Annotated in this window: 53 protein-coding genes and 2 tRNA genes (2 of these 55 running past the window's edge); 10 read left to right on the plus strand and 45 right to left on the minus strand. The window is 72.3% G+C overall.

The window, feature by feature from the left end:
* Positions 1–340, plus strand: the final stretch of a protein-coding gene (locus ACIHEJ_RS14990; RefSeq protein ID WP_400135243.1) for an ammonium transporter. Its footprint begins 971 nt before the window's first position; the window shows 340 of its 1311 coding nt (coding positions 972–1311); its start codon lies off the left edge, out of view; the stop codon is at positions 338–340.
* Positions 337–675 carry a P-II family nitrogen regulator gene (locus tag ACIHEJ_RS14995; RefSeq protein WP_361244217.1) on the plus strand — a complete coding sequence of 113 codons (339 nt, stop codon included), beginning with the start codon at positions 337–339 and terminating at the stop codon, positions 673–675. Before ACIHEJ_RS14990 ends, ACIHEJ_RS14995 begins: the two co-directional genes overlap by 4 nt.
* Here the strand turns inward: ACIHEJ_RS14995 and ACIHEJ_RS15000 are convergent.
* The 12 genes from ACIHEJ_RS15000 to ACIHEJ_RS15055 form a co-directional block, all read right to left on the minus strand.
* Positions 569–1579, minus strand: a complete 1011-nt coding sequence (locus ACIHEJ_RS15000; protein ID WP_400135244.1) for a WxL protein peptidoglycan domain-containing protein — start codon at positions 1577–1579, stop codon at positions 569–571. The genes ACIHEJ_RS14995 and ACIHEJ_RS15000 overlap by 107 nt on opposite strands.
* Positions 1580–1658: 79 nt before the next feature.
* Entirely contained in the window at positions 1659–2996 is a 1338-nt protein-coding gene (locus ACIHEJ_RS15005) for a beta-xylosidase (protein WP_400135245.1), read from the minus strand.
* A gap of 218 nt (positions 2997–3214) precedes the next feature.
* Positions 3215–3691: a hypothetical protein gene (locus ACIHEJ_RS15010; RefSeq protein WP_400135246.1), complete on the minus strand. Its 477-nt coding sequence runs from the start codon at positions 3689–3691 to the stop codon at positions 3215–3217.
* A 193-nt stretch (positions 3692–3884) separates the two neighbouring features.
* A complete protein-coding gene (locus tag ACIHEJ_RS15015; protein ID WP_400135247.1) occupies positions 3885–4238 on the minus strand; it encodes a cytidine deaminase in 354 nt (117 codons plus the stop codon).
* A 37-nt stretch (positions 4239–4275) separates the two neighbouring features.
* Entirely contained in the window at positions 4276–5295 is a 1020-nt protein-coding gene (locus ACIHEJ_RS15020; protein ID WP_400135248.1) for a S66 peptidase family protein, read from the minus strand.
* 43 nt (positions 5296–5338) lie between these two features.
* Positions 5339–5698: an MmcQ/YjbR family DNA-binding protein gene (locus ACIHEJ_RS15025; protein WP_400135249.1), complete on the minus strand. Its 360-nt coding sequence runs from the start codon at positions 5696–5698 to the stop codon at positions 5339–5341.
* Positions 5695–6981, minus strand: a complete 1287-nt coding sequence (locus tag ACIHEJ_RS15030; RefSeq protein WP_400135250.1) for a hemolysin family protein — start codon at positions 6979–6981, stop codon at positions 5695–5697. The genes ACIHEJ_RS15025 and ACIHEJ_RS15030 overlap by 4 nt, the downstream gene beginning before the upstream one ends.
* Before the next feature lie 9 nt (positions 6982–6990).
* Positions 6991–7488, minus strand: coding sequence for an rRNA maturation RNase YbeY (gene ybeY, locus ACIHEJ_RS15035; RefSeq protein ID WP_400135251.1), 498 nt, complete (start codon positions 7486–7488; stop codon positions 6991–6993).
* Between the two features lie 12 nt (positions 7489–7500).
* A complete protein-coding gene (locus tag ACIHEJ_RS15040) occupies positions 7501–8580 on the minus strand; it encodes a PhoH family protein (RefSeq protein ID WP_073893834.1) in 1080 nt (359 codons plus the stop codon).
* A 157-nt stretch (positions 8581–8737) separates the two neighbouring features.
* Positions 8738–9862, minus strand: a complete 1125-nt coding sequence (locus ACIHEJ_RS15045; protein WP_400136102.1) for a carbohydrate kinase family protein — start codon at positions 9860–9862, stop codon at positions 8738–8740.
* A 96-nt stretch (positions 9863–9958) separates the two neighbouring features.
* Positions 9959–11248 (minus strand): glucarate dehydratase family protein, encoded by a 1290-nt coding sequence (locus tag ACIHEJ_RS15050; protein ID WP_400135252.1) that lies wholly within the window; start codon positions 11246–11248, stop codon positions 9959–9961.
* Positions 11245–12141, minus strand: a complete 897-nt coding sequence (locus ACIHEJ_RS15055) for a 5-dehydro-4-deoxyglucarate dehydratase (RefSeq protein WP_400135253.1) — start codon at positions 12139–12141, stop codon at positions 11245–11247. Before ACIHEJ_RS15055 ends, ACIHEJ_RS15050 begins: the two co-directional genes overlap by 4 nt.
* Positions 12142–12675: 534 nt before the next feature.
* On the opposite strand from ACIHEJ_RS15055, the gene ACIHEJ_RS15060 reads away from it, so the two are divergent.
* Entirely contained in the window at positions 12676–13941 is a 1266-nt protein-coding gene (locus tag ACIHEJ_RS15060) for an MFS transporter (RefSeq protein ID WP_400135254.1), read from the plus strand.
* On the opposite strand, the gene ACIHEJ_RS15065 is transcribed toward ACIHEJ_RS15060, so the two are convergent.
* The 10 genes from ACIHEJ_RS15065 to hrcA form a co-directional block, all read right to left on the minus strand.
* Complete coding sequence (locus tag ACIHEJ_RS15065) at positions 13893–14897, minus strand: adenosine deaminase (RefSeq protein ID WP_400135255.1); 1005 nt, start codon at positions 14895–14897, stop codon at positions 13893–13895. The genes ACIHEJ_RS15060 and ACIHEJ_RS15065 overlap by 49 nt on opposite strands.
* 20 nt (positions 14898–14917) lie before the next feature.
* Positions 14918–15823, minus strand: coding sequence for a ribonuclease Z (locus ACIHEJ_RS15070; protein ID WP_400135256.1), 906 nt, complete (start codon positions 15821–15823; stop codon positions 14918–14920).
* A 6-nt stretch (positions 15824–15829) separates the two neighbouring features.
* Positions 15830–16183 carry a histidine triad nucleotide-binding protein gene (locus tag ACIHEJ_RS15075; RefSeq protein WP_400135257.1) on the minus strand — a complete coding sequence of 118 codons (354 nt, stop codon included), beginning with the start codon at positions 16181–16183 and terminating at the stop codon, positions 15830–15832.
* Positions 16184–16230: 47 nt separating this feature from the next.
* Positions 16231–19425 (minus strand): S41 family peptidase, encoded by a 3195-nt coding sequence (locus ACIHEJ_RS15080; protein WP_400135258.1) that lies wholly within the window; start codon positions 19423–19425, stop codon positions 16231–16233.
* Positions 19426–19486: 61 nt separating this feature from the next.
* Positions 19487–20032, minus strand: a complete 546-nt coding sequence (locus tag ACIHEJ_RS15085) for a hypothetical protein (RefSeq protein WP_400135259.1) — start codon at positions 20030–20032, stop codon at positions 19487–19489.
* An 81-nt stretch (positions 20033–20113) separates the two neighbouring features.
* Positions 20114–20503 carry a VOC family protein gene (locus tag ACIHEJ_RS15090; RefSeq protein ID WP_400135260.1) on the minus strand — a complete coding sequence of 130 codons (390 nt, stop codon included), beginning with the start codon at positions 20501–20503 and terminating at the stop codon, positions 20114–20116.
* 19 nt (positions 20504–20522) lie between these two features.
* Complete coding sequence (locus ACIHEJ_RS15095) at positions 20523–21275, minus strand: 16S rRNA (uracil(1498)-N(3))-methyltransferase (RefSeq protein ID WP_400135261.1); 753 nt, start codon at positions 21273–21275, stop codon at positions 20523–20525.
* On the minus strand, positions 21272–22348 hold the full coding sequence (locus ACIHEJ_RS15100; protein WP_400135262.1) for a nitronate monooxygenase: 1077 nt from the start codon (positions 22346–22348) through the stop codon (positions 21272–21274). Before ACIHEJ_RS15100 ends, ACIHEJ_RS15095 begins: the two co-directional genes overlap by 4 nt.
* A gap of 112 nt (positions 22349–22460) precedes the next feature.
* Positions 22461–23597, minus strand: a complete 1137-nt coding sequence (gene dnaJ, locus ACIHEJ_RS15105; protein ID WP_400135263.1) for a molecular chaperone DnaJ — start codon at positions 23595–23597, stop codon at positions 22461–22463.
* Complete coding sequence (gene hrcA / locus ACIHEJ_RS15110; RefSeq protein ID WP_400135264.1) at positions 23598–24614, minus strand: heat-inducible transcriptional repressor HrcA; 1017 nt, start codon at positions 24612–24614, stop codon at positions 23598–23600.
* Positions 24615–24788: 174 nt separating this feature from the next.
* On the opposite strand from hrcA, the gene ACIHEJ_RS15115 reads away from it, so the two are divergent.
* Together ACIHEJ_RS15115 and ACIHEJ_RS15120 are read left to right on the plus strand one after the other, a co-directional pair.
* Positions 24789–25511: an MBL fold metallo-hydrolase gene (locus tag ACIHEJ_RS15115; RefSeq protein ID WP_400135265.1), complete on the plus strand. Its 723-nt coding sequence runs from the start codon at positions 24789–24791 to the stop codon at positions 25509–25511.
* A gap of 34 nt (positions 25512–25545) precedes the next feature.
* A complete protein-coding gene (locus ACIHEJ_RS15120; RefSeq protein WP_400135266.1) occupies positions 25546–26358 on the plus strand; it encodes a DUF3097 domain-containing protein in 813 nt (270 codons plus the stop codon).
* 269 nt (positions 26359–26627) lie between these two features.
* On the opposite strand, the gene hemW is transcribed toward ACIHEJ_RS15120, so the two are convergent.
* The 4 genes from hemW to lepA form a co-directional block, all read right to left on the minus strand.
* Positions 26628–27860: a radical SAM family heme chaperone HemW gene (gene hemW, locus ACIHEJ_RS15125; protein WP_400135267.1), complete on the minus strand. Its 1233-nt coding sequence runs from the start codon at positions 27858–27860 to the stop codon at positions 26628–26630.
* Between the two features lie 27 nt (positions 27861–27887).
* Positions 27888–29708 carry a SpoIIE family protein phosphatase gene (locus ACIHEJ_RS15130; protein WP_400136104.1) on the minus strand — a complete coding sequence of 607 codons (1821 nt, stop codon included), beginning with the start codon at positions 29706–29708 and terminating at the stop codon, positions 27888–27890.
* A 207-nt stretch (positions 29709–29915) separates the two neighbouring features.
* Positions 29916–31790, minus strand: coding sequence for an AMP-dependent synthetase/ligase (locus ACIHEJ_RS15135; protein ID WP_400135268.1), 1875 nt, complete (start codon positions 31788–31790; stop codon positions 29916–29918).
* A 261-nt stretch (positions 31791–32051) separates the two neighbouring features.
* Positions 32052–33926, minus strand: a complete 1875-nt coding sequence (lepA, locus tag ACIHEJ_RS15140) for a translation elongation factor 4 (protein WP_400135269.1) — start codon at positions 33924–33926, stop codon at positions 32052–32054.
* A gap of 227 nt (positions 33927–34153) precedes the next feature.
* On the opposite strand from lepA, the gene rpsT reads away from it, so the two are divergent.
* Positions 34154–34420, plus strand: coding sequence for a 30S ribosomal protein S20 (rpsT, locus tag ACIHEJ_RS15145; RefSeq protein ID WP_061922887.1), 267 nt, complete (start codon positions 34154–34156; stop codon positions 34418–34420).
* Positions 34421–34608: 188 nt separating this feature from the next.
* On the opposite strand, the gene ACIHEJ_RS15150 is transcribed toward rpsT, so the two are convergent.
* From ACIHEJ_RS15150 to leuS, 9 genes are all read right to left on the minus strand, one after another.
* The gene (locus ACIHEJ_RS15150) at positions 34609–34755 is read right to left on the minus strand and encodes a hypothetical protein (RefSeq protein ID WP_400135270.1); all 147 of its coding nucleotides are present in this window, start codon (positions 34753–34755) and stop codon (positions 34609–34611) included.
* 369 nt (positions 34756–35124) lie between these two features.
* Positions 35125–36114 carry a DNA polymerase III subunit delta gene (holA, locus tag ACIHEJ_RS15155; RefSeq protein WP_400135271.1) on the minus strand — a complete coding sequence of 330 codons (990 nt, stop codon included), beginning with the start codon at positions 36112–36114 and terminating at the stop codon, positions 35125–35127.
* Between the two features lie 87 nt (positions 36115–36201).
* Positions 36202–36447 (minus strand): hypothetical protein, encoded by a 246-nt coding sequence (locus ACIHEJ_RS15160; protein ID WP_400135272.1) that lies wholly within the window; start codon positions 36445–36447, stop codon positions 36202–36204.
* Positions 36448–36531: 84 nt separating this feature from the next.
* The gene (locus ACIHEJ_RS15165; protein ID WP_400135273.1) at positions 36532–37368 is read right to left on the minus strand and encodes an arylamine N-acetyltransferase; all 837 of its coding nucleotides are present in this window, start codon (positions 37366–37368) and stop codon (positions 36532–36534) included.
* 60 nt (positions 37369–37428) lie between these two features.
* The gene (locus ACIHEJ_RS15170) at positions 37429–40179 is read right to left on the minus strand and encodes a ComEC/Rec2 family competence protein (RefSeq protein WP_400135274.1); all 2751 of its coding nucleotides are present in this window, start codon (positions 40177–40179) and stop codon (positions 37429–37431) included.
* Positions 40176–41348: a helix-hairpin-helix domain-containing protein gene (locus ACIHEJ_RS15175; RefSeq protein WP_400135275.1), complete on the minus strand. Its 1173-nt coding sequence runs from the start codon at positions 41346–41348 to the stop codon at positions 40176–40178. Before ACIHEJ_RS15175 ends, ACIHEJ_RS15170 begins: the two co-directional genes overlap by 4 nt.
* 103 nt (positions 41349–41451) lie before the next feature.
* Positions 41452–42297, minus strand: a complete 846-nt coding sequence (locus ACIHEJ_RS15180; protein WP_400135276.1) for a DegV family protein — start codon at positions 42295–42297, stop codon at positions 41452–41454.
* 71 nt (positions 42298–42368) lie between these two features.
* Positions 42369–43037 carry a hypothetical protein gene (locus ACIHEJ_RS15185; RefSeq protein WP_400135277.1) on the minus strand — a complete coding sequence of 223 codons (669 nt, stop codon included), beginning with the start codon at positions 43035–43037 and terminating at the stop codon, positions 42369–42371.
* 141 nt (positions 43038–43178) lie between these two features.
* Complete coding sequence (gene leuS, locus ACIHEJ_RS15190) at positions 43179–46061, minus strand: leucine--tRNA ligase (protein ID WP_400135278.1); 2883 nt, start codon at positions 46059–46061, stop codon at positions 43179–43181.
* Between the two features lie 438 nt (positions 46062–46499).
* On the opposite strand from leuS, the gene ACIHEJ_RS15195 reads away from it, so the two are divergent.
* Both ACIHEJ_RS15195 and ACIHEJ_RS15200 read left to right on the plus strand, forming a co-directional pair.
* Positions 46500–47768, plus strand: coding sequence for a cytochrome b/b6 domain-containing protein (locus tag ACIHEJ_RS15195; RefSeq protein ID WP_400135279.1), 1269 nt, complete (start codon positions 46500–46502; stop codon positions 47766–47768).
* Positions 47768–49378, plus strand: a complete 1611-nt coding sequence (locus ACIHEJ_RS15200) for an NADH-ubiquinone oxidoreductase-F iron-sulfur binding region domain-containing protein (protein WP_400135280.1) — start codon at positions 47768–47770, stop codon at positions 49376–49378. Before ACIHEJ_RS15195 ends, ACIHEJ_RS15200 begins: the two co-directional genes overlap by 1 nt.
* 119 nt (positions 49379–49497) lie before the next feature.
* Here the strand turns inward: ACIHEJ_RS15200 and ACIHEJ_RS15205 are convergent.
* Positions 49498–49570, minus strand: a tRNA-Ala gene (locus ACIHEJ_RS15205).
* 115 nt (positions 49571–49685) lie between these two features.
* Here ACIHEJ_RS15205 and ACIHEJ_RS15210 point away from each other — a divergent pair.
* The gene (locus ACIHEJ_RS15210) at positions 49686–50918 is read left to right on the plus strand and encodes a glycosyltransferase 87 family protein (protein ID WP_400135281.1); all 1233 of its coding nucleotides are present in this window, start codon (positions 49686–49688) and stop codon (positions 50916–50918) included.
* On the opposite strand, the gene ACIHEJ_RS15215 is transcribed toward ACIHEJ_RS15210, so the two are convergent.
* The 9 genes from ACIHEJ_RS15215 to ACIHEJ_RS15255 all read right to left on the minus strand — a co-directional run bounded on the left by ACIHEJ_RS15215 (position 50887) and on the right by ACIHEJ_RS15255 (position 55855).
* Positions 50887–51120, minus strand: a complete 234-nt coding sequence (locus ACIHEJ_RS15215; protein WP_003976229.1) for a hypothetical protein — start codon at positions 51118–51120, stop codon at positions 50887–50889. The genes ACIHEJ_RS15210 and ACIHEJ_RS15215 overlap by 32 nt on opposite strands.
* Before the next feature lie 3 nt (positions 51121–51123).
* Positions 51124–51297, minus strand: coding sequence for a hypothetical protein (locus ACIHEJ_RS15220; RefSeq protein WP_351020352.1), 174 nt, complete (start codon positions 51295–51297; stop codon positions 51124–51126).
* A gap of 237 nt (positions 51298–51534) precedes the next feature.
* Positions 51535–51607: transfer RNA gene (locus ACIHEJ_RS15225), tRNA-Ala, on the minus strand.
* 118 nt (positions 51608–51725) lie between these two features.
* On the minus strand, positions 51726–52394 hold the full coding sequence (locus ACIHEJ_RS15230) for a histidine phosphatase family protein (protein ID WP_400135282.1): 669 nt from the start codon (positions 52392–52394) through the stop codon (positions 51726–51728).
* On the minus strand, positions 52394–52837 hold the full coding sequence (rsfS, locus tag ACIHEJ_RS15235; RefSeq protein WP_400135283.1) for a ribosome silencing factor: 444 nt from the start codon (positions 52835–52837) through the stop codon (positions 52394–52396). The genes ACIHEJ_RS15230 and rsfS overlap by 1 nt, the downstream gene beginning before the upstream one ends.
* A gap of 101 nt (positions 52838–52938) precedes the next feature.
* A complete protein-coding gene (locus ACIHEJ_RS15240; protein WP_400135284.1) occupies positions 52939–54654 on the minus strand; it encodes an LCP family protein in 1716 nt (571 codons plus the stop codon).
* Between the two features lie 16 nt (positions 54655–54670).
* A complete protein-coding gene (nadD, locus tag ACIHEJ_RS15245; RefSeq protein WP_400135285.1) occupies positions 54671–55357 on the minus strand; it encodes a nicotinate-nucleotide adenylyltransferase in 687 nt (228 codons plus the stop codon).
* A gap of 56 nt (positions 55358–55413) precedes the next feature.
* A complete protein-coding gene (locus tag ACIHEJ_RS15250; protein ID WP_400135286.1) occupies positions 55414–55569 on the minus strand; it encodes a hypothetical protein in 156 nt (51 codons plus the stop codon).
* Between the two features lie 121 nt (positions 55570–55690).
* Entirely contained in the window at positions 55691–55855 is a 165-nt protein-coding gene (locus ACIHEJ_RS15255) for a hypothetical protein (protein WP_400135287.1), read from the minus strand.
* Between the two features lie 101 nt (positions 55856–55956).
* Here ACIHEJ_RS15255 and ACIHEJ_RS15260 point away from each other — a divergent pair, with 101 nt between their 5' ends.
* A protein-coding gene (locus ACIHEJ_RS15260) for a M48 family metallopeptidase (RefSeq protein WP_400135288.1) crosses the window boundary here: on the plus strand, positions 55957–56220 show its start. It continues 816 nt past the right edge of the window; 264 of the gene's 1080 nt are visible here — the first part of the coding sequence; it begins with the start codon at positions 55957–55959; its stop codon lies off the right edge, out of view.

Here is a 56220-nt window from a genome sequence, read left to right on the forward strand (position 1 = left end):
GGTCGGCGGCGTCATCGGCACCCTGCTGATCGGCCTGTTCGCCGAGAAGGCGATGACCGGCGGCACGGAGGGCCTGTTCTACGGCGGCGGGCTCGCCCCGCTCGGCAGGCAGCTGCTCGCCGTGGTGGTCGTGGCCGGGTACGCGTTCACGGTGACGTACGGCCTGGGCAAGCTGATCGACAAGGCGATGGGCTTCCGCGCGAGCGAGGAGCAGGAGCACACCGGACTGGACCTTACGGTGCACGCCGAGACGGCTTACGATCACGGGGTGCTGGGCCACGGCGCGCCCGTCTCCCACTCCGTCCTCCCCTCTGCCCAGAAGGTCAAGAGCCAGGCATGAAGCTCATCACCGCGATCGTCAAGCCGTACCGTCTGGACGAGGTCAAGACGGCCCTGCAGGAGCTGGGGGTGCACGGTCTGACCGTGACCGAGGCGAGCGGCTACGGCCGGCAGCGCGGCCACACCGAGGTGTACCGGGGGGCCGAGTACCGGGTCGACCTGGTGCCGAAGGTGCGGATCGAGGTCGTGGTGGAGGACGCGGACGCCGACCCCGTGATCGACGCGATCGTCAGGGCCGCGCAGACGGGGAAGATCGGGGACGGGAAGGTGTGGGCCGTGCCCGTGGAGACGGTCGTCCGGGTACGGACCGGCGAGCGCGGCCCCGACGCGCTCTGACCAGCAGCACCCCGGTCACCAGGCCCGCGGCGAACACCAGCGCGGCCACCAGCCACGGCAGCGCGACGAAGGAGGCGCTCGCCGACTGCCGGGTGCCTGGCGCGCTCGCGGTCAGGGTGACGTGGGCCCGGTCGAGCTGGGGCGCCCCGCGCCAGGTCTCGGTGAGCCGCACCGACTGACCCGGCAGCAGTTCGGAGGGCACCCGGGTCAGGTCGCGGTCGAGCAGCGTACGGCCGAACAGCCCGCGCGCCGTGAGCTCCACCTTGGGATCCAGGGTGACGTTCCCGCTGTTGCGCAGGGTGTAGGAGACGGTCGCCGTGCTGCCGCCGAGTCCCGGGACCAGGGGCTGGTGGTGGCTGATGTGCACGTGCCCGACGGAGAGCGCGGGGAGCGTGGGGCCGCCGACCCGGAGGTAGAGGCGGGCGCCGACGGCCCGCTGCACCCCCAGCGCGACACGGCCGCTGCCGGCGTCGATCCGTTCGTCCAGGGCGACGACGGCACCCGGGTGGTCACCGGGCTCGGCGCTCCGCGGGACCCGCACGGTGAACGGCACGGTGACGGTCCTGTGCCCGGGCACGGTGAGCCGGGACTTCGCGAGCCTCGTCCAGGCGCCCACCCCGCGCATCCGCTCCTTCAGCGTGCGTACGGCGAAGCCGCCGTCCCGGGGCGTGTTGTAGGCGTCGGCCGCGTAGAGCCGGAAGGTGAGCGGCCGGCCGGTCCTGTTCTGGACGGCGACCTCGTCGGTGAGGGTCTGGCCGGGGTCGGCGGAGAGGTAGAAGTAGGGCCGGGCGGCGATCTCGGAGGCGACCGGGTGGACGGACCAGCTGCCGTTGTCGGCGGCGTGCGCGGGCGTGGCCTGCCATGCCAGCAGCAGACCCAGGAGGAGGACGTACGGCTTGCGCATGGGTGCGGACCCCCACGGACGGGCACGGACGGGCACGGACGAGGGACGGGGGAACGGGCGGGTGCGGACGCCCGCACGCTCAGGTGAGCGTCAGTGTGAGCACACCGGAGTACGCGCCCGGAGGCGTGAACGCCGGCACGTCCAGGGAGAGCCCGGCGTCGACGGTGAACTCACCGCCGGTGAGCGTGCCGTCAGGGGTCGACGCGAGGGTCGCCCCCGAGCCGCCCACGGCACCCGCCGAACCCGCCTTGCAGGTGCTGGGGCTGCCCGCCTTGGTCGCGCAGGCGGGGGTCCAGCTCAGCTTCCCGGCGTCGATCTTGCCGCCGGGACCGGTGAAGTCGGTGACCTTGCCGGTCAGGGACCAGCCCGCGGGACCCCCGCGGAAGTCCTGCACGGTCACGGTCTGGAGCTTCCCGGTGGACGCGCCGCCCTTGCCGAAGTCGACCGCCGACAGCGCGACGGCGTCCCCGGCCTGGGTCATGGACAGCGTGCCCGCCTTGACGGTGGTGGTCAGCTTCTGGCTGCCCGGCGGCACCGGTGTGTTGTCGTTGACCACGTAGGCCGCGGGGCCTGCGCCCGTGTCCGCGCTCCAGGAGCCGCCCTCGTAGGCCACGATCCCGGTCGTCGTCTTGTCGTTGACGACGAGGGAGCCGCTGAAGGAGCCCTTGGAGTCGGCGGTCGCCGTGGCCGTGTCGCCGGTCTGGGTGGTCCCGGACCGTCCCGCCAGCGTGACCGTGGCGCCCGGCGTGAAGTTCGTCCCCGTGACCGTGACGCTCGCGCCGGGGTCACCGGAGGCCGAACCCAGCGAGATGGCCCGGGTGTTGGCGGGGGTGCCGGAGGTCGCGGTGACGGTCTCCGACGCCGGAGCGGGCGGGTTGGTGACCGTGCACGGGGTGTCCAGCTCCAGGATGTAGCTGGTGTGGATGTTGTAGTCGCCGGGCGAGAGGGTGATCTTGCCGGCCTTGGTGACGGTGAACGTGCCGGTCATGGAGAAGGACGGGAAGGCCGCCTTCCCCGGCACCGGCGGATTCTTCTTCGGCCCGGCGACCGTCACGTCCCCCGTCTGGGCGCCACCGAGGGTGACCTTCCCGGTCGGGGTCATGATGTCGGCCGGCAGGGCCAGGTCCGTGGGGTTGGACGCGGCGGCGGTGACCACGGTGTAGGTCACGGTGACCGTGTCGCCGACCTTCGGGCTGGTGTTGTCCGCCGAGACACTGGCGGTCGTGGTGCCGTCGATCGGCGGGATGCCCGCGACGGCGGGCGGGATGCAGTGCGTGGCGAAGTCCACGTTCGTGCCGGCGGCACCGGCCGGGCAGGCCAGCGCACCACCCGCGGTGACCGCGAGCGCGGTCGCCCCGAACAGCGACGCCCAGCGCCACCGTCGGGATCTTCGCGGACTTGGGGGTGTCGAACCCATGGGGCCCCCTCCTGAGGGTCGCGGGCGCAGCGGCTCATCTGCGCCGACAGGGGGCATTGATGTGGAGCAGGGGTGAGAAGTCAATGGAGATGCCGCAGAAATCTGACGGATCATCAGTTTCTGCGGCATCCACGGGAGTTCCGGCCGGAACCGGAACAGATCGCTCAGGTCCGTCAGGTCCGTCAGGTCGGTCAGGTCGGTCAGGTCGGTCAGGTCGGTCAGTCGAAGACGAAGGGGCCCGGCGACTGCGGGCCGCTCGCCTTGCAGGTCACGGTGACCCCGAAGATCACCATCTTCAGCGAGCCGCCGTAGGCGTCCAGACGGTCACCGGAGGCGACGGTGCCGGGGAGCGGGCCGACGCTGACCGGGGCGCCGGTGTTCATGGCCGGGTTCTTCGTGCCACTGAACACGACGGAGCCGCCGCCGGCCCTGGCCATGGTGAGGGTGGAGGAGATGGAGTCCTGGGCCACCGCGACGGGCGCGGTGATCGCGGAGGAGGTGAGGGTGACGGTGGCCGAGGTGCCGCTCTGGGTGGCGGTGAGCGTGGCCGTGCCGCCGCCGAAGATGCCGCAGCTCGCGGTGATGGTCGCCGACTGCGGGGTGACGGCGGCGGCGGTGGGCGCGAAGGCGAGTCCGGTGACCGCGAGGGCCCCGGCGACCAGCGCCGCACCCGTTGCCGTGCGCGTGCCTCTCATGGGGATCCGCTTCCCTTCCCTGGTGGGGAGTGCGTTGTGGGGGGACGCCGACGGATGGAGAGAGGCCTGCGCAGGCGGGTGCGGCGCACTGCGCCGACGGTGCGGATCTGACGGCCCGTCGGACGTTACGGGTCCATTGATGCGCGGGAGCCCGCACCCAACAAGGTTGAATTCCAGCCGACCTTACGTTCGGTCACCCGGCGGAGGCGGAGACCCGGACCTCACCGTCGGGCCCGGCCAGCAGCACGGGCGTCCCCGCGCCCCCGAGGTCGGCGACGGCGGCCAGGTCCTCCGCGGCCACCGACTCCGCCTCACTCACCACGGCCGCCGCCTCCAGCGACCGCGCCCCGGACGCCACGGCCATCGCCACCGCGGTCCGCAGCGCACTCAGCTTCAGCGAAGCCAGTTCCACCGACCCGGCGACGTACGTACGGCCGGTGTCGTCCCGCACGGCCGCCCCCTCGGGCACACCGTTGCGGACCCTGGCCGAGCGGGCCAGGGTGACGATCTTGCGGTCCTCGGGATCAAGCGCGTTGCTCTCGGTCATGCGCAGAGCATACGAAGCCGCGGGGGCCGTGCCGGGATCAGTCCAGGGTCTGAACGATCTCGCTCCGCCCGGCCGTGTGCACCACGCGGCCCCGCGCGCCGTTGACCAGCGGAAGGTACGGCGCGACATGCCCGCACTCGACGTCGGCGACGATCGGCACGCCCAGCGGCCCGAGCGCGTCGAGCACGGCCTCGTGCTGGGTGAGGGTGGGACTGTCGGGGGCATGGGTGCGGCCGACGAGGACGGCAGCGGCGCGGTCGAAGAACCCGGCGAGCCGCATGCCGTGCAGATTGCGGCAGATGGTGAACGCGTTGTCCTCGCAGGCCTCGACGTAGACGAGCAGCGGCTCGTCGGCGGCGAACTGCGCCGTGTCCAGGTACGGGGTGCCCGCGAGGTTGGCGAGCGTCTCGATGCAACCGCCGATCAGCCGGCCCTCGGCGTCCACGTCCCCGTCCCCGTCGAGCCGGGTCCAGGTGCCCTCGGCGTCGAGGGTGAGGTCGCGGAGGCCGGGGTGCCCGATCCAGTCGTCGAAGCGGGCCACCCGGTACCGGCCGGGCGGCGTCTGCGTGAACGGCTCCCCCTGCGGCGCCGTCACGATGTCGAGCCAGGAGGTGAGCCCCTCGGGCGTCCGGTAGGGCGTGTCCATCAGGTTGTTGCCGTGCACGGTGGCGACGCCGGTGAGCAGGGTCAGCGGGGTGATGACGGTGGACATGTCCGAGTAGCCGACGACCCAGGTCGGCTCGGCGCGCCGGATCGCCTCGAAGTCGAGCAGCGGCAGCACGTCGATCCCGGTCTCCCCGCCCCACGGGGGCACCACGGCCCGGACGGCCGGGTCGGTCAGCATCCCGGTCAGCTCGGCCGCGCGCTCGGCGGCCGGGGCGCTGATGTGCGTCGAGCCGTCCATGCACCGGCCGACGACCACCTCGTATCCGCGCTCTTCGAGGTCCCGTACCGCGATGTCGAGGCGCGGGCGCAGCTTCTCGGCCACCCCGCTGGACGGGGAGGTCACACCGATGCGGTCACCGGGGCGCAGAGGGCGCGGGCGACGAACAGCCATGCACCGGATTCTGACACACGCTCAGCCCGCCCCGGAAAGGGATTCACGGCCGGTCCAGCCGCAGCCGCTCGGTCCTCGGCAGCCCCGCGACGACGAGGTCGTACGAGTCCTCGATCAGCTCGCGGACCAGCCGGTCCGGCAGCCCGCCGTCGACGGTCACGGTGTTCCAGTGCCGTTTGTTCATGTGCCAGCCCGGGACGATCAGCCCCTCGTGCTCGGTGCGGAGCCGGATCGCGTCCTCCGGGTCGCACTTGAGGTTGGCCGTCAGGGGCCGCGCGCCCAGGTTCGTCAGGGCGAACATCTTGCCCAGCACCTTGAACACCGAGGTCTCCGGGTTGAACGGGAAGTCCTCCTCGGCCGCGTTGAAGGACAGGCAGAACGCGCGCAGCGCCTCGGGCCTCACTCGGGTCTCGCCTCCTCGGCGGGCTCGACCAGAACCGTCACGATCTTGTTCCGGCGCCCGGCGGCGGCCTCCGCGGTCAGCTTCAGCCTGCGTTCGTCGGGCAGTTCGACCTCGGCGGACGCGCCCGCGATGGGGACACGGCCGAGGGCCTTGGCGAGCAGTCCGCCGACGGTCTCCACGTCCTCGTCGTCGTACTCCTCCAGGCCGTACAGCTCACCGAGGTCGGTGATGTCGAGGCGGGCGGTGACCCGGAAGCGGTCGTCGCCGAGCTCCTCGACGGGCGGGAGTTCCCGGTCGTACTCGTCGGTGATCTCGCCGACGATCTCCTCGAGGATGTCCTCGATGGTGACGATGCCGGCGGTGCCGCCGTACTCGTCGATCACGACGGCGACGTGGTTGCGCTCCTTCTGCATCTCGCGCAGCAGGTCACCGGCGTTCTTGGTGTCGGGCACGAAGACGGCGGGCCGCATCACGGTCGACACCAGGTCGCTCTCCGCCTCCCGGCTGATGTGCGTCCTGCGGACCAGGTCCTTCAGGTACACCATCCCGACGATGTCGTCCTCGCTCTCGCCGGTGACCGGGATCCGGGAGAAGCCCGAGCGCAGGGCCAGCGTCAGCGCCTGCCGGATGGTCTTGAAACGCTCGATGGTGACCAGGTCGGTCCGCGGCACCATGACCTCGCGCACCAGGGTGTCGCCCAGCTCGAAGACGGAGTGCACCATGCGGCGCTCCTCGTCCTCGATCAGCGACTCCTTCTCGGCGAGATCGACGAGCGCGCGCAGCTCGGCCTCGGACGCGAACGGGCCGCGCCGGAAGCCCTTGCCGGGGGTCAGCGCGTTGCCGATGAGGATCAGCAGCGACGGGATCGGCCCCATGATCCGGGCGAGCGGCAGCAGCACGTACGCCGCCGCGGTCGCCGTGTTCAGGGGATGCTGCCGGCCGATGGTGCGCGGCGACACGCCCACGGCGACGTACGACACCAGGACCATGACCCCGATGGCGACCAGCAGGGCCTGCCAGGTGGCGTCGAACTCCTGCAGGCAGGCGTACGTCACCAGGGCCGCGGCGGCCATCTCGCAGGCGACGCGGACCAGCAGGGCCACGTTCAGATAGCGAGTGGGGTCGGCGGCGATCTGCGCCAGCTTGGCGCTGCCCCGGCGGCCGGACTTCGCGGCCTCCTCGGCACGGAAGCTGGAGACCCGCGCCAGGCCCGCCTCCGCGCAGGCGGCGAGCCAGGCGACGACGACCAGCGCGATCGCGCCGACCACGATCTGCGGAGACATACGGCCCGCTTACGAGACGGTCGGCGCCGGGGACGGCCCCGTCAGCCCGCGCTCGCCGCGCCATCCGTCCACGATGGCGGCCTGGAGCCCGAACATCTCGGCCTTCTCGTCGGGCTCCTCGTGGTCGTACCCGAGCAGGTGCAGCACGCCGTGGACGGTGAGCAGCTGGAGCTCCTCGTCCATGGAGTGCTGCGTGGGCGCCTCGGCCCCCTGCTTGGTGGCGACCTCCGGGCACAGCACGATGTCGCCGAGCAGCCCCTGCGGCGGCTCGTCGTCGTCCTTCGACGGCGGACGCAGCTCGTCCATCGGGAAGGACATGACATCGGTCGGGCCCGGCAGGTCCATCCACTGGATGTGCAGCTGCTCCATGGCGTCGGCGTCCACGACGATCACCGAGAGCTCGGAGAGCGGGTGGATGCGCATCCGCGCGAGCGCGTAGCGGGCGATGTCGAGGATCGCCTGCTCGTCGACCTCGGTTCCGGACTCGTTGTTGACGTCGATCGACATGGTCGTGCTGGTCTACTTCCCCTTGGGAGCCTTGGCACCGGTTCTGCCGCGGCCGCCCTTGTGGGTGCCGTTCTCGGTGCCGTGCTTGCTGTCGTACAACTCGTACGCGTCGACGATACGGCCCACCAGCTTGTGCCGTACGACATCGTGGGACGACAGCCGGGAGAAGTGCACGTCCTCGACCCCTTCGAGGATCTCCTGCACCTGCCGCAGACCGCTCTTGGTGCCGTTCGGCAGGTCGACCTGCGTCACGTCACCCGTGATCACGATCTTCGAGTCGAAACCGAGGCGCGTGAGGAACATCTTCATCTGTTCGGGGCTCGTGTTCTGGGCCTCGTCCAGGATGATGAAGGCGTCGTTGAGCGTGCGTCCGCGCATGTAGGCGAGCGGCGCGACCTCGATGGTCCCGGCGGCCATGAGCCGCGGGATGGAGTCGGGGTCGAGCATGTCGTGCAGCGCGTCGTACAGCGGGCGCAGGTACGGGTCGATCTTCTCGTAGAGCGTTCCGGGCAGGAAGCCCAGCCGCTCCCCCGCCTCGACCGCGGGACGGGTCAGGATGATCCGGTTGACCTGCTTGGACTGCAGGGCCTGGACGGCCTTGGCCATGGCCAGGTAGGTCTTTCCGGTACCGGCGGGGCCGATGCCGAAGACGATCGTGTGCTTGTCGATCGCGTCGACGTACCGCTTCTGGTTGAGGGTCTTCGGGCGGATCGTGCGGCCCCGCGAGGACAGGATGTTCTGCGTCAGTACCTCGGCCGGGGTCTCCGGCCCGTCGCTCGTCCCGTTCTCGCTCGCCTTGAGCATGGCGATCGAGCGTTCCACTGCGTCCTCCGTCATCGGCTGCCCGGTGCGGAGCACCAGCATCATCTCGTCGAACACGCGCGAAATGAGGGCGACGTCCTGGGGGTCGCCGACCGCGCTGATCTCATTGCCCCGGACATGGATGTCGGCCGCCGGGAAGGCCCTCTCGATCACGCGCAGGAGGGAGTCGCCGGAGCCCAGCACGGTCACCATGGGGTGCTGGGCGGGGACGGTCAGTTGCGCTCTCGCCTGCTCCTGCGCGGGAGTGTGAGCTGTGGGTGTCTGTGTCATGGGCCGGCGCTTAAGGCCTGCGCTTCCTCCTCGTCACGGCCGCATGGCTGAGGGCGGCCTCGCGATTCCAGAGTACGACGGGGGGCTGACAAGCCCGTAGGAGTTTTCGAGAGCCGCTTCCCGGCCCCCGGTTCCCCGGCCCCGCTTCCCGGCCCCGTCAGCCGGACCGGCCGAACCCGATCGTCGGCACCGCCCGCCGCAGCGGCCAGGGCCGGTCCAGCCGCTCCGGCACCAGCCCCTCGACGAACGCGTACCTCTCCAGCGCCTTCGGGTCCTGCCCCGGAAGGGACTGCACCCGGCGCCACCACGCCCCGATCTCCGACCACCCCGGCGCGGACAGCGACCCCCCGAACTCCTGCACGGACAGCGCGGCCGTGAGCCCCGCGAAGGCCAGCCGGTCGGCGAGCGGCCACCCCGCCAGGGACCCCGTCACGAACCCGGCGACGAACACGTCCCCCGCCCCCGTGGGGTCCAGCGCCTCGACGGCGATCGCGGGCACCTCGGCGGCCTCCCCGGTGCGCCGGTCCACCGCGTAGGCCCCGTCCGAGCCCAGCGTCACCACGGCCACCGGCACGTACTCGGTCAGCGCGTGCGCGGCGGCCCGCGGGCAGTCGGAGCCGGTGTACCGCATCGCCTCCGCCGCGTTGGGCAGGAACGCCTCGCAGTGCGCCAGGTCGGCCAGCCCCGACAGGTCCCAGGTCCCGGTGTCGTCCCAGCCGACGTCGGCGAAGATCCGGGTGCCCTCACGGGCGGCCTGCGCGATCCACGGCGCCCGGCGTCCCGGGGTGAGGGAGGCGACGGCGGCACGCGCGCGGGGCGGGCAGTCGGGGGCCGGCTCCTCCGGGGGCGGCTCGTGGCCGTGGGAGACCATGGTCCGCTCGCCCTCGTAGGCCATGGACACGGTCACCGGGGAGTGCCAGCCCGGCACGGTCCGCGAGGGCGACAGGTCGATGCCCTCGCCCTGTTCGAGGGCGTCCCAGCAGTACTCGCCGTAGTGGTCGTCGCCGAAGGCCGCGGCCAGGGACGTGCGCAGGCCCAGCCGGGCCAGCGCGGCGGCCATGTTGGCGACCCCGCCGGGGCTGGAGCCCATGCCCCGGGCCCAGGACTCGGTGCCCCGCACGGGCGCCGAATCCAGGCCGGTGAAGATGATGTCGAGGAAGACCGTGCCGGTCAGGTAGACGTCCCAGGGGGGATCGCCGGGGGCGCGCAGCGCGGCCAGCGGGTCGACCTGGGCCTGACAGCGCGCTGCCTGGGTGAGGTGTTCCGGTTCCTCTCCGGTGATCGTGTGTGACGGGGTCACGGTGCGCTCCCTGACGTGGTGCGGTTCTGGCCAGTGTGCACCACGTAGCGCTCCGTACAAGGGGCTTGCCGACCGGGCTCACCAGCGGGGCATCACCGGCGTCCGCCACTGCGGCTCGGCCGCCCGCATCGCCGCGGCGTCGTCCCGTTCCCGCAGCGAGCCGTCGTCCTCGGCCCACCTCCGGTGCAGCCGGGCCAGCTCGTCGCGGTCCAGTTCGACGCCGAGTCCGGGAGCGTCGGACACCGTGACCCGGCCGTCGGTGAAGGTGAGACGCTCGGTGAGGACGTCCTCCGCCTGCCACGGGTAGTGGGAGTCGCAGGCGTGGTGCAGGTTCGGCACGGTGGCGGCCACCTGGGTCATCGCGGCGAGGCTGATGCCGAGGTGGGTGTTGGAGTGCATGGACACCCCGACTCCGAAGGCGGCGCAGATCGCGGCGAGGTGCTGGGTGTTGCGCAGTCCGCCCCAGTAGTGGTGGTCGGAGAGGACCACCTGGACGGCGTCGCGCCTGAACGCCTCCTCGATCTCCCCGAAAGTGGTCACGCACATGTTGGTGGCGAGGGGGATGTCGGTGCCCGCGGACACCTCGGCCATGCCGGGCGTGCCCAGCGTGGGGTCCTCCAGGTACTCCAGGACGCCCCCCAGCTCCTTCGCCACCGTCAGCGAGGTCTCCACCGACCAGGCGCCGTTGGGGTCGAGGCGCAGCGGGTGCCCGGGGAAGGCGTCGGCGAGGGCGCGTACGGCCGCGATCTCCTCCTCGGGAGGGAAGACCCCGCCCTTGAGCTTGAACGACGCGAAGCCGTGCCGCTGCCGCAGCGTGCGCGCCTGTTCCACGACTCCCGCCGGGTCGAGGGCGGCGCCCCACGGGTCGGGCTCGGCCGGCACGCCCTCTGGGTGCCGGGCCCACTTGTAGAACAGGTAGGCGCTGTACTCGACGGCGTCCCGGACCTTGCCGCCGAGCAGGGCGTGCACGGGCAGCCCGAGCGCCCGGCCCTGGGCGTCGAGGCAGGCGACCTCGAAGGCCGAGAGCACGGACAGCCGCAGCTTGTCGGCGCTCTGCACCCCGCGCAGTCCCCCGGCGTCCACCTCGCCGTCGACCCGGGACTCGTCCACACCGAGGTCGACCGTGAAGAGGGAGTTCACATCCATGACCGACCGGCCGGTGAGGTGGGCGGCGAGCGGCCGGGCCAGGTCGAGGTACTTGGTGTCGCCGTACGTCTCGCCGAGCCCGGTGACCCCGTCGGCCGTGACGACCTCCACGATCAGCCGCGGCGTGTACGGCTGGTGCACGCCCTGGGTGTTGAGCAGCGGTGGGTCGGCGACCAGGATCGGCGTCAGCCGTACCTCGGTGATGGTCAGATCACGGGTCACAGGGAGGCTCCTACGAGGTCGAGTCCGGCGGTGAGGAGGGCCTTGAGGTCGGCGAGGTCGGCGGGCGCGGGGTCGGTGAGCGGGGCGCGCACCGGGCCGACGCGCTGCCCCCGCAGCCGGGCCGCCGCCTTCACCAGGGAGACGGCGTATCCGGGTGCGCGGTCGCGAAGTTCCACGAAGGGGACGTAGAACGCGCGCAGCAGCTTCTCCATGGTGCCGCGGTCCCCGTCGCCGAGCGCGGTGAAGAAGGCGCCGGCGATCTCGGGGGCGAAGGCGTGCACGGCGGAGGAGTAGGCGGGGACGCCGACGGTGGCGTAGGCGCGGGCCTGGATCTCGGCGGTGGCGGCGCCGTTGAAGAAGAGGAAGCCGTCGGGGGCGGCGAGGGTGAGGCGCTGCAGGCGGTCGAGGTCGCTGTGGCCGTCCTTGAGGCCGATGACGTTCGGGATGCGCGCGATGCGCCGCAACGACTCCACGCCGTAGGCGACTTGGCCGCGCTGATAGGCGATCAGCGGCAGCCGGGTGCGGGCGGCGAGCCGCTCCAGCTGGGCGGCGAGGCCGTCCTGCGAGGCGTCGATCAGGTAGTGCGGCAGCACGAGCAGGGCGTCGGCGCCGGCCTCCTCGGCGATCCGCGCGAACCGGGCGGCCTGGGCCCAGCCGTATCCGGTCCCGGCCACCACGGGCACCCGGCCGGCCGCCTCCTCCACCGTGCCGCGGACGACGGTCCGGTACTCCTCCTCGTCCAGCGAGAAGAACTCGCCGGTGCCGCAGGCCGGGAAGACGGCGCCGGGTCCGGCGGCGAGCCGGTCCGCGACATGGGCGCGGGACCCGTCGGGGTCGAGGGCGCCGTCGTCGCGGAAGGCGGTGAGCGGGAAGGACAGCACTCCCTGCCGCATCCCGTCCCTCAGCCGCCGTGCCACATCCTCCGGACTCGGGTCGCCGCCCACCCAGACCATCTCCCCTTGTGAATGTTGTCTATGTATGAGAACAGAGGCTAGATACACGGACGCACAGTCGTCAATGAGAGGGGCCGACGAGGGCCGACGTGCGGGCACACAGAAGAGCCCCATCCCGCACAGAGCGGCATGGGGCTCGATGGAGCGCCGGGCAGGCCTTGCACCTGCATTTCCCCGCAGGAAGCGGGGCGTCTTTCCTTGGACCACCAACGCACGGCCGGGAACCGGAAGTTCGGTGTCCGCGACGTGATCAACTATAGCGCACAGCCGGCGGGCTCGCGACCACCGAGGCGAGCGAGGCTTCTTACCCCGGCTCACCGAACACAAACACAACAGTGACCCGGATCACACCGCTCGACCTTCTTCGCGGAACCCCGTGCTTGATACAACTTGCTCGCGCGTTCCTGTCGATCGACGGTCGTCGCCCTCCCCCCTCTCTCACAGCCCTTCCTCTCGCCTGCCCTGGGAACGCCCGTGTCCGCCCCCCGCACCCTGCCCTGGCCCCTCGTCGCCCTCTTCACGGCCGGGTACCTCGCCCCCTACCTGCTGCCGACCACCGTCGGCCGGCTCGACTCCGGACTTCCGCTCAGCACCACCCAGGCGGGGGCCATCGGCACTGCGCTGCTGCTGAGTTCGGCGACGGCGGGCTTCCTGCTGGCCTCCCGGGTGGAGCGGATCGGGGTCCGCACCCTCGCCCGGCTCGGCCTCGTGCTCGCCTTCCTCGGCTACGGCGGTGCCGCCCTCACCGATGTCGTGCCCGCCGTCGTCGCCGGCGCGGTGCTCGGCGGATTCGGTTCGGGCACGGTCACGGCGGTCGCCGCGAGCGGCATCGCCGCCGTGGGGGTCCCCCCGCGCGAGGGCGTTCGAACGTGGGGGACGGATCCGCACCGCGTCACCACACTCGGCCTACTCGGCGTCTCCGCCCTCGCGGGCGCCCTGTACCTGACGATCCCCCGGCTCGGCCCCGGCCACGGGCTGCCACTGGCCGCCCTCGCGCTGACCGCGCTCGCCGTCTGGCCGTTCACCGGCCGTCTGTCCGGCCGTACCGCTCCGACCCGCACCCCGGCCGAGCACGTCGGCCGTCTCCCCCGCCCGCGCGCCGGCCTGCTGCTGGCCGCCGCCATGCCCTGCTGGTCCCTGGCGCAGAACGCGCTGTGGGGCGTCAGCGGCCGGATCGGCCTCGGCCAGGCCCATCTCACCGAGGTCACCGTCGGCGTGGTGTTCGCGGTCGCGCTCGGCGCCGCTCTGGTCGGGGTCGTGGGCGCGGGGGCACTCGGCCCCCGACTGGGCCGGGCGGTGCCCATCGGCGCCGGTACGGCCCTGATCGCGGGCTGTATCGCGCTGAGCGCGTCCGCGACCAGCCTGCCCGCGTTCGCCGCCGGTGAGATCGCCTGGAACCTGGCCTACCCGGTCGTGCTGTCGTACGTCATCGGCCTCGCCGCCTCCCTCGACCCCCAGGGCCGCTGGGCGGTGCTGGTCGGCTCGGCGGCGTCGCTGGGCACGGCGGCGGGGCCGCTGACGGGCAGCCTGCTGGCCGGGTGGGCGGGCTTCCCGGCGATGGGGCTGGTCCTCGGCGCCGGACTGCTGCTGATCGCGGTCCCGATGACGGCGGTGGCGCTGCGGGCGGGCAGGCGGGCCCTGCCGGTCGTGGAGGTCGCGGTGGAGACGCCCGCCGTGCCCGCGCGGCACGCCTACGACATCGCGTCCCCGAACTCGTACGCGTCGACCTCGGCCAGGTAGCGGGCCCTGCGCTCCTCGTCGTCCTCCAGGAAGGAGGCGAGGAAGGAGTTGCGGGCCAGCTCGCGCAGCCGGTCCTCGGTGAGGCCCAGAGTGTCCCTCACGGCCGTGAAGTTGTCGCCCGCGTAGCCGCCGAAGTAGGCCGGGTCGTCGGAGTTGACCGTGCACAGCAGGCCGGCGTCGAGCATGGCCGGGAGCGGGTGGTCGGCGAGCGTGTCGACGGTGCGCAGCCGGACGTTGGACAGCGGGCACAGGGTGAGCGGGATCCGCTCCCGGACCAGCCGCTCGACCAGCGCCGGGTCCTCCATGCAGCGCAGCCCGTGGTCGACGCGCTCGATGCCGAGCACGTCGAGGGCCTCGGTGATGTACGCCGGCGGCCCCTCCTCACCGGCGTGCGCGACCCGGCGCAGCCCGAGCCGGGCCGCGGCCGCGTACACCTCGCGGAACTTCGCCGGTGGATGCCCGACCTCGGCGGAGTCCAGGCCGATCCCGGTGATCCGGTCCAGGTACGGCGTCGCCGCCTGCAGCGTCTCCAGCGCCGAGTCGGCGGACTCGTCGCGCAGGAAGCACATGATGAGCTTGGTGGAGACGCCGTGCCTGCGCTCGCTGCCGTCGAGCGCCCGCCACAGCCCCTCCACGACCGTGCCCAGGCTCAGGCCCCGCGCGATGTGGGCCTGCGGGTCGAAGAAGATCTCCGCGTGCCGCACGCCCTGCGCGGCGGCACGGGCGAGGTAGGCGTTCGCCAGGTCGGCGAAGTCCTGCTCGGTGCGCAGGACGGCCATGAGCTCGTAGTACAGGTTCAGAAAGGACTGGAGATCCTTGAAACGGTAGGCCTGACGGAGCGCGTCCGTGTCGGCGTACGGCAGGGTCACGCCGTTGCGGGCGGCCAACTCGAACGCCAGCTCCGGCTCCAGAGTGCCTTCGATGTGGAGGTGCAGTTCTGCTTTCGGGAGGGGCATCAAAGCATCGTACGGGTGCTTTACCGGCGTTTCGGAACCGGCACCCGCAGCAGGTCGTACGCCACGGTCAGCTCGCCCTCGAACCCGGCCGCGCGGGCCTGCCGCTCGAACTCCTCGGGCTCGGTGTAGCGCTGGCTGAAGTGGGTGAGGACCAGGTGCCGTACGCCCGCGTCCCGGGCGACGGCGGCGGCCTGACCGGCGGTCAGGTGCCCGTGCTCCGTGGCCAGTGCGGCGTCCTCGTCGAGGAAGGTCGACTCGATGACGAGCAGGTCGCAGCCCTCTGCGAGCGCGTGCACACCCTCGCAGAGCCGGGTGTCCATGACGAACGCGAACCGCTGCCCGCGCCGCACCTCGCTGACGTCCTCCAGCGTCACGTCCCCGAGCCTGCCCGCGCGCTGCAGCCGGCCGACGTCCGGGCCCTCGACGCCGTGCGCGGCGAGCCGGTCGGGCAGCATACGGCGGCCGTCGGGTTCGATCAGCCGGTAGCCGTAGGACTCGACGGGGTGGGACAGCCTGCGCGCCTCCAGGGTGTACGACGGGGTCACCGCGAGGACGCCGTCGGCTGCGACCGGTGCCTCGGTGATGCCGACCGTCTCCCGGTAGGCGGTGGCGTACCGCAGCCGGTCGAAGAAGCGCTGCCCGGAGCGCGGGTAGTGGGCGGTGACCTCGTGCGGCACCTGGTCGAGGTTGATCCGCTGGACGACCCCGGCGAGACCGAGGGAATGGTCGCCGTGGAAGTGCGTGACGCAGATCCGGTTCAGGTCGTGCGCGGCGACCCCGGCGCGCAGCATCTGGCGCTGGGTGCCCTCGCCGGGGTCGAAGAGGAGGCCCTCGCCGTCCCAGCGCAGCAGGTAGCCGTTGTGGTTGCGGTGCCGGGTCGGGACCTGGCTGGCGGTGCCGAGGACCACCAGTTCACGGGCGGACACGGCGACTTACCCGGGGGGCCACTGCATGCCACGGCCACCGAGGACGTGCGCGTGGGCGTGCCAGACGGTCTGCCCGGCGCCGGTGCCGGTGTTGAAGACGGTCCGGTAGCTCTCGAGCTTCTCCTCGTCGGCTACGGCCTGGGTCTCCGCGAGCACGTCGGCCGCGAGCTGCGGCGCGCCCGCGGCGAGGGCGGCGGCGTTCTCGTAGTGGGCCTTGGGGATCACCAGGATGTGGGTGGGGGCCTGGGGGTTTATGTCCCGGAAGGCGACGGTGGTGTCTGTCTCGCGGACGATCGTCGCCGGGATCTGGCCCGCGACGATCTTGCAGAACAGGCAGTCGTCCTGCGGTTCTCCGGCCATGCGTGGCCTCCTCACGCTGATGATCGATACCGGTGCATCGTAGTCGTTCAGGCCGGCAGCCCCGGAGGGGTCTTGGCCGGTGCCGTCTCCAGGGCCGCGAGTGCCAGCCGCACCGCCTCGTCCAACTGGGTGTCGCGGCCCTCCGCCCAGTCCTGCGGCCGTTGCACGACCTCGACGTCCGGGTCCACACCGTGGTTCTCCACGTCCCAGCCCACCCCCTCCAGCCATGTCGCGTACTTCGGCTGGGTGATCAGGGTGCCGTCGACCAGGTGGTAGCGGCTGTCGATGCCGATGACGCCGCCCCAGGTGCGGGTGCCGACGACCGGGCCGATGCCGAGTGCCTTGATCGCCGCGTTGACGATGTCGCCGTCGGAGCCGGAGAACTCGTTGGCGACGGCCACGACGGGGCCGCGGGGCGCGTCGAGGGGGTAGCTGGTGGGGCGCATGCCGCGGGGCACGTCCCAGCCGATGATGCGGCGGGCCAGTTTCTCCACGACCAGCTGGGAGGTGTGGCCGCCGTTGTTCTGACGGACGTCGACCACGAGTCCCTCGCGGGCGACCTCGACGCGCAGGTCGCGGTGGATCTGGGCCCAGCCGGGGGCCTGCATGTCGGGGACGTGGAGGTAGCCGAGCCGGCCGGCGGAGGTCGCGTGGACGTGGGCGCGGCGGTCGGCGACCCAGGCGTGGTAGCGCAGGGGTTCCTCGTCGGCGATCGGGACGACGACGGTGTGGCGGGGCTCGCCGCCGCCCGCCGGGGAGACGGTCAGCTCGACGGGGTGGCCCGCCGTGCCGGCCAGGAGCGGGCCGGGGCCGGTGACCGGGTCGACGGGGTGGCCGGCCACGGCGATGATCGCGTCGCCGGGGCGGACGGCGACGCCGGGCGCGGCGAGCGGGGAGCGGGCGTCCGGGTCGGAGGTCTCGGAGGGCAGGATGCGGTCGATGCGCCAGCTGCCGTCCTCGTGGCGGGAGATGTCGGCGCCGAGCAGGCCGTGCCGGGCGCCGCCGCGACGGCCGCCGGAGGGGATGACGTAGGCGTGCGAGGTGCCGAGTTCGCCGTGCACCTCCCACAGCAGGTCGACGAGGTCGCTGTGGGTGGCGAGGCGGCCCAGGACGGGGCGGTAGCGGTCGAGGACGCCGTCCCAGTCGACGCCGCCGAGGTCGGGCCGCCAGAAGTGGTCGCGCATGAGGCGGCCGGTCTCGTCGTACATCTGCCGCCACTCGGCGACCGGGTCGACGGTCTGCCGGACGCGGGCGAGGTCGACGGTGACGCTGGTGTCGCCGTCGTCGTCGGAGCCGCTGCGGCGGTCGCTGGGGACGACCCGGAGCCGGCCGTCGCTCCACAGCAGGACGCGTTTGCCGTCCCCGCTGACCTCGAAGTGGTCGGCGTCGGAGACCAGGTGTTCCAGGCGGCGTTGGGCGAGGTCGTACCGCTCCAGCTCGGTGTGCGGGTCGGGGTCCTCGGGGTGGGCGCGGGAGGCGCCGAGGACGCCCTGCACGGGGTGGCGCAGCCACAGGACGCCGTCCTTGACGGCGCGCAGGCCCGAGTAGCGGCCGGCCTCGACCGGGAAGGGCACGATCCGGTCGGCGAGGCCCTCCAGGTCGACGCGGGTGGCGGGGGTGCCCTCGCTGTCGGGGGTCTCGTCCTTGTCGGGAGTCTCGAAGGGGCGGCCGTGGCGCTGCGGGCCGAACGGCGACGGGGTGGTGGCGGCCAGCGTGATCAGGTGCGGGCGGGCGCCGACCACGAACGCGAGGTCGAAGACGTGCTCGTCGTAGACCGGGTCGAAGGCACGGTTGGAGAGGAAGGCGAGGTGTTTGCCGTCGAGGGTGAAGGCGGGCGCGTAGTCCTGGAAGCGCAGGGGCGTCGCCTCGGTGACCGACAGGTCGGTGGTGTGGGCGATGCGCAGCTGGGTGAGCGGGCGGGCGCCGGGGTGGGCCCAGGCGAGCCAGGCCGAGTCGGGCGAGAAGGCGAGTCCGGAGACCTCGCCGTCGTCGCTGCGGTCGACCTCGCGGACCTCTCCGGTCTCCCGCTCGACGAGCAGGAGGCGACCGTCGTGCGCGGCGACGGCGGCCCTGCTGCCGTCGGGTGCCATGGCCAGCTCCAGGACCCGGCCGAGCCGCCCGGCGGCGAGCCGGCGCGGGATCGCTCCGGGGGCGAGGCCGGTGGCCGGGGCGAACTCCAGGGCGTCGGCGCCCTCCGCGTCCGTCACCCACACCACCCACTCCTCGCCCTCGGCGCGGAAGGTGCGCGGCGCCCGGGCCCGGACGCCGGGCGTGGCGGCCAGGGCGCGGGCGGGCCCCGAGCGGTGGGTGACCCAGTGGACACCGCCGCGCACGCAGACGGCGCTGCCGCGCGCGGTGTGGTCCGGCGACGCCTCGCCGAACCAGCGGGAGGCGTTCACCGGGTACGGCCGCAGGTCCGTGCGGGGGCCGCCGAGCCGTACGTCCAGCCGGCGCGGTTCGGCGCCCTCCAGGTCGTCCAGCAGCCACAGTTCACCGGCCGAGCTGTAGACGACACGGCTGCCGTCCCCGGCCGCGTGCCGGGCGTAGAACCCGTCGAGGGGGGTGTGCCGGCGCAGGTCGGAGCCGTCGGCGAGGGAGGAGTACAGGGCTCCGGTGCCCTCGTGGTCGGAGAGGAAGGCGATGCGGTCGCCCGCCCACACGGGGTACTCGATGTTGCCGTCGATCTCCTCGTGCAGCCGTACGAACTCGCCGGTGCCGTCGTGGTCGATCCACAGTTTGCCCGCCGTACCGCCCCGGTAGCGCTTCCAGTGGGCGGCCTCGCGGCCCATCGGCGCGGACAGCAGCACGGTGGCCGGCCCGAACGCCACGGCGCCGACGGGCCCGTACGGCAGGGTCTCGGCAGGTCCGGCGTCCAGCGGGACGGCGTGCGCCCAGGTGTGGCGGAAGGTGGGCCGGCCCTGTGCGCCGAGCGCGAGCACCCGCCCGTCGGGCGTCCAACCGCGCACCTCGGTACGGCGGTTGCCCCAGTACGTCAGCCGCTCGGCGGGGCCGCCGTCGACGGGGGCGACCTGCACCTCGGGTGCGCCGTCCCGGGTGGAGGTCCAGGCCAGGGACCGTCCGTCCGGCGATATCCGTGGATGGGTCACCGGCGTGTCGTCGGCGCTGACCCGCCAGGCCCGGCCGCCGTCGAGGGGCGCGAGCCAGACGTCGTCCTCGGCGACGAAGGTCACCAAGTCGCCGTGCACATGGGGGAATCGGAGATAGGCGGCACCCTGAGTCACCCGGTCACTGTACGCAGTGACCGGTGTGTCCCGCTCGCGGTTCCTGTCACAGGCCCCGCGGTCACTTGCCTTCGACGGGCCAGCAGGTGGGGTCGCCCTTGCACCAGAGGGTCCGGGTGACGGTCACCGTCACGGTGGGCCTCCCGCCTCCCGGCTGATAGGTGGGCGGCCGGTACGTCGGCCCCGGCGTGGCGTCGCAGTCGCCGAGCCCGTCCACGTGGAACACCCGCCTGCCGCCGACCTCGGCCGTGAGATCACCGCGCACGCAGGCGCCGTCGACGGCCCTGGTCACCTTCCCGGTGACGGTGATCTTCCGCCGGTCCTTGGTCTCGCCCTGGCAGTCGACGGAGACGACGGTGGTCTCGCTCGGCGAGGGCGTCCTCGCCGCCGGGCCGCGGTCCCCGTAGCTGCCGGTGCAGCTGAGCCAACTGACGTCGACGTGCTGCTGCTTGAGCCTGGCGGTCGCGGTGGTGTCGGTGGTGTAGGCGGCGGTCACGGTGTCGAGATCACCGGGTTGACACGCCACCAGGACCCCACCGGCCGCCACGACCAGGCCGGCGACGGCCACGACCTGCACACCGCGTCGATTCCCTCTCACAACCCCCATGCAGGGCAGCGTGCCACCGGCGGCGGCACCGGGGGAAGGTCGCTTACGGCCACTCACTCGTTCGGGGTGTCCCGGAGGGAGCTAGCGCAACAGCAGCCACTGCTGGAGTTCCACCAGGTTGCCCTCGGGGTCCCTGAGGTGGGCCACGCGCATGCGGTCGGTCATCGGGGCCGGGCCGTGCAGCAGGGTGGCGCCCCGGGCGGTGATCTCCGCGCAGTAGGCGTCCAGGTCGTCGACGCGCAGGACGACCAGGGAGCGGTGTCCGGCGGCGGCATCCTCCAGCTCCCGCAGGATCTGCGCCATCATCGCCCGGTCCTGCAGCGCGATGCCCGCGGAGCCGGTGTGCGCGCTGAACTTCTCGTACGGGCCCTCGGTCGCGCCGGACTGCGGCTTGAGGCCGAGGACGTCGGCGTAGAAGCGGTAGCAGGCGGCGAAGTCGGTCACGAGGAGCCGTACTTGAGCGATTTCCATGGTTGCCCCCAGCTGTGTGTCAGGCCCAGCGGCCGGTGCGGCCCAGCAGAAGGGCCGTGGCGGCGGTGCCGGCGGTGGATGTGCGCAACACGGTGGGACCGAGCACGCACGCCTTTGCTCCCGCCTCCTCGAAGAGGGCCAACTCGTCGCGCGAGACGCCGCCTTCGGGGCCGACGACCAGCACGATGTCGCCCTGGGCGGGGAGTTCGACGGTGGCGAGCGGCAGGCTGGTGTGCTCGAAGTCGGAGTGCAGCACGGCGGCGAAGTCGGCTTCGGCGAGAAGCGCGGCGACCTGTTTGGTGCTCGCCGCGTCCGCGACCTCCGGGAAGCGCAGCCGGCGGGACTGCTTGCCGGCCTCGCGCGCGGTGGCCCGCCACTTGGCGAGCGCCTTCAGGCCCCGGTCGCCCTTCCACTGGGTGATGCAGCGGGCGGCCTGCCAGGGCACGATCGCGTCGACACCGGTCTCCGTCATCGTCTCCACGGCCAGCTCGCCGCGGTCGCCCTTGGGGAGGGCCTGGACGACGGTGATCCGGGGACTGGGCTCGGGTTCCACCGGGAACTCGAACGGCTCGACGACCAGGTGGTCCTTGCCCGACACAGCGACGACCACACCGGCCGCCCCCCGGCCCCTGCCGTCGGTGAGCACCACGCCCTCCCCGGGCTGCAACCGCCGCACGGAGACCGCGTGCCGCCCCTCGGGGCCGGTGACGTCGACGACCGAGCCGGGACCCACGCCCTCCAGCGAGTCGACGAGGAACACGGGCGCGGTCATCGCGGGCCTCCCTCGGCCGACAACGCTGTCCTGGCGGCGTCGAGTTCCTCGACCAGCACCTCCACCAGCCGCCCCGCGGGCAGCTCACGGGCCATCCGGTGTCCCTGTCCCGCCCACAGCGCCATGCCCTGGGCGTCACCGGCCTTGGCGGCGGCCTTGCGCAGCGGGGAGGTGAGGTGGTGGATGTCCGGGTAGGCGGCGGGGGCGTACGGGCCGTGTTCGCGCAGGAAGCGGTTGACCAGTCCGCGCGCCGGGCGGCCGGAGAAGGCGCGGGTCAGCTCGGTGCGCGCGAACAGGGGGTCGGTGAGCGCCTGCTTGTGCAGGGCGTGGGCGCCGGACTCCGGGGTGGCGAGGAAGGCGGTGCCCAGCTGGGCCGCGCTCGCGCCCGCCGCGAGGACGGCGGCGATCTGGCTGCCGCGCATGAGGCCGCCGGCGGCGACGACCGGGATGCCGACGCCCTCCCTGATCTGTGCGATCAGGGACAGCAGCCCGATGCCGGAACCGTCGTTCTCGGGGATGTCCCGGTGCGTGCCCAGGTGTCCGCCGGCCTCCACGCCCTGGGCGATGACCGCGTCCGCGCCGGCTCGCTCGACCGCGCGGGCCTCCTCGGCGGTGGTGGCGGTGACCAGGATGAAGGTTCCGGCACGGTGCAGGGCGTCGACGGCCTCCCGGCTCGGCACACCGAAGTGGAAGGAGACCACCGGCACCGGGTTGTCGAGGAGCACGGCGAGCTTGGCGTCGTACCCGTCGTCCCGGCCGCTGTCCGGATCGCCCAGCTCGGTCTCGTACCAGGCGGCCTCGCCGGCCAGCTGGTGGGCGTAGACCTCCACGGCACCGGACTCGGCATACTCGGGCTGCGGTATGAACACGTTCACGCCGAAGGGGCGGGCGGTGAGCCCCCGCAGCTGCTTGATCTCCTGGTACATGCCGTCGGCGGTCTTGTATCCGGCGGCGAGGAAACCGAGGCCGCCGGCCTCGGACACGGCGGCGGCGAGCTGCGGGACGGAACCGCCGCCCGCCATGGGAGCCTGCACGATCGGGTGGGGGAAGAGATCGGTCAGCGCGGAGGACATGACCGCATGTTGTCACGTCCTTTGAAAGAGTCCGAATCCGGGCTTCCTGCGGCATAGGCCGGTGGCATACGGGGTGCCGTGGCACCCCGCAGCCACTTCCCGGCGGGCCGGCTCAGCGTCCGTTGAACGCGTCCTTCAGCCGCGAGAACAGCCCCTGCTGACCCGGCTGGAACTGGCCCTGCGGCCGTTCCTCACCGCGCAGCTTGGCCAGCTCGCGCAGCAGGCGCTCCTGCTCGGGGTCGAGCTTCGTCGGGGTCGTGACCTCGACGTGCACGATGAGGTCGCCCCGGCCGCCGCCGCGCAGATGCGTGACGCCCCGGTTGTGCAGCGGGATCGACTGGCCGGACTGGGTGCCGGGCCGGATGTCGACCTCCTCCATGCCGTCCAGGGTCTCCAGCGGGACCTTGGTGCCGAGGGCCGCCGCGGTCATCGGGATGGTGACCGTGCAGTGCAGGTCGTCACCGCGCCGCTGGAACGTCGGGTGCGGCAGCTCGTGGATCTCGACGTACAGGTCACCGGCCGGACCGCCACCGGGGCCGACCTCGCCCTCGCCGGCGAGCTGGATCCGCGTGCCGTTGTCCACACCGGCCGGGATCTTCACGGTCAGGGTCCGCCGCGAGCGGACCCGGCCGTCGCCGGCGCACTCCGGGCACGGGGTCGGCACGACCGTGCCGAAGCCCTGGCACTGGGGGCAGGGGCGCGAGGTCATGACCTGGCCGAGGAAGGACCGGGTGACCTGCGAGACCTCACCGCGGCCACGGCACATGTCACACGTCTGGGCGGACGTGCCCGGGGCCGCACCGTCACCGTTGCAGGTGTTGCAGACGACCGCGGTGTCGACCTGGATGTCCTTGGTCGTGCCGAAGGCCGCCTCGTCCAGCTCGACCTCGATCCGGATCATCGCGTCCTGGCCGCGCCGGGTGCGCGAACGCGGGCCGCGCTGCGACGCCGTACCGAAGAACGCGTCCATGATGTCGGAGAAGTTGCCGAAGCCACCGGCCCCGAAGCCGCCCGCACCGGCACCGCCGGCCTGCGAGAGCGGGTCACCGCCGAGGTCGTAGACCTGCTTCTTCTGCGGATCCGACAGCACCTCGTAAGCGGCGTTGATCTCCTTGAACCGCTCCTGGGTCTTCGGATCGGGGTTGACGTCCGGGTGCAGCTCGCGCGCGAGCCGACGGAACGCCTTCTTGATCTCATCCTGCGACGCGTCGCGGCGCACGCCGAGAACGGCGTAGTAGTCCGTGGCCACTTACGACTCCGCCAGGATCTGTCCGACGTACCGTGCCACTGCGCGTACCGCTCCCATCGTTCCCGGGTAGTCCATGCGGGTCGGTCCGACCACGCCGAGCTTGGCAACCGCCTCGCCGCCCGAACCGTAGCCCACCGACACCACGGAGGTGGAGTTGAGTCCTTCGTGGGCGATCTCGTGCCCGATGCGCACGGTCATGCCCGGATCCTTCGCCTCGCCCAGGAGCTTGAGGAGCACGACCTGCTCCTCAAGGGCCTCCAGGACGGGCCGGATCGTGAGGGGAAAGTCATGCCCGAAGCGGGTGAGATTGGCCGTGCCGCCGATCATCAGCCGCTCCTCGTTCTCCTCGACGAGTGTCTCCAGGAGGGTGGAGAGCACCGTGGAGACCGTACCGCGGTCCTCCGGCTCGAAGGCATCCGCCAGGTCCTCGACCAGCTTCGGCACATCAGCGAACCGGCGGCCCGCGACCCGGCTGTTCAACCGCGCCCGCAGATCCGCGAGCGAGGCCTCCCCGAACGGCGTCGGGCAGTCGACCATCCGCTGCTCGACCCGGCCGGTGTCCGTGATCAGCACGAGCATCACGCGCGCGGGGGCGAGCGCGAGCAGCTCCACGTGCCGCACGGTGGACCGGGTGAGGGACGGGTACTGCACGACGGCGACCTGCCGGGTCAGCTGCGCGAGCAGCCGCACGGTCCGCGCCACGACGTCGTCGAGGTCGACGGCGCCCTCCAGGAAGTTCTGGATGGCCCGCCGCTCGGGCGCCGTCATCGGCTTGACGCCCGCCAGCTTGTCCACGAACAGCCGGTAGCCCTTGTCGGTGGGGATGCGCCCCGCACTGGTGTGCGGCTGCGCGATGAACCCCTCGTCCTCCAGGGCCGCCATGTCGTTGCGGACGGTCGCCGGGGAGACGCCGAGGTTGTGCCGTTCGGTGAGCGCCTTCGAGCCCACGGGCTCCTCGGTGCCGACGTAGTCCTGGACGATCGCGCGCAGCACCTGAAGCCTGCGTTCACTCAGCATTCGCGCGCACCTCCAGCACGTCGTCGCATCGTCCGTCCGGATCGTCCACCTGGCACTCTTCCCATGCGAGTGCCAGCGTTCCCCGGGCCCAGTGTACGGCTGTCGGGTACGCACTGGGCAAGGTCGGTCCCGCTCCACCGGGTCCGTACCACCTCGTACCGCTAGCGTCGCGGTATGACGGTGACTTGGGAAGACCTGGGATGGGAGCGGCTGGCCGCCGGGGTCGGGCGGTGCAGGCTGCCCGGCTGGGACTGCACGGTGGGGCTCGTCCTCGGCGAGGGTACGGCACTCATGGTGGACGCCGGCTCGAGTCTGGCCGAGGGGACGCGTCTGCGGGCCCAGGGACAGGAACTGGCCGGCGGCCGTGTGACCCATCTCGCGCTCACCCACCCCCATTTCGACCATGTCTTCGGGGCGTCGGCGTTCGCCGGGGCCGAGGTGTACGCGGCGGTGGGGACGGACGCGGTGCTGGCGTCGGAGCGCGCGGAACTGCGCCGGGACGCGATCGGCAACGGTCTGCCGGAGGCCGACACCGACGAGGCGGTGGACGCGCTGGTCCCGCCGCAGCACCTCGTCTCCGGCGAGTGGACACTGGACCTGGGCGGCGGCCGGCAGGTGCTGCTCGCCAACGTGGGCCCGGGCCACACACCGCACGACCTCGCGGTCCTGGTCGCCGGGGAGCGGGAGGTGGTGTTCTGCGGCGACCTGGTCGAGGAGTCGGGGGAGCCCCAGGCGGGCCCGGACGCGGTGCCGTCCCGCTGGCCGGACGCGCTGGACCGGCTGCTCGCGCTGGGCGGGGCGGACGCCCTGTACGTGCCCGGGCACGGAGCGGCGGTGGACGCGGCCTTCGTACGACGGCAACGGGACGCCCTGGCGGCGCGGTTCGGCGTGTCGTGAGCACGATCGCGCGGCTTCTCCTATCGTCATCCGAATGCGCCAGTACTCCGCCGACCTGACCCCACCGTGGAAGAAGCAGAAGCCCGTGCCGGAGGTGCCGGCGGAGCCGGGCCTGGTGGTGGAGGAGCCGGGCACCGGGTTCTGCGGGGCGGTGATCCGCTGCGAGGCGGGCACGGTGACGCTGGAGGACCGCTTCGGCAAGCACCGGGTGTTCCCGCTGGAGCCGCGGGGCTTCCTGCTGGAGGGCCGCGTGGTGACGCTCGTACGGCCGTCCTCGGGTCCGGTCCGCCCCTCCCGTACGGCCTCCGGCTCGGTCGCCGTCCCCGGCGCACGCGCGCGCGTGGCCCGCGCCGGCCGCATCTACGTCGAGGGCCGGCACGACGCCGAGCTGGTCGAGAAGGTGTGGGGCGACGACCTGCGCATCGAGGGCGTGGTCGTGGAGTACCTGGGGGGCGTCGACGATCTGCCGGCGATCGTGGAGGACTTCGCCCCGGGCCCGGACGCCCGCCTGGGCGTCCTGGTGGACCACCTGGTGCCGGGCACCAAGGAGTGGCGGATCGCGGAGGCGGTGAGCAGTGATCACGCCCTGGTGGTCGGCCACCCGTACATCGACATCTGGCAGGCGGTGAAGCCGGCGGCGCTGGGGATCGACGTCTGGCCGACGGTGCCGAAGGGGCAGGACTGGAAGACGGGGGTCTGCCGGGCCCTTGGCTGGCCGGCGGAGAACACCGGGGCGGTGTGGCAGGCGATCCTGAAGCGGGTGGGCTCCTACAAGGACCTGGAGCCTGAGCTGCTGGGGCGGGTGGAGGAACTGATCGACTTCGTCACGGGTGGCGGTGGGGCCTGACGTCAGGGAATGTTCCGAACTCGGTGGTGTCGAGTTCGATTCCCAGGATGTCCAGCGGCGGCGGCTCACCGAACCTCACGACGAACTGCTTCCGGTAGTCGGCTTCCTCGCCCTCTCCGACCGGGTCGGTTCAGCAGGACGCACTGCGCCGTGATCGGGTCGACGACGAGGTGGGCGGGCACCTTGCCTGCCGCACGGATGGAACGTTTGAGGCTGGACCGGCGTTCGACGGGGATCCGCCTGCTGCATCGACTCACTCCCCCAGGTGATCAGTCCACCAGATCCCGCACCACCGCATCCGCCAGCAGCCGCCCGCGCAGCGTCAGCACGGCCCGCCCCTCCTCGTACGGCCCTTCCTGGAGCCGCCCGTCCGCCAGCGCCCGCCGGGACGCCGCGAGGCCGTCCTCCTTCAGCAGGGACAGCGGCACTCCTTCCCGCAGCCGCAGCTCCAGCAGGATGCGCTCCACGCGCCGGTCCTCGTCCGTCAGCAGCTCGCGCCCGGCCCCCGGGGACCGTCCGTCCGCCAGCGCCGCCGCGTACGCCCCCGGGTGCTTGACGTTCCACCAGCGCACCCCGCCCACGTGCGAGTGCGCGCCGGGACCCGCGCCCCACCAGTCGGCGCCGCGCCAGTACAGCTCGTTGTGCAGGCAGCGGCCCGCCTCCGAGGTGGCCCAGTTGGAGACCTCGTACCAGTCGAAGCCCGCCGCGGAGAGCATCTCCTCGGCGATCAGGTAGCGGTCCGCGTGCACGTCGTCGTCGGTCATCGGGACCTCGCCCCGGCGGATGCGGCGGGCCAGCTGGGTGCCCTCCTCCACGATGAGCGCGTAGGCGCTGACGTGGTCCGGTCCCGCGCCGATCGCCGCGTCCAGCGAGGCCCGCCAGTCGTCGTCGCTCTCGCCGGGGGTGCCGTAGATCAGGTCCAGGTTCACGTGCTCGAAGCCCGCCGCCCGCGCCTCCGCGACGCAGGCCTCGGGGCGGCCGGGGGTGTGGGTGCGGTCCAGGATCTTCAGCACATGCTGCCTCGCGCTCTGCATGCCGAAGGAGATCCGGTTGAAGCCGCCCTCCCGGAGCGTGGCCAGGTACGCCGGATCCACCGACTCCGGGTTCGCCTCCGTCGTGATCTCCGCGTCCGGCGCCAGGCCGAACTCGTCGCGGATGGCCGCCAGCATCCGTACGAGATCGTCCGCGGCCAGCAGCGTGGGCGTACCGCCGCCGACGAAGACCGTACGGACCTGGCGCGGGTCGTCGCCGAGCACCTTCCGGGCGAGTCGGATCTCGTCGGTCAGCGTGTCCGCGTAGTTGTCGCGGGACGCCAGCACGCCGCCCGTGCCGCGCAGCTCGGTCGCGGTGTAGGTGTTGAAGTCGCAGTAGCCGCAGCGGGTCGCGCAGTACGGGACGTGCAGGTAGAAGCCGAGCGGGCGGTCGTCGGCCCCGGCGAGGGCGTGCGCGGGCAGCGCGCCGTCGGCGGGGACGGGCTCGCCGTCGGGGAGTGCGGAAGGCATGCCCTCCATTGTCCAGCACCGACGCCGTTACCCGGCCTGCAGCACCAGCAGCGCCAGGTCGTCCTCGGGCAGGCCGCCGCCGAAGTCGTGCACCAGGCGGCGGATCCTTTCCGCGATCTGCTCGGCGTCGAGCCCGGCGCAGCCGGACAGGGCGCGGGCCAGCCCGTCGCCGTCGTCGAACTGGCGGGAGCCGGAGCGCCGCTCGGTCACCCCGTCGGTGACGCACAGCAGGCTGTCGCCGGGCCGCAGCTCGAGTGTCTCGCTGGTGTAGGTCTCGTCCTCGACGACGCCGAGCAGGGTCTGCGGCCGGGCGGCGGTGCGCACGGTGCCGTCGGGGCCGAGGACGAGCGGCAGCGGGTGGCCGGCGGAGGCGAGGGTGCAGCGGACCCCGCCGTCGTGGGGTGTCAGCTCGCCGTAGAGGAGGGACAGGAAACGGGTCTGCGGGCCGTCGCCGGGGGCCACGGGCCGGCCGCCGGCGGCGACCAGGGCGCGGGCGGCGGCGTCGGCGGCCTCGGTGGCGTCGTCCAGGAGCAGCTGGTTGAGCCGGTCGAGGACGTCGGCGACCCGGTAGCCCTCGCGGGCCAGGAGGCGCAGCCAGGGGCGGGCGAGGCCGATCACGACCGCCGCCTCCGGTCCCTTGCCCTGCACGTCCCCGACGGCGAAGCACCAGCGGCCGTCGCCCGCCGGGAACACGTCGTAGAAGTCGCCGCTGGGGCCGCCCTTGTCGCAGGGCTCGTAGACGAGCGCGCTGCGCACCCCGGGGATCTCGGCGACCGCGCCGGGCAGCAGGCCGCGCTGCAGCACGGCGCTGATGGTGGCCTGGCGGGCGTACTGGCGGGCGGCGCCGATGGCGAGGGCGACCCGGCGGCTGAGGTCCTCCACGAGCCCGGTGACCTCGTCGGGGAAGCCGAGCAGCCCGCACCGGCCGATCACCAGCGTGCCGAGCGGCCGGCCGCCCGCGATCAGCCGGTACGACAACGCCGTGCCGTCGCCCTCCTGCGGGCCGAGGGCGTCGCCGGGCCACAGGTAGGGCTCGGGGCCGGACCGCAGCCCGTCGCGCGGGCACGGCGGCTCCTTCTCCAGGGCGCAGCGCAGTTCCTCGATGCGGTTCTCGCTGGCGTGCCAGACCCGGGCGGGTCCGCCGCCGGCGCCACCGCGCACGGTCGCCTCGTCCTCCAGCCACACCGCGCACCAGTCGGCCAGCCGGGGCACGATCAGCTGGCCGGTGAGGGCGGCGACCAGGTTCTCGTCGAGCTGTCCCGCGAGCAGGTCGGAGGCCTCGGCGAGGAAGGACAGCGCGCCACGGCCGAGCCAGTCCCGACCGCCGCCGGCGCGGTGCGGCTGCGGGGCGAGGTCCTCGGCGACCTCCAGGGCGTCCTCCGGGCCGGGGCCGTCCGTGACCGTGCTGCCGCCCGGGGGCAGCCGGGCCCAGACCGTCTTGGCGCCGGTGCGGTAGGTGACGCCCCAGGACTCGGCGAGCGTGCCGACCAGCCGCAGACCGCGCCCGTACTCGGCGGTGTCGTACCTCGCCTCCGGGTCGAGCGCGTCGCGGGGGCCGCGGGCGGGGTGCTGGTCGCGGACCTCGACGACGAACGCGCCGGTGTCCTCCAGCCGCCATTCGACCTCCACGTCCGTACCGGCGTGCACGACGGCGTTGGTGACCAGCTCGCTGACGACCGCCATGGCGTCGTCGACGAGCCGCGCCGAGACCCCGGGCACCTCGTCCAGCGCGGCCCGCACCAGCGCACGGGCGGATCCCGGTGCCACGGGGCTTCCGGGCAGCGTCGTCCGCCCTCGCAGCCCCCTGGCCCGGGGCTCGCTCTCCCGCTGCGTCGGTATGGCCGCCATGTCCATGCGGCCCAGGGTGACAGACCGGGGGCACGCAGAAGCGCTGAGTCACCGAAGTGTGCAGAAGACGGCCACTTTCGAACGCGGGTGGGCGCAACTGAGCCGTGGGCGCGGGCCTGCGTCGATGTGCGCCGCGCCGCGGGGGGGGCGGGCGACCACGGACACGCCGCGGCCGCCGACGCTCCCCGCCGCCCCTCCGCGACCGGGTCAGGCCTCCCTGGTCCCGGCGTACATCTCGTCGATGAGGTGCTTGTACTCCCGCTCGACCACGGGCCGCTTCAGCTTCAGGCTCGGCGTGATCTCCCCGTGCTCCACGTCGAGGTCCCTGGGCAGCAGCCGGAACTTCTTGATGGTCTGCCACTTCTGCAGCCCGGCGTTGAGCTGCTGGACGTACCCGTCGACCATCTCCACCGTCTGCGGCGCGGCGACGATCTCGGCGTACGCCTTGCCCTCCAGGCCGTTCTCCTTCGCCCAGTCCAGGAGCGCGAGCTCGTCCAGGGCGATGAGGGCGGTGCAGTAGTTCCGGTCGGCGCCGTGCACGAGGATGTTGGAGACGTACGGGCAGACGCCCTTGAACTGGCCCTCGACCTCGGCCGGGGCGACGTACTTGCCGCCGGAGGTCTTGATGAGGTCCTTCTTGCGGTCGGTGATGCGCAGGTAGCCGTCGGGGGACAGCTCGCCGATGTCGCCGGTGTGGAACCAGCCGTCGGACTCCAGCACCTCGGCGGTCTTCTCGGGCAGCCCGTGGTAGCCCTCCATGATGCCGGGGCCGCGCAGCAGGATCTCGCCGTCGTCGGCGATGCGGACCTCCGTGCCGGGCAGCGGCTTGCCGACCGTGCCGGTGCGGTAGGCCTCGCCGGGGTTGACGAAGGAGGCCGCGGAGGACTCGGTGAGGCCGTAGCCCTCGAGGATGTGGATGCCGGCGCCGGCGAAGAAGTAGCCGATCTCCGGGGCGAGCGCGGAGGCGCCGGAGACACAGGCGCGCAGCCGGCCGCCGAAGGCCTCCCGGAGCTTGGCGTAGACGAGGGTGTCGGCGACCTTGTGCTTGGCGGCGAGGCCGAACGGCGCCGCGTGGGTGCCGGTGCGGCGGAAGTTGTCCTGGGTGACCTTGGCGTACTCGCGGGCGACGTCGGCGGCCCACTGGAAGATCTTGTACTTGGCCGGGCCGCCCTCGCGGGCCTTGGCGGCGACGCCGTTGTAGACCTTCTCGAAGATGCGCGGCACGGCCGCCATGTACGTCGGCTGCACCACCGGAAGGTTCTCGATGATCTTGTCGACGCGGCCGTCGACGGCGGTGACGTGGCCGACCTCGATCTGCCCGGAGGTGAGCACCTTGCCGAAGACGTGGGCGAGCGGCAGCCACAGGTACTGCACGTCGTCCACGGTGACCAGGCCGGTCGAGGCGATCGCCCGCGCCATGTACGCCCAGTTGTCGTGCGGCAGGCGCACGCCCTTGGGACGGCCGGTGGTGCCGGAGGTGTAGATCAGGGTGGCGAGCTGGTCCTTGGTGATCGCACCGACCCGCTCCTTGATGAGCTGCGGGTGCTGCTCCAGGTAGGCGGCACCACGCCGCTCCAGCTCGGCGAGGGTGATCACCCAGTCGCTCGTCTCCGCGCCGGCCGGGTCGACGACGACGACCTTGGTCAGCTCGGGCAGCTCGGCGCGCTTCTCGAGCGCCTTGGCGACCTGGGCCGCGTCCTCCGCGATCAGCACCCGGCTCTCGGAGTCGGAGAGGATGAACGCCGACTCGTCCGCGTTGGTCTGCGGGTAGACGGTCGTCGTCGCGCCGCCCGCGCACATGATGCCGAGGTCGGCGAGGAGCCACTCGACGCGGGTGGAGGAGGCGAGGGCCACCCGCTGCTCCGGCTGCACGCCCAGTTCGACGAGGCCGGCCGCGATGGCGTACACCCGCTCGGCCGCCTGCGCCCAGCTGAGCGACTTCCAGTCGTCGGGGCCCTGCCCGGAGGCGGGAGGCACCGGATAGCGGTATGCCTCGGCGTCCGGTGTGGCCGCCACGCGCTCCAGGAAGAGGGCCGCCACGGACGGCGGACGGTTCTCGATCAAGGTCTGTGTGTCGCTCACGACATCCTCCGGGGGCCCGCGACGGTGCGGCTGACTCGGTGCGGCTGGGTTAACTCACGGTGGGGTTTCGAGCTGTTGTTTAACTCGCGAGTAACTATCGAGCAGGCATCAGGGTAAGCCGCGACGGGCCGCTGCGTAAGGGGCTTCGGCCTGTCACTTTCCACGGAGAGCGACGCTACGCACGCGTAGGGGCCCACCGCACTTTCGCACGGCGAGCCCCCTTGCGCCCGGTTTGCGGACGTAACCCGTTGTTACCCCTGGTTACTTCTTGCCCTTGGCCGACCCCGCGCTGTCATCACTGGACAGGACGGCGATGAAGGCCTCCTGCGGAACCTCCACGGAACCCACCATCTTCATCCGCTTCTTGCCTTCCTTCTGCTTCTCCAGCAGCTTCCGCTTACGGGAGATGTCACCGCCGTAGCACTTGGCGAGGACGTCCTTGCGGATGGCACGGATGGTCTCGCGGGCGATCACCCTCGAGCCGATGGCGGCCTGCACCGGCACCTCGAAGGCCTGCCGCGGGATCAGCTCCTTGAGCTTGGCGACGAGCCGCACACCGTAGGCGTACGCCTGGTCCTTGTGGGTGATCGCGGAGAACGCGTCGACCTTGTCGCCGTGCAGCAGGATGTCGACCTTGACCAGGGAGCTGGTCTGCTCGCCGGTGGGCTCGTAGTCCAGCGAGGCGTAACCGCGGGTCTTGGACTTCAGCTGGTCGAAGAAGTCGAAGACGATCTCCGCGAGCGGCAGCGTGTAGCGGATCTCGACCCGGTCCTCGGAGAGGTAGTCCATGCCGAGCAGGGTGCCGCGCCGGGTCTGGCACAGCTCCATGATCGAGCCGATGAACTCGGTGGGCGCGAGGATGGTGGCCCGTACGACCGGCTCGTAGACCTCGTCGATCTTGCCTTCGGGGAACTCGCTCGGGTTGGTGACCGTGTGCTCGCTGCCGTCCTCCATGACCACGCGGTAGACCACGTTGGGGGCGGTGGCGATCAGGTCGAGGCCGAACTCGCGCTCCAGGCGCTCCCGGATCACGTCCAGGTGCAGCAGGCCGAGGAAGCCGACGCGGAAGCCGAAGCCGAGGGCGGCGGAGGTCTCCGGCTCGTAGACGAGGGCGGCGTCGTTGAGCTGGAGCTTGTCCAGGGCCTCGCGCAGTTCCGGATAGTCGGAACCGTCGAGCGGATACAGGCCCGAGAAGACCATCGGCTTGGGGTCCTTGTACCCGCCGAGGGCCTCGGTGGCGCCCTTGCTCTGGCTGGTGACGGTGTCACCGACCTTGGACTGCCGGACGTCCTTCACACCGGTGATGAGATAGCCCACCTCGCCGACGCCCAGGCCGTCCGCCGGGAGCATCTCGGGCGAGCTGACGCCGATCTCCAGCAGCTCGTGGGTGGCGCCGGTGGACATCATCCTGATGCGCTCGCGCTTGTTGAGCTGTCCGTCGATGACACGGACGTACGTCACGACACCGCGGTAGGAGTCGTAGACCGAGTCGAAGATCATCGCGCGGGCGGGCGCGTCGGCGACCCCGACCGGTGCCGGGATCTCCTTGACGACCTTGTTCAGCAGCGCGTCGACGCCGAGACCGGTCTTCGCGGAGACCTTGAGGACGTCGTCCGGGTCGCAGCCGACCAGGTTCGCCAGCTCCTCGGCGAACTTCTCCGGCTGCGCGGCCGGCAGGTCGATCTTGTTGAGGACCGGGATGATCGTGAGGTCGTTCTCCATCGCCAGGTAGAGGTTGGCGAGGGTCTGCGCCTCGATGCCCTGGGCGGCGTCGACGAGGAGGATGGTCCCCTCGCAGGCGGCCAGCGACCGCGAGACCTCGTAGGTGAAGTCGACGTGCCCCGGGGTGTCGATCATGTTGAGGATGTAGGTCGTGCCCTGGTCGGGGCCCTCGGTCGGGGCCCAGGGCAGACGCACCGCCTGGGACTTGATCGTGATGCCGCGCTCGCGCTCGATGTCCATCCGGTCGAGGTACTGAGCACGCATCTGCCGCTGCTCGACCACACCGGTCAGCTGGAGCATCCGGTCGGCGAGCGTGGACTTGCCGTGGTCGATGTGCGCGATGATGCAGAAATTGCGGATCAGAGCCGGGGCGGTACGGCTCGGCTCGGGCACATGGTTAGGGGTCGCGGGCACGCAGGGTCCTGTCTCTTGAGGCGCCTTATGCCTCGGGTCGGATCGATACGTAGTCTCCATGGTCCCACGCGGAGGGACCGAGGACCGTTTTGGGCCGGTCGCTGGGCCACTGGTACTGTAGATGGCTGTGCCTCATGCCCTCTCAGCGCGAGGCGCGTCAGAGAAAATTTGGATCACCGGTACGGGACCTCTCCCGGGCCGGCACCTGAACCTGAAAAGGCTCCTTCGTGGCGAACATCAAGTCCCAGATCAAGCGGATCAAGACCAACGAGAAGGCTCGGCTGCGCAACAAGGCCGTCAAGTCCTCCCTGAAGACCGCGATCCGCAAGGCCCGTGAGGCCGCTGCCGCGGGTGACGTCGAGAAGGCCACCGAGCTGCAGCGCGCTGCCGCGCGTGCGCTCGACAAGGCCGTCTCGAAGGGCGTCATCCACAAGAACCAGGCCGCCAACAAGAAGTCGGCGCTTGCTTCCAAGGTCGCGACCCTCAAGGGCTGAACCTCCTTTCTGATCTGACCGCCGGAAGGACCCAGAGCGGGCCCTCTCTCATCCGCTCCCGCCCGGCACCCCGGACTCGCACGCGGCCTGCGTTCGCCACGCGGGTGCGAGTCCATCCAGCTCGATCCGAAGGCCTCGGCGCCCTCCCTTCCCCAGGGTGGGCGACGGGGCCTTCGGCATGACCGGACTCACGACCGGAAGTCGTCGTCCCCGCCGGTGTCGGGCACGCACGGGTCGATTTCGGTGATCTCGTCCCCGACGATCCGGAACACCGGGCAGCCGTCCTCGGCGTCCTGCCTGCTGCCGCGCTCCGCGAGGATGTGGTCCAGGGCCACGGCGCGGCCCCGGCCGTCGACGAACTCTTGAGCCGGCGCGCAGGCTGCCGCCGCTGTCCTGGATGAGCCGGCGGTGCATGCTCCCGGCCGGGGCGGTCGCGTCGCCACCGCTCCCCACCCGCGGCACCGCGGGCCGGGGCCGGCCGCGCCGGCCCAGGGGGGTTGGTTCGGATCGGTCCGGCTCCCGACGGCACGTTCTGGCCGACCCGAGCGGAGTCCGGTGCGTGCAGCGGCAAGGCGGAGGAGGAGTCGACGCGATGGGGGTCCCGGCGCGAGCGAAGCCGAGCGTGAGGGAGTCGGCGAGTGACGACGACGCCGCAGATGCGCGTGCCGGACCCGCGCCCCCGGCAAGATCCGAAGCAGAGGCCCTCAGCCGCGCCCTCTGGAGCGTGCGGCTCGGGCGATCGTCACGACCGCCTTCTCCAGGGCGTACTCGGGGTCGTCGCCGCCGCCCTTCACGCCCGCGTCGGCCGCCGCGACCGCACGCAGCGCCACCGCGACCCCGTCCGGGGTCCAGCCGCGCATCTGCTGCCGCACCCGGTCGATCTTCCACGGCGGCATGCCCAGCTCACGGGCCAGATCGGCGGGCCTGCCGCCGCGCGCGGACGACAGCTTGCCGATCGCCCGTACCCCCTGCGCCAGCGCACTGGTGATCATCACCGGGGCCACCCCGGTGGCCAGCGACCATCTGAGCGCCTCCAGTGCCTCCGCCGTACGCCCCTCCACCGCCCGGTCCGCGACCGTGAAGCTGGAGGCCTCGGCCCGTCCGGTGTAGTACCGACCGACGACCGCCTCGTCGATCGTCCCCTCCACATCGGCGACCAGCTGCGACACCGCCGAGGCCAGCTCCCGCAGATCACTGCCGATGGCGTCGCACAGCGTCTGGCACGCCTCGGGCGTGGCCGACCGCCCGAACCCCCGGAACTCCCCTCTCACGAACGCCAGCCGGTCCGCCGGCTTGGTCATCTTCGGGCAGGCCACCTCCCGCGCCCCCGCCTTGCGCGCGGCGTCCAGCAGCCCCTTGCCCTTCGCGCCGCCCGCGTGCAGCAGCACGAGCGTGATCTCCTCGGCGGGCGTCCCGAGGTACGCCTTCACATCCTTGACCGTGTCGGCCGACAGATCCTGCGCGTTGCGTACGACCACGACTTTCCGCTCGGCGAAGAGCGAAGGACTGGTCAGCTCGGCGAGCGTGCCGGGCTGCAACTGGTCCGGGGTGAGGTCGCGTACGTCCGTGTCGGCGTCGGCGGCCCTGGCGGCGGCCACCACCTCCTGCACGGCACGGTCGAGCAGGAGGTCCTCCTGGCCCACGGCGAGGGTCACCGGGGCGAGAGGGTCGTCATTCGCAGTCTTCCTGGCCATCGCCTACAGCATCCCACGCGGCACTGACAACGAAGCGGCCCGCGCACCCTGAGCGGTCCCGGACCGGTCCCGGAGTCCGTCTCGGGGTCACGGCTCCTCGCGCCAGCCGTCCCACTCCCCAGCGAACGCGTCCAGCTCGGCCGGGTCCAGCCTCTGGGCCTCGTCCCGCAGGACCAGCAGCCACTGGGCGTCCTCGGCGTCGTCCTCGCCGGCCAGCGCGTCCCGCAGGAGGCGGGGCTCCTCGTCGGTCCCGAACCGCTCCCCGAGCGCCTCGGCCGCCTCCTCCGCGGCGTCCCGGTCGGGCAGCACCAGCACATGTCGCACATCGCTCACGGGCCCATTCTCCGGTACCGCGCACCCCCCTTGACGGCCAGGCCGGCCCTTGGGCCGACCTGCACATGCGCGGGCCGAGCCGGTTCAGGAGCCCTGGTCCGGATTGCGCACCGTCGGCACGCGGCTCAGCTCGATCCCGAACCGCTCCCGGTACACCTTCAGCACCTCCTCGTCCGTCTCCAGTTCCCGTGTCCCGCGCGTGCCGTCGGCCGCCGTCGTCGTGAGCGTCCGCCCGCCGAGCGTGATCCTCCCCCCGTCCTCGGTGATCCGTGAGCAGACCAGCGACCGGGTGAAGTGCGACAGGGGCGAGGTGCTGTGCCACCAGGCACCGGCCGCGAAGTCCCCGAGCGCCCGGGGCCGTGTCTCCAGCCGGTACTGCGGGCTGCCGTTCCGCAGGACGTCCAGGTCACCGGCGCCCGCACGGCCGCCCCCGGTCACCCCGGCCGCGTCCGGTCCGGCCGCCCTCACCCGGAACGTGCCGCCGGGATCCTTCTGCTCCACCCCTTCCTCCAGCGCCAGCGGATGGTGACTGTGCGCCCCGAACCCCACGTCGGCCAGCCAGGTGGCCCCGTCCGCCGTCCGTACCCGCAGCGCGAGATGGTCGTAGGGGATCCCGAGCCGCTCCTCGTCGCCGTACACGCGCCCCGCGAGCAGCTCCACCTCGTAGCCGAGGGCGGCGAGCAACGTCCCGAAGGCGCCGTTCAGTTCGTAGCAGAAACCGCCCCGCCGGGCCGTGGTCACCTTCTCCAGCAGCCGCCCCTCCTCCAGCACGATCTCCTCGCCGAGATGAATCGACAGGTTCTCGAAGGGCACGGCCCGGAGATGGCGCAGATGCAGCTCCCTGAGCGCCTCGCTGGTGGGGCTTGCCGGGCGCACGGCCCCGAGGCGGCGGAGATAGGCGTCGACCTGTGCTGAGTCCATACGCCCAGTCTGCTGTCAGCTTCCCGTACCCGTCGGTGGCTTTCTCCCTTCGGTGTCGTGTCAGCGGTCGCTCGTCACCCGCACCTGCCCGCGGGTGCTCCCGGTCCCGCTGCTCCCCGCCCCGCTTCCCGTGACCGCGAGCGCTCCGTCCCGGTCGGTGCGCAGCACCATCGCGCCGCCGGTCCGCAACGCGGCCAAGGTGGTCGGTGCCGGGTGGCCGTAGGGGTTGCCGGCGCCGACCGAGACGAGGGCGACCCGGGGCGCCGCGAGCCGTATCAGCTCGGGGTCCTGGTAGGCGGAGCCGTGATGGGCCACCTTCAGGACATCCACACCGGCCAGCTCGGCCGCCGCCGGGGACCGCAACAGGGCCTCCTGCGCCGGGGGTTCGAGGTCGCCGAGCAGCAACAGCCGCAGGCCGCCCGTCCGGACCAGCAGCACCACGCTGGCGTCGTTCGGACCGTCCGGCTCCGGTGCCGGACCCGGCCAGGCCGAGGCTCCCTGCCGGTCCTGTGGAGGCCGGGCGCTCGGCGGGGGCCACAGCACCCGCCAGGCGAGCGGTCCGGTGCGCCGCTCCTCGCCCGCGACGGCCCGGGTGACCGGGATGTGCCGCTCGGCCGCCTCCCTTCTGACGAACTCGGCCTGGTCCGCCGGTTCCTCGAACCCCGTCGTCTCGATCGCGGCCACCGAACGGCCCCGCAGGACACCGGGCAGGCCCGCCACATGGTCGGCGTGGAAGTGGGTCAGGACGAGGAGAGGGATGCGGGTGATGCCCAGCTGCCGCAGGCAGCGGTCGACCGGCTCCGGATCGGGTCCGGCGTCCACGACCACCCCGGCGCCCTCGCCCGCCGCCAGCACGGTCGCGTCCCCCTGCCCCACGTCGCACATCGCGAACCGCCAACCGGGCGGCGGCCACCCCGTGATCACCCGGGTCAACGGCACCGGCCGCACCACCGCCAGCAGGAGCAGCACCCCGAGGGCCCCGCACCACCACGGGTGTCGCAGCAGCCTCCGTCCGGCCAGGACGACGGCCACGGTGACCGCCGCGAGCGACAGCGCCCCCGGCCAGCTCCCCGGCCAGTCCACCCCCGCACCGGGCAGCGCGGCACCGGTCCGGGCGACCCCGGCGATCCACCCGGCCGGCCAACTCGCGCACCGGGCGAACACCTTGGCCACCGGCATCGCCACCGGAGCGGTCGCGAGCGCCGCGAACCCGAGTACCGTCGCCGGCGCCACCGCCGCCTCGGCCAGCAGGTTGCACGGCACGGCGACCAGGCTCACCCGGGCCGACAGCACCGCCACGACCGGCGCGCACACCGCCTGTGCGGCGGCTGCCGCCCCCAGCGCCTCCGCCAGCCGCGGCGGCACTCCGCGTCGGCGCAGCGCCCCGCTCCAGCCGGGCGCCAGCACCAGCAGCGAACCGGTGGCCAGCACGGAGAGCAGGAAACCGTAACTGCGGGCCAGCCACGGGTCGTACAGCACCAGCAGCAGGACGGCCGTGGCCAGCGCCGGGACCAGGGATCTGCGGCGCCCGCCCGCCAGGGCGAGCAGGGCGACCGCGCCGCACGCCGCGGCCCGCAGGACGCTCGGATCGGGCCGGCACACGACGACGAATCCCAGCGTGAGCCCTCCCGCGAGCAGGGCGGTCCCGCGCAGCGAGAGCCCTAGGCGGGGTGCCAGCCCTCGGCGTTCGGCCAGCTGGGCCAGGCCGGGCGGGCCGATGAGCAGGGCGAGCAGGACGGTGAGGTTGCTGCCGGAGACGGCGAGCGTGTGCGCGAGGTCCGTCTCCTTGAAGGCGTCGTCCAGCTCGGGCGTGATCCGTGAGGTGTCCCCGACGACGAGCCCCGGGAGCAGCGCCCGCGCGTCCTGGGGCAGGCCGTCGGTCGCCTTCCGCAGCCCCTCCCTGAGCCGCCCCGCCAGCCGCTGAGCCCCGCTCGGTGCCGCCACGATCCGCGGCCCGGGCCGACCGCGTACCCGCAGCACGGCCGCGGTCCGGTCCCCACCGGCGAGCGCGGGGGCCAACCGTCCGCCCACCCGCAACCGCGTCGACGGCAACAACCCGAGCCAGGCCGCACGCCCGTCTCCGACTCGCCGGCCACCCGGGGCCTTCGTGCCCTCGCGGCCGGCCTGCGCCGACCGCGGCCCGGGCCCCCCTCCCCTCTCCGCCGGGGAATCCTGCGGCGGGCCCTCGGCGACGGGCTCCGGCGACCGCCCGGAACTCCCGCTCCGGCCGGCGCTCCCCTCCGGTGCCGGGACGTCCGCGTCGACGACCATCAACACCGGCGTCCGTGTCCGTACGCTCCTCCCCCCGCTCTCCTCGACGCGCCGCACCTCCGCCGGGACCAGCACCGCCACGGGTGCCGCGTGATCGCCGCGCACCCGGGGCCGGCTCAGCCACGGATCGCCGGTCACCTCCACCTCGGCGGTCACGGCCGTGAACCGCCGGGCCAGCTCGGGCACCGGCCCGCGCCGTACGTCCGCCCCGTGCAGCCCGGCGGACACCGCGGAGGCTGCGACGCAGAGCAGCACGGCGGCACCCGAGGCGCGGGCCCAGGCGAGCGGGCCCCTTCGTGCCGTCCCGGTGGGCGCGACGCGCGGGTGCGGCCCGGGCCTCCTCCGTATCGCCAGCAGCAGGACCCCGCCGACCAGCCCGACGACCGCGATCGCGGCGGTCCGGCCGGCTGGTGTGTCCAGCGTCAGGGCCGCGGTGGCCCAGGCCGCCAGCGCGGGCGGCACCAGACGCAGGTCCATGGGGTTCGGGCCGGCTTCCGCTCCCTCGGCCCCCGGCCGCGCGTCGTCGAGCGCCCGGCTCATGGCCGTACCAGGTCGCGCAGGTCCGTGAAGCGGCGGTCGCCGATGCCGTTGACCTCGCGCAGTTCGTCCACCGAGCGGAAACCGCCGTGCCGGGTGCGGTAGTCGATGATGTGCTGGGCCAGCACGGGGCCGACGCCGGGAAGGGTGTCGAGCTGGTCCGCGGTGGCCGTGTTGAGGGACACCGGTGCCGTGGGGCCGGCGCCCGCCGGTCCGGAGGCCGCCCCGCCCGCTGGACCGGGCGGGGGCGCCGCCCCGACGGGGGCGCCGACGACCACCTGTTCGCCGTCGATCAGGAAACGCGCCCGGTTGAGACCCTCGGTGCTCACGCCGGGCCTGACCCCGCCCGCCGCCCGCAGCGCGTCCGCCACCCGGGACCCGGCCGGCAACCGTCGGATCCCCGGCGTGCGGACCTTGCCGCTGACGTCCACCACGATCTCTCCGCCGGGGCTCACCGAGGACCCCGCGGCCGCACCGCTCTTCGCGTCGTCGCCCCTCTTGGCGGACGGCGCCTCCGCCCGCACCACTTGAGGGGCGCTCACGGACTGGGTCCGGCCCGTCCAGAAGTGCTGCGCGGCGAACGCGGCGGCGGCCACGAGCACCACGGCGAGCGCCACGACTCCCCGCCGCTCCACACCGCACCGCGCCTGCAGCCACACGGGCATCCGCTCCCGCAACGCCAGCCCGGCCCGCTCCCGCCAGTCGGGGCCCCTGGAACTCTCCGGCTCCAGGGGACTGTCCGACTTCACGGGGCTTTCCGTTTCCGGCTTCGAGAAGCCGTCCGCCTCCGCTGGTTCCTGAGCGGTGGACGGGCTCGGTGCCGGCGCCGGCTCGGGCGCGGTCGGACCGGGTACTGCCGTGGTCACCGGGTGTGCGGGACTCCGCGCCGCGCTCAGCCCGGGTGCCTGACCCGTGCCCGCCGTCGTCGGGTCCGTCCGGCTCGCCAGGTCCTGACCGTCCGGCGGGCCGTTCCCCGACTCCCGTCGGCGCACGGCTCGTTCGCCGAAGAGGATCTCCGCTCGGCGGCGCAGTTCCTCACCCGGTGCCGGCGGGTGGCCGCGGACGCGGCGGCGGTCGGCGCCGTGACGATGGCGGATGCGGCCGTCGGAGACGGGACCGCGGCCAGGGCCGCTGGTCGGAGTGGCTGTGCGTGAACGTGATCGAAGTGCCATGCGACGAGGATGGAGGATCTCCCCGGCCCCTCGATGATCTTGGTCAAATTCCGGGGATCACCGGCCCGTTGTGGAAAACTCCGCCACCCACACGAGTGAAACGTCAGCGGGGCGAGACCACCGCACCGAGCAGCCCGGGCCCGGTGTGGGCCCCGATCACCGCACCGACCTCGCTGACATGCAGGGCGGCCAGGCCCGGCACCCGGACCCGCAGCCGGTCGGCGAGCGCGGCGGCACGGTCGGGGGCCGCGAGGTGGTGGACGGCGATGTCGACCTCGGCGCTGCCCGCCCGCTCGGCGGCGATCTCCTCCAGGCGCGCGATCGCCTTGGACGCCGTACGGACCTTCTCGAGCAGCTCGATGCGGCCACCGTTCAGTTGCAGCAGGGGTTTGACGGCGAGAGCGGAACCGAGCAGGGCCTGTGCGGCGCCGATGCGGCCGCCGCGGCGCAGATAGTCGAGGGTGTCGACGTAGAAGTAGGCGGACGTGCCCGCGGCTCGCTTCTCGGCGGCCGTGACGGCCTCGTCCACGGTGCCGCCGGCCTCCGCGGCCTCGGCCGCGGCGAGCGCGCAGAAGCCGAGGGCCATCGCGACCATGCCGGTGTCCACCACGCGTACCGGCACCGGCGCCTCACGGGCCGCGAGGACCGCCGCGTCGTAGGTGCCGGACAGCTCGGCGGACAGGTGCAGGGAGACGATGCCGCTCGCGCCGGACTCGGCGACCTGGCGGTAGGTCTCCGCGAACACCTGGGGACTCGGCCGCGAGGTGGTGACGGCGCGCCGCTTCTGCAGCGCCAGGGCCAGGGAACGGGTGGAGATCTCGGTGCCCTCTTCGAGCGCCCGGTCGCCGAGGACCACCGTCAGGGGTACCGCTGTGATCCCGTGGCGCTCCATCGTCCGTGGCGGCAGGTAGGCCGTTGAATCGGTGACGATCGCGACATGGCGGGACATGAGCTGGAGGTTACCTGCCGTAGTGCTCGCGCGGCAGCCCGGCCCCTGTGGTGCGAAGCCCGCGGGTGCGCTCAAGCGGTGCTCTCGGGGCGCGCCTTCTTCTGCCAGGGGTAGGCGGGGCGCCGCGAGGGCGGGGTGATCGCCTGCGGGGCCGGCTCCTCGGAGGACCACGCCGGGGATGTCTGCGAGGGACCAGACGGGGTCCAGTGGCGCAGGGCGTCCGCCTCGATGTCGATCTGGCTGCTGAGTGCGCTCAGATCGTCGTCGCCGAAGCGGCGTGCGCGGTCGCGGACGGCCCGGCGCAGGGAGTCCGCGGAGCGGGTGATGCGTGCGGTACGGTCACGCAGCTCGGGCAGACACGTCGCGAGCTCGGTCCGGTCCGGCTCGGACTCCAGGCGTCTGAGATCGGCGTCCAGCTCGTGTCCGTGCGCGCTGAGCCGCTCGAAGAGACCGAGGGACTCCTTCAGCGACTCGTCCTCGGCCGCGCCCACGCGCAGCGCCTCCTGGGTGGCCCGCAGGGAGGTGCGCAGCTTCAGCCGGAGCTGTGCGATCTCGGCGGCCGGGCCGGTCTGGACGAAGGACTTGGCGCGCAGGGTGTGGTCCTCCACCGTGCGGCGGGCCTGTGCGACGGTCCGGTCCACGCCGCGCTTGGCGGCACCGACCGCCTTGACCGTGGCGTACACGCCCAGGCCGATGAACAGCACGAAGAGCAGGGCGAACACGGCGATCACTGCTTCCACTACGCTCCTCCTCCGGCAGGCTCGGCACAAGCCTGTGCGCTCTCCACGGTAAACGCAGCGGGCAGGTTCGGAGTTCCGGAAGAACCCCGAACCTGCCCGTAGGGGACTACCCCGATGCCGGAAGTGCCCCGCGCCCGGTCGTCACGCCGGAACGATGTTGACCAGCTTCGGCGCGCGCACGATCACCTTGCGGATGCCCGCGCCGCCCAGTGCCGCGACGACCTTCTCGTCGGACAGGGCCACCTTCTCCAGCTCCTCCTCGGAGATGGCCGGCGGCACCTCCAGGCGGGCCTTGACCTTGCCCTTGATCTGCACGACGCAGGTGACGGTCTCGTCCACCACGTAGTTCGGGTCGGCGACCGGGAAGTCGCGGTGGACGACCGAGTCGGTGTGGCCCAGCTTGCGCCACAGCTCCTCGGCGATGTGCGGGGCCAGCGGCGCGGCCATCAGCACCAGCGGCTCGGCCACCGACCGCGGCAGGGCACCGCCGGCCTTGGTCAGGTGGTTGTTCAGCTCGGTGACCTTGGCGATGGCCGTGTTGAAGCGCAGCCCCTCCAGGTCCTGGCGGACGCCGTCGATCGCCTTGTGCAGGGCGCGCAGGGTCTCCTCGTCCGGCTCGGCGTCGGTGACGGTGACCTCGCCGGTGTTCTCGTCGACGATGTTGCGCCACAGCCGCTGCAGCAGCCGAAACTGGCCGACCACCGCGCGCGTGTCCCACGGCCGAGAGACGTCCAGCGGCCCCATGGCCATCTCGTACAGGCGCAGGGTGTCGGCGCCGTACTCGGCGCAGATCTCGTCCGGGGTCACCGCGTTCTTCAGGGACTTGCCCATCTTGCCCAGCAGGCGGCTGACCTTCTCGCCCTGGTACCAGTAGGCGCCGTCGCGCTCCTCCACCTCGGCGGCCGGCACGGCGATGCCCCGGCTGTCGCGGTAGACGTAGGCCTGGATCATGCCCTGGTTGAACAGCTTGTGGAACGGCTCCGCGGAGGAGACGTGCCCCAGGTCGTACAGGACCTTGGACCAGAAGCGGGCGTACAGCAGGTGCAGCACGGCGTGCTCGGCGCCGCCGACGTACAGGTCGACACCGCCGTGCGGCCGGCCCTCGCGCGGGCCCATCCAGTACTGCTCGATCTCGGGGTCGACCAGCTGCCCGTCGTTGTGCGGGTCCAGGTAGCGGAACTCGTACCAGCAGGAACCCGCCCAGTTGGGCATGGTGTTGGTCTCGCGGCGGTACTTCTTCGGCCCGTCGCCCAGGTCCAGGGTGACGTTGACCCATTCCTCGTTGCGCGACAGCGGCGTCTCGGGCTGGGTGTCCGCGTCGTCCGGGTCGAAGGTGCGCGGGCTGTAGTCCTCGACCTCGGGCAGCTCCAGCGGCAGCATCGACTCGGGCAGCGCGTGGGCGATGCCGTCCTCGTCGTAGACGATCGGGAACGGCTCGCCCCAGTAGCGCTGGCGGCTGAACAGCCAGTCGCGCAGGCGGAAGTTGACGGTGCCTTCGCCGATGCCCTTGTCCTGGAGCCACTCGGTGATGCGGGCCTTGGCCTCGGCGACGCCCAGGCCGTCCAGGCTGACCTCGTCGTTGGACGAGTTGATGATCTTCGCGTCGTAGGACGCGAAGGCGTCCTCCCACGTGGAGGTGTCGGTGCCGCGGCCGTCGGTCGGCTCGACGATGCAGTGGATCGGCAGCTCGAAGGCGCGCGCGAACTCGAAGTCGCGCTGGTCGCCCGCGGGGACGGCCATGATCGCGCCGGTGCCGTAGCCCATCAGGACGTAGTCGGAGATGAAGACCGGGACCTTCTCGCCGTTGACCGGGTTGGTGGCGTACGCGCCGATGAAGACGCCGGTCTTGTCCTTGGCCTCGGCCTGGCGCTCCACGTCGGACTTCGAGGCGGCCTGCGCGCGGTAGGCGCCGACGGCCTCGGCCGGGGTGGCGTGGCCGCCGGTCCACACCTCGTGCGTGCCCTCGGGCCAGGCCTCGGGGGTGAACTTCTCGACCAGCGGGTGCTCGGGCGCCAGCACCATGTAGGTGGCGCCGAACAGGGTGTCCGGGCGGGTGGTGAAGACCGTGATCCGCTCGCCGTCGATCGGGAAGTCGACGCGGGCGCCCTCGCTGCGGCCGATCCAGTTGCGCTGCTGCAGCTTGATGGCCTCGGGCCAGTCCAGCTCCTCCAGGTCCTCCAGCAGCCGGTCGGCGTAGGCGGTGATGCGCATGTTCCACTGGCGCAGCTTGGCCTTGAAGACCGGGTAGTTGCCGCGCTCGGAGCGGCCGTCGGCGGTGACCTCCTCGTTGGCCAGCACGGTGCCCAGACCGGGGCACCAGTTGACCGGCGCGTCGGAGGCGTAGGCCAGGCGGTACTCGCCCAGGACGTCGGCGCGCTCGGCGGCGGTCAGCTCGCTCCACGCGCGCGTGGTGCCCGGAATCGCGCGCTCACCGGACTCGAACCGGGCGATCAGCTCGGCGATCGGGCGGGCCTTCTTCGCCTCGTCGTCGTACCAGGAGTTGAAGATCTGCAGGAAGATCCACTGGGTCCACTTGTAGTAGTCCGGGTCGATCGTGGCGAAGGACCGGCGCTTGTCGTGGCCCAGGCCCAGCCGGCGCAGCTGGGCCTTCATGTTCTCGATGTTGGCCTCGGTGGACACGCGCGGGTGCGTGCCGGTCTGCACGGCGTACTGCTCGGCGGGCAGGCCGAAGGCGTCGAAGCCCAGGGTGTGCAGGACGTTGTGGCCGGTCATGCGCTGGAACCGGGCGTAGACGTCGGTGGCGATGTAGCCCAGCGGGTGACCGACGTGCAGGCCCGCACCGGACGGGTACGGGAACATGTCCATGATGAACTTCTTGGGCCTGGCGACCAGCTCGGCGTCGCCCGCCAGGTCGCCCTTGGGGTTGGGCGCCCCGTAGGTGCCGTCGGCGTCCCAGAAGTCCTGCCAGCGTGCCTCGATCTCGGCTGCCATGGCGGCCGTGTAGCGGTGCGGCGCGGCCTCCGCGGACGTAGCAGCGGGGGCAGCGGGGTTCGTCTCGCTCATGATCCTCAAAGCTCCATCGATCGTCTCTGCCTGCGGCTGTGACATTCCAAGAAACGAAAAATCCCCTCGCACAGGAGGGGACGCCGCGCCGATGCCGACCTCGCGGTTCGACCGGGGGTCGGTACTGATCAGCGCGGCCCGCTAAGCAGAAGGCGTACGGCACGCATGGCGCTAGGGTACCGCAGGCCTCGAGCAAGCCGCGACGGGCTTGAGCAAGCGGCGCCGCAGCTCCGTATCCCTTGTGGACATGCCAGAAGCCACGGCGGAACTGAACCAAGGTCAAGGATTACTTCGCGTACCGCCCACCAAGGGACACCCCAGCAATCAGATGGTGCGTTGATAACAACGCAATAACGCAAACACTCGTACTGATCGGTATGACGCCACCTAGAGTTCGGCAGCGGGACCGCTTTCCCGATACTGCTCGGAGTTGCCCCCATGAACCCTCGTCGTAGTACCAGCTCCCTCCCCAAACCCGGCCGCTCGGCCTATGGGGTGGCGTCGGCTGTCGTCCTGCTGCTGATACCCGTGGTCGTACTGGTCGGAGGCAACCAGTTCCGCGACTTCCTGAACTTCGGCGCAGGCGTGCTGTCCCTCGTCTCGCTCAGCTGCTCGGTGATCTGGGGCCTGTTCGCCCAGGACCGGATCTTCCTGAACACGCGGCAGCGCATCGTCGGCCAGGCGGTGCACCGCACGACCGCGGTCGCCTCGATCGCGTTCCTGCTGCTGCACATCACCACGAAGATCGCGATGGGCCACACGGAGGTGATCGCCGCGATCATTCCGTTCTCACTGGGCGTGACCGGGATCGGCGGCCTGATCGGGCTCGGTTCGCTCGCGGGCCTGCTGATGATCTTCGTGGGCGTCACCGGCGCCCTGCGCAGCAACTTCGCCACCCCGGCCCCGGTCGCCGCCCGCTGGCGGGCCATGCACATGCTGGCCTACCCGGCCTGGTGCGCCGCCCTGGTCCACGGGCTCTACGCGGGTCGCGCGGCCAAGCCGATCTTCGTGATCCTCTACAGCCTGTCCCTGCTCGGCGTCATGGGTGCCCTCGCGCTGCGGGCCGCCCCACGCCCGGTCAAGCGCAAGGTCGCCGACCGGCTGGTGACCATGTTCGGCAGCTCGGAGCGGCCGGGCCTGGAGGAGCTGGACGCGAGCCGCTCCCGGGTCGCCGAGTCGGGGCTGCCCGGCTACGAGGGCCGGCGCGAGTCCAGGGAGAGGACCACCTCCACTCCGCTGTACCAGTCCCCCGCCGCCCCCGCCGCGGAGCCCGCCTCCGGTTTCGCCGCCGCCTACCGCGCGGTCTCCACTCCCGGCCGCGCCCAGCAGCCGTACGCGACCGGCCGGACCACCCGCACGGACCTGCCGCTGGACCTGCAGGCCACGGAAGCCGTCCCGCGCGTGGACGGCCTGTCCAGCACGTCGGGCAGCTGGCCGGTCCCGTCCCCGCCGCCGGTCGGCGAGGCCCCGCCGTCCGCGTACGACCCGCTGCAGGACACCGGATACACCATCCCGGCCTATGGCAATCCGGGCACTGCCGGATACGGCGGAGGTGACATGTACGACACCGGTGAGACAAACGGCCGCTATGGCACGTACAACGCCGGTGACACGTACAGCGGTCCCGCCACCGAAACACTCCCCGGCACGTCCTACGACGGACCGGGTTCGGGCGAACCTTGGAACACGCCGTCCGGAGGCTTTTAGTGAACGAGGCCCTGCCCGACGTCCCCGAAGTCCGCGTGGTCGGCCTTCCCCAGCTCACGTCGGGCTTCGACCTTGTGGAGCGGCTCGATCTGCCCATGCACCTGAAGGTGCACGGGCCGCTCGACCCGCTCGGCGGCGAACAGCTCGCCCAGCTCGCCGAGGGCATCAACCTCCGCGGCCGCGGCGGCGCCGGTTTCCCCTTTCACAAGAAGCTGCGCTCGGTCGCCGAATCGGCGATCAAGCGCGGGGTGCGGCCGGTCGTCGTGGTCAACGGCAGCGAGGACGAGCCGGCGTGCCGCAAGGACACGGTGCTCATCAACCGCGCCCCGCATCTCATCCTGGACGGCGCGCTGCTGTGCGCCGAGGCGCTCGGCGCGCGGACGCTCGTGATCGGTGTCACCCGCGAGTCCACGCAGCGCTCCATGGAGGCCGCGCTCGCCGAACGCGGCCTGAGCAACAGCCGTAGATCGGCGCTGCGCGCGTGGGTGCAGCGCAATCCGGTGCGCATGGTGACCGGCGCCGCCGCCTCGCTGATCCGCTCGGTCGACGGCGGACCGGCGATCCCGCCCGGCCGCAAGATCAGCGCCTCGCAGAGCGGTGTCGGCGGCGCGCCCACGCTGCTGTCGAACGCGGAGACGTTCGCGCAGCTGGCCATCGCCGCCCGCATCGGCCCCGAGCGCTACGGCAACACCGGCCTGTACGACGAACCGGGCACCGTCATGCTCACGGTGTCCGGCGCGGTCGCCCGCCCGATGGTGATCGAGGTCCCCACGGGCGTGCCGCTGCGCTACGTGCTGCAGCTGGCGGGCGCCCCGCCGGTGCCGCAGGGCGTGCTGACCGGCGGCTACCACGGCAAGTGGATCGACGCGGCGACCGTGAACGAGGCGATCGTCTCCCGCAACTCGCTGGATGCGGTGGGCGGTTCACTGGGCGCGGGCGCGATCCTGCCGATCAGCCAGGAGACCTGCCCGCTGGGCGAGTCGCTGCGGGTGGCGCAGTGGCTGGCCGAGGAGAGCGCCGGCCAGTGCGGCCCCTGCTACCTCGGACTGCCCGCCGCCGCGCGCGGCATGGAGGACATCCTCAACGGCGGCGGGCCGGCCGCCCTGGAAGCGCTGAAGCAGGTCGCGAAGAACGTCAAGCGGCGCGGCGCGTGTTCGCACCCGGACGGCTCGGCGATGTTCCTGGAGTCGACCATCAAGGCGTTCACCGACGACCTGGCCGCCCATGTCCTCGGAAACGGCTGCGGGCGGCCCGTGGAAGGCGTTCTGCCGCTCTTCGAGGGGGGCAGGGCCCCGACGGGCATTCCGGGCGGCGGAGAGCCCGAGGAGACCGGCGGCAGCCGTCAGAAGATCTACGTCGACTGGACCCTGTGCCGGGGCCACGGACTGTGCGCCGACATCCTCCCGGAGGTCTTCGAGCTCGGCGCCGACGGTTTCCCGACCGTCGCCCAGGCGCAGGTGCCGCGCTATGCGGAGGCGAAGGCACTGCGCGCGGTGCGCCGCTGCCCGGCGCTCGCCCTGCGCATCGAGGAGGACACGCGCGGGCAGGCGCCCTCCCGCAATCTGCCGGTCGTCTCCCAGGGCCGCGGCCGGCGCGCGCTCGGCCGCTGAGCCCACACGAAGGGGGCGGGTCACCCGGCTCGGGTGACCCGCCCCCTTCGTCCGGCCGGACGTCTTCGCAACACGCCGAAGGCGGACCATCCATCGGGATGATCCGCCTTCGATTTCTGTGGAGCTAAGGAGAATTGAACTCCTGACCTCCTGCATGCCATGCAGGCGCTCTACCAACTGAGCTATAGCCCCTTGTGTTGTTGTTTCGCCCGGTTCCCCCGGCGACGTCGTAAACATTACAGGCCCGGGGACGCAGCGCAAAATCGGTTTCAGGTTCACACTGATACGGCCGCTAATGTCGGCTTTCGTGTCCGTGATCGCCCCTTCCGCGCCCCGCCGCCGGGTACCGGTGGCCGCGTGCGTGTGCCTGCTGTCGTTCACGGCGTTCTGGGCCGCGCAGCGGGCCGCGCACGTGTCGATGATCGACCTGATGGTCTACCGGGCCGAGGGCGCCACCGTGCGCGCCGGCGGCGACCTGTACGCACTGCGGGCGACGGCCGCACACCTGCCCACCACCTACCCGCCGTTCGCGGCCCTGTTGTTCACCCCGTTGACCCTGCTGGACACCGCGCCGCTGCGCGCGCTGGCCACGGCCGGGAACCTGGCGCTGCTGCTGGTGTTCGTACGGCTGTCGCTGAAACTCGTCGGCCACGCGCGCGGAGAGACCGTCTGGTGGGTCGCGGCGCCGGCCGTGTGGTGCGAACCGGTGTGGACGACCCTGCGCTACGGCCAGGTCAACCTGCTGCTGGCCGTCCTGGTGCTGTGGGACCTGTGCCGCCGACCCGCCGGCGGCCACGACCGCTGGACGGGAGCGGGGCTGGGCCTGGCCGCCGCGGTCAAGCTGACGCCCGCACTGTTCCCGGTGTTCCTGCTCGCCACGGGTGTCGTCGCCCACCTGGGGGGCGCGGACGGACGGCCGTGGCTGCGGCACGCGCGCGGGGCGGCCACCGTGTTCGCCGCGGCGACGCTGTCGGCGGCGGCCGCCCTGCCGTACGACTCGTGGCGGTTCTGGACGGACATGGTGTTCCGTGCGGGCCGGGTCGGGCACGCCGAGGAGACCGCCAACCAGGCTCTGCGGGGCGTGCTGGCCCGCTCGCTGCACACGCCCGACCCGGGCACCCTCTGGGCCGTCTGTGCGGCTGTGACGGCCGCCGTGGGCCTCGCGACGGCCGTGCGGGCGGAGTTGCGCGGACGGCGGGCCTGGGCGGTGTGCGCCTGCGCGGTCACCGCCCTGCTGGTCAGCCCGGTGTCGTGGACGCACCACTGGGTGTGGTGCGTGCCGGTGGTGCTGCTGCTGTGGACCCGGGGGCACCGGGCACCGGCCCTGGGCACGCTGCTGGTGTTCTGCTCGTACGCCCCCTGGTGGGTGCCGCACGGATCCGGACGGCCGGAACTGCGGCAGGGCGGCGTGGAGTTCACCCTGTCGGCGCTCTACGGAGCGGCCGGTGCGCTTCTCCTCGTCCTGGCATGGACATCGTTGCCGAGGCCCGGTCAGGGTGTGGAGCGCGTCAAGCCGTCACGAAGGAGTAGAACCTCTTGAGCGTGCAGTGCTCCTCGAGGAGCCGGCCGTAGATGGGCTCACCCTCCAGCTCCCGGTACGTCTCGATCGGGTCGCCTTTTATGATCAGCGCCCGCGCGCATTCCTCGCACCAGTACTGGTAGTCGGGGTTGACCGGCTCCATGTCACGGACGATCGGCGTGCCGCTGCCGCACCAGTCGCACTTTCGCCTGTGTGCACCCATCGATCAGCTCCAGCTGTGGCCGCAGGCCGTGCACACGTAGGAGATTCCGCCGTTGTCGCCGAGGACCTGGGCGACGTGCGCGGAACCGCAGGAAGGGCAGCTGAGCCGGGTGGTCGTGCCCCGTATCAACGCCGCACCGAGGAGGTGGCCGACCTCCTCAAGGATGCTCGCAGGCATCGCTACTCCCTCCCGTCGGGCCGCGCCCCCTTCCGGCCGTTTGATTCTGCCACGGCCGGACCAATACGGTCAGCGACGCCTCAGTACCAGTCCGGACACAGCGCCGAGAACGCCTCCTCAGGGGTATACGCGCGCGGGGCCACGAGTCACTCAACCCGGCCCGGGAGCGGTGCGCGGTCCGGCCCGGCCGTACAGCAGAAGATCCCGCCCCCCTCAGGGGGACGGGATCTCATTTTGTGGAGCTAAGGAGAATTGAACTCCTGACCTCCTGCATGCCATGCAGGCGCTCTACCAACTGAGCTATAGCCCCTCGTGCCACGCGGCGGAGCCGCATGGTGTCTCGCCCCGCTCGGCGGGGCGAACAAGAAGAACTTTAGCCTGTGACCTGCCGGAAAGTGAAATCCGGGGTCCCGGGGGCCTCGGGACGGTCAGTCGTCGTCGCCGAGGACGGGCTCCGGGAGGGTGCCCGCGTTGTGCTCCAGCAGGCGCCAGCCGCGGGCGCCCTCGCCCAGCACGGACCAGCAGCAGTTGGAGAGACCGCCGAGGCTCTCCCAGTGCCGGGACTCCAGGCCGAGGAGCCGGCCGATGGTGGTGCGGATGGTACCGCCGTGGCTGACCACCACGAGGGTGCCGTCCTCGGGGAGCTTCTCGGTGTGCCGCAGCACCACCGGCGCGGCCCGGTCGGCGACCTCGGTCTCCAGTTCGCCGCCGCCGCGGCGGACCGGCTCGCCGCGCTTCCAGGCGGCGTACTCCTCGCCGTGGCGGGCGATGATCTCCTCGTGCGTCAGCCCCTGCCAGACGCCCGCGTACGTCTCCCGCAGGCCCTCCTCGCGGGTGACGTCGAGGCCGGTGAGCGCGGCCAGCTCGGCGGCCGTGTGCGCGGCCCGCACGAGGTCCGAGGAGACGATCGCGTCGGGCCGCAGCGAGGCGAGCAGCCGGGCGGCGCGGCGGGCCTGGCCGAGGCCGGTCTCGGTCAGCTCGACGTCCGTGCTGCCCTGGAAGCGGCGCTCCACGTTCCACGACGTCTGTCCGTGCCGCCACAGGATGATGCGGCGGCCGCGGTTGCTGCGGTCGGTCACCTCACCGGTGGCGCTCATCACCACTCCCCGCCCGGCTCCCGGTCGGCCTCGGCGGCCTGCAGCTTGGCGTGCTCCTCGGCCTTGCCGCGGGTGGCCTTGGCGTCGGCGGGCAGCTCGAGCTCGGGGCAGTCCTTCCACAGCCGCTCCAGGGCGTAGAAGACGCGCTCCTCGCTGTGCTGGACGTGGACGACGATGTCGACGTAGTCGAGCAGCACCCAGCGGGCCTCGCGGTCGCCCTCGCGGCGGACCGGCTTGGCGCCGAGGTCCTTCAGCAGGCGCTCCTCGATCTCGTCGACGATGGCCTTGACCTGGCGGTCGTTCGGCGCGGACGCCAGCAGGAAGGCGTCCGTGATGGAGAGCACGTCGCTGACGTCGTAGGCGATGACGTCGTGGGCGAGTTTGTCTGCCGCCGCCTGCGCGGCGGTGTTGATCAGCTGAAGAGAACGATCAGTGGCGGTCACTACATGGCTTTCCGTCGGCGGTCCTTTGGCCTCAAGGGTCTCACGGACCGCCGGGGGCACCCCACGTGTTTACCGCGGCACGTGGGGCGCCCGGGCCGCGCTCAGGAGGAGCCGGGCCGGTAGTCGCCGCCCAGGACAACCGAGACGTCGGCGCCGGAGGAGACGGTGCCCTTGGTCACGGAGCCGGCCGGCAGGCCCAGGGTCTTGGCCACCTCGGCGGCGTCGGCCTTGTGGGAGGCGTCGGCGTACGTCACCTTCGAGGCGGTCTGGGTGCCGGAGGCGCTGCCGCCCTCCAGGAAGGTGAAGCCGCCGTTGAGGAGCACCACGCGGGCCTTCTCGGTGTCGTCCTTCACACCCGTGGCGTTCTGGACGGAGACCCGGACCGCCGCGCCCGCGTCGGGACTCTTGGCGGTGCCGCCGAGGATGTCCTTCACCACGCTGTCGCTGGTCTTCGCGCTGAGCGTGCCGTCGGACTGCACAGGGAGCAGGGCGCTCTTGTAGGCGCCGCCCTTGGCGAGGTCGGCGAGCTTGGCGAGGAAGGTGCCGAGGTCCTTGTCGGTGAGCGACGGGTCCAGGATCTGCGCGAGGGTCTGCACGGTGGTCGTGGCCGACGACGGATCGGAGGACATCTTGCGCAGCACGCCCTGCATGACCTGGCCGAACCGCTCCAGCTGGGCGTTCTGGGACTCGCCGGTCGCACGGTAGGTGGCGTAGGCGACGGCCATCTTTCCGCTGAGGGTCTGGTCGCTGCCCTTGTGGACGAGCGGCTCGGTGCCCTTCTTCTTCGTGTCCGGGTCGGGTACGTCGGTGTCGGTGTCGATCTCGATGTTGCCGACCAGTTCGACGAGGTTCTGCAGGTAGGGGGTGTCGAGGCGCCAGGTGCCCTGGATGCTGGTGCCGAGGACGGTGTCGAGCTGCTCGCGGGTGCCGGACGAGCCGTCGTCGTCGACCGACTTGGCGAGGGTCGTGGTGGAGCCGTCGTCGGCGGTGAGCGCGAGGGAGTTGGGCAGCAGGACGGTGGTGCCCTGCCCGGTGGTGGTGTTGTCGACCAGGAGGGCCGTCGAGGTGCCGCCCTTTCCGGTGTTGTGCAGGTGGACGACGATCACGTCGCGCTTCTGGGCGGCGACGGGCGTGCCCGTGCCGGTCTTGCCGCCGGAGGAGGACAGGCCGGGCAGCTTTCCGGCGTACCAGAGGTAGCCGACGCCGCCGACGGCGACGAGGGCGAGCACGACCAGGAGGGCGATGATCCGGCTGCGGGCGCGGCGGCGGGCCTCCTCGCGGCGCTCGGTGCGGTTCTCGGTGAACTTCAGCCAGTCGATGACGTCCTCGGAGTCGCCGTCCGGCTCCTCGACGAAGGCGAACTGCTCGGTGTGGTACTCCGGTTCGCCCTCCTCCCCCGGCCGCTCGCTCCGCTCCGGGGCGTGGGCGTCCTCGGCCGGGCCGGGCTGGTGCGGGATGTAGGCGGCCTGCTCGGCGACACGGGGCTGCTGCCCGCTGGTCGCGGCCTGCCCGTAGGGGTCGTGGCCGGTGGTGTTCCGGGTGCCGGTTCCGTAGGGGTCGTACGGGGCCTGGGACCCGTACCCGTCGTACGCGGGCGGCTGCTGCGCGGAGCCGTACGGCTGCGCCGGCGGCTGCTGACCGGTGGCGTAGGGGTCGTAGCCGTAGCCCTGCTGCCGGCCGTACGGGTCGTAGGTCTGCTGCGGTGCCTGCTGTGCCGGGATCTGCCGGTACACGGGCTGCCCGTACTCGTCGTAGCCGACGAGTTCGTACGGGCCGGCGCCGTAGCCGGCGTCACCCGCGTCGTATCGGTCGTTCACCGGTGCCCCTCTCGGCTCACTCGCCGCGGTACAGCTCGCGCTTGTCGATGTAGCGCACGACTCCGTCCGGCACCATGTACCAGATGGGGTCTCCCTTGGCGACTCTCGCACGGCAGTCCGTGGAGGAGATGGCGAGGGCCGGCACCTCGACGAGCGAGACGCCGCCTTCCGGCAGGCCCGGGTCGGTCAGGTGGTGGCCGGGGCGGGTGACGCCGATGAAGTGCGCGAGGGAGAACAGCTCCACACTGTCGCGCCAGGTCAGCAGCTGGGCGAGGGCGTCGGCGCCGGTGATGAAGAACAGGTCCGTGTCGGGGTTGAGGGCGCGCAGGTCGCGCAGGGTGTCCACGGTGTAGGTGGGGCCGCCGCGGTCGATGTCGATGCGGCTGACGGAGAACTGGGGGTTCTCGGCGGTCGCGATGACCGTCATCAGATAGCGGTCCTCGGCCGGGGAGACCTTGCGGTGGGACTTCTGCCACGGCTGACCGGTGGGGACGAACACCACCTCGTCCAGCTGGAACTGCGCGGCGACCTCGCTGGCCGCCACGAGGTGCCCGTGGTGGATCGGGTCGAAGGTTCCGCCCATGACGCCCAGGCGCCGCTTGCCCGTGTGGGCGGGGCCGTTGCCCGGTCCGTACTGCGGCTGCTTCACCGTGCCGTCGGCGTTCTCGTGCGCCGGACCGGTAGGCATGTCCTGCTCTCCCATGCGTGCAGACCCTACCGGCCCGGTCTTGGACGTCCGGCCGGGGACGGGGTCCGTGGTCAGCGGTCGCGGTTGAAGCGGGTGGTGATCCACAGCAGGAGCAGCAGGATGCCGAGGGCGACACCGCCGGTGACGGCCGGGTTGAGGCTGTTGTGGTGGCCGCCCTCGGCTTCGGCGAGGTTGACCAGCTGGGTTGCGGCGCGGTGAAGGCTCATCTTCGGCAGGACCTAACGCGTGTGGGCGGGATAAAGATGTCGGCTCATCGTATGCGGGCGGCCTCACGGCGATCACGCCGACTCCGCCGATGGGGACGGCCGGCGGAACTTGTGCCGCTTCTCAGTCGTCTTTCCGCTTGTAGCCGCTCAGCAGGAACCAGGCGGTCAGTGCACAGCCCAGGAACATCACGATCAGGACGATGCGGAGCAGATTGCCCGAACCGTGCTGCTGGACGGCGCTCTCGGCGGCCTCGGTCAGCCAGGCGGCTGCGGGGTGGTGCTCCATGGCGTGGACTCCTTCGGCTGTACTGCCCGTCCACGGTATCTGCGCCTAGGCTGGGCCCTGCTTCGGGGGCACGGTGAGCACTCATACGCATGGGGGAAGACATGTCCGACGACGGCCGGCAGCACAACGGGCACGAACGGGTGCCCAGCAGGCAGCGCAGGCGGTTCCCCGGGATCTCGTCGCGCGCGTACGAGCATCCGGCCGACCGGTCGGCCCTGGTGGCGCTGCGCAAGCTGAGCGGGTTCGACACCGTTTTCAAGGCGCTCAGCGGGCTGCTGCCGGAGCGGAGCCTGAGACTGCTGTTCCTGTCCGACTCGGTGCGGGTCTCCGAGCGGCAGTTCCAGCACCTGCACGACATGCTGCTG

This window comes from Streptomyces sp. NPDC052301 (genome assembly GCF_044593395.1).
In the GTDB taxonomy this organism is placed as follows: domain Bacteria; phylum Actinomycetota; class Actinomycetes; order Streptomycetales; family Streptomycetaceae; genus Streptomyces.

Bases quoted from the DNA above. Each gene is read 5' to 3' on its own strand.
- ACIHEJ_RS14995 (WP_361244217.1), top strand. From the start codon at position 337: ATGAAGCTCATCACCGCGATCGTCAAGCCGTACCGTCTGGACGAGGTC.
- ACIHEJ_RS15000 (WP_400135244.1), bottom strand. From the start codon at position 1,579: ATGCGCAAGCCGTACGTCCTCCTCCTGGGTCTGCTGCTGGCATGGCAG.
- ACIHEJ_RS15005 (WP_400135245.1), bottom strand. From the start codon at position 2,996: ATGGGTTCGACACCCCCAAGTCCGCGAAGATCCCGACGGTGGCGCTGG.
- ACIHEJ_RS15010 (WP_400135246.1), bottom strand. From the start codon at position 3,691: ATGAGAGGCACGCGCACGGCAACGGGTGCGGCGCTGGTCGCCGGGGCC.
- ACIHEJ_RS15015 (WP_400135247.1), bottom strand. From the start codon at position 4,238: ATGACCGAGAGCAACGCGCTTGATCCCGAGGACCGCAAGATCGTCACC.
- ACIHEJ_RS15020 (WP_400135248.1), bottom strand. From the start codon at position 5,295: ATGGCTGTTCGTCGCCCGCGCCCTCTGCGCCCCGGTGACCGCATCGGT.
- ACIHEJ_RS15030 (WP_400135250.1), bottom strand. From the start codon at position 6,981: ATGTCTCCGCAGATCGTGGTCGGCGCGATCGCGCTGGTCGTCGTCGCC.
- ybeY (WP_400135251.1), bottom strand. From the start codon at position 7,488: ATGTCGATCGACGTCAACAACGAGTCCGGAACCGAGGTCGACGAGCAG.
- ACIHEJ_RS15040 (WP_073893834.1), bottom strand. From the start codon at position 8,580: ATGACACAGACACCCACAGCTCACACTCCCGCGCAGGAGCAGGCGAGA.
- ACIHEJ_RS15055 (WP_400135253.1), bottom strand. From the start codon at position 12,141: ATGCGGCAGGGAGTGCTGTCCTTCCCGCTCACCGCCTTCCGCGACGAC.
- ACIHEJ_RS15065 (WP_400135255.1), bottom strand. From the start codon at position 14,897: ATGCCCCTCCCGAAAGCAGAACTGCACCTCCACATCGAAGGCACTCTG.
- ACIHEJ_RS15075 (WP_400135257.1), bottom strand. From the start codon at position 16,183: ATGGCCGGAGAACCGCAGGACGACTGCCTGTTCTGCAAGATCGTCGCG.
- ACIHEJ_RS15085 (WP_400135259.1), bottom strand. From the start codon at position 20,032: ATGGGGGTTGTGAGAGGGAATCGACGCGGTGTGCAGGTCGTGGCCGTC.
- ACIHEJ_RS15090 (WP_400135260.1), bottom strand. From the start codon at position 20,503: ATGGAAATCGCTCAAGTACGGCTCCTCGTGACCGACTTCGCCGCCTGC.
- ACIHEJ_RS15095 (WP_400135261.1), bottom strand. From the start codon at position 21,275: ATGACCGCGCCCGTGTTCCTCGTCGACTCGCTGGAGGGCGTGGGTCCC.
- ACIHEJ_RS15100 (WP_400135262.1), bottom strand. From the start codon at position 22,348: ATGTCCTCCGCGCTGACCGATCTCTTCCCCCACCCGATCGTGCAGGCT.
- hrcA (WP_400135264.1), bottom strand. From the start codon at position 24,614: ATGCTGAGTGAACGCAGGCTTCAGGTGCTGCGCGCGATCGTCCAGGAC.
- ACIHEJ_RS15115 (WP_400135265.1), top strand. From the start codon at position 24,789: ATGACGGTGACTTGGGAAGACCTGGGATGGGAGCGGCTGGCCGCCGGG.
- ACIHEJ_RS15120 (WP_400135266.1), top strand. From the start codon at position 25,546: ATGCGCCAGTACTCCGCCGACCTGACCCCACCGTGGAAGAAGCAGAAG.
- hemW (WP_400135267.1), bottom strand. From the start codon at position 27,860: ATGCCTTCCGCACTCCCCGACGGCGAGCCCGTCCCCGCCGACGGCGCG.
- ACIHEJ_RS15130 (WP_400136104.1), bottom strand. From the start codon at position 29,708: ATGGCGGCCATACCGACGCAGCGGGAGAGCGAGCCCCGGGCCAGGGGG.
- holA (WP_400135271.1), bottom strand. From the start codon at position 36,114: ATGGCCAGGAAGACTGCGAATGACGACCCTCTCGCCCCGGTGACCCTC.
- ACIHEJ_RS15165 (WP_400135273.1), bottom strand. From the start codon at position 37,368: ATGGACTCAGCACAGGTCGACGCCTATCTCCGCCGCCTCGGGGCCGTG.
- ACIHEJ_RS15170 (WP_400135274.1), bottom strand. From the start codon at position 40,179: ATGAGCCGGGCGCTCGACGACGCGCGGCCGGGGGCCGAGGGAGCGGAA.
- ACIHEJ_RS15175 (WP_400135275.1), bottom strand. From the start codon at position 41,348: ATGGCACTTCGATCACGTTCACGCACAGCCACTCCGACCAGCGGCCCT.
- ACIHEJ_RS15180 (WP_400135276.1), bottom strand. From the start codon at position 42,297: ATGTCCCGCCATGTCGCGATCGTCACCGATTCAACGGCCTACCTGCCG.
- leuS (WP_400135278.1), bottom strand. From the start codon at position 46,061: ATGAGCGAGACGAACCCCGCTGCCCCCGCTGCTACGTCCGCGGAGGCC.
- ACIHEJ_RS15195 (WP_400135279.1), top strand. From the start codon at position 46,500: ATGAACCCTCGTCGTAGTACCAGCTCCCTCCCCAAACCCGGCCGCTCG.
- ACIHEJ_RS15215 (WP_003976229.1), bottom strand. From the start codon at position 51,120: ATGGGTGCACACAGGCGAAAGTGCGACTGGTGCGGCAGCGGCACGCCG.
- ACIHEJ_RS15220 (WP_351020352.1), bottom strand. From the start codon at position 51,297: ATGCCTGCGAGCATCCTTGAGGAGGTCGGCCACCTCCTCGGTGCGGCG.
- ACIHEJ_RS15230 (WP_400135282.1), bottom strand. From the start codon at position 52,394: ATGAGCGCCACCGGTGAGGTGACCGACCGCAGCAACCGCGGCCGCCGC.
- nadD (WP_400135285.1), bottom strand. From the start codon at position 55,357: ATGGGAGAGCAGGACATGCCTACCGGTCCGGCGCACGAGAACGCCGAC.
- ACIHEJ_RS15250 (WP_400135286.1), bottom strand. From the start codon at position 55,569: ATGAGCCTTCACCGCGCCGCAACCCAGCTGGTCAACCTCGCCGAAGCC.
- ACIHEJ_RS15255 (WP_400135287.1), bottom strand. From the start codon at position 55,855: ATGGAGCACCACCCCGCAGCCGCCTGGCTGACCGAGGCCGCCGAGAGC.